This window comes from Bradyrhizobium sp. WSM4873 (assembly GCF_055811355.1).
This window is the reverse complement of sequence record NZ_JBVVPS010000030.1, coordinates 27,007-84,677: the sequence shown is the minus strand read 5'-3', so window position 1 is coordinate 84,677 and position 57,671 is coordinate 27,007. Positions and strand designations below refer to the sequence as shown.

At 58.6% G+C, this 57,671-nt stretch carries 46 protein-coding genes and 1 pseudogene; 24 read left to right on the top strand and 23 right to left on the bottom strand.

Going from position 1 to position 57,671, the window contains the following annotated elements:
• Positions 1-726: 726 nt before the first annotated feature.
• On the bottom strand, positions 727-1,191 hold the full coding sequence (locus AC0L21_RS30200; protein WP_473265299.1) for an FkbM family methyltransferase: 465 nt from the start codon (positions 1,189-1,191) through the stop codon (positions 727-729).
• A 660-nt stretch (positions 1,192-1,851) separates the two neighbouring features.
• Here AC0L21_RS30200 and AC0L21_RS30195 point away from each other — a divergent pair.
• Complete coding sequence (locus AC0L21_RS30195; RefSeq protein WP_473265280.1) at positions 1,852-2,103, top strand: hypothetical protein; 252 nt, start codon at positions 1,852-1,854, stop codon at positions 2,101-2,103.
• A gap of 136 nt (positions 2,104-2,239) precedes the next feature.
• Positions 2,240-2,521, top strand: a complete 282-nt coding sequence (locus AC0L21_RS30190) for a PilZ domain-containing protein (RefSeq protein ID WP_473265278.1) — start codon at positions 2,240-2,242, stop codon at positions 2,519-2,521.
• Here the strand turns inward: AC0L21_RS30190 and AC0L21_RS30185 are convergent.
• Positions 2,518-2,757 carry a hypothetical protein gene (locus tag AC0L21_RS30185; protein ID WP_473265277.1) on the bottom strand — a complete coding sequence of 80 codons (240 nt, stop codon included), beginning with the start codon at positions 2,755-2,757 and terminating at the stop codon, positions 2,518-2,520. The two genes, AC0L21_RS30190 and AC0L21_RS30185, sit on opposite strands and share 4 nt — an antisense overlap.
• A 145-nt stretch (positions 2,758-2,902) precedes the next feature.
• Here AC0L21_RS30185 and AC0L21_RS30180 point away from each other — a divergent pair, with 145 nt between their 5' ends.
• On the top strand, positions 2,903-3,133 hold the full coding sequence (locus tag AC0L21_RS30180; protein ID WP_473265276.1) for a PilZ domain-containing protein: 231 nt from the start codon (positions 2,903-2,905) through the stop codon (positions 3,131-3,133).
• A complete protein-coding gene (locus AC0L21_RS30175; RefSeq protein ID WP_473265301.1) occupies positions 3,096-3,284 on the top strand; it encodes a hypothetical protein in 189 nt (62 codons plus the stop codon). Before AC0L21_RS30180 ends, AC0L21_RS30175 begins: the two co-directional genes overlap by 38 nt.
• A gap of 260 nt (positions 3,285-3,544) precedes the next feature.
• Here the strand turns inward: AC0L21_RS30175 and AC0L21_RS30170 are convergent.
• Both AC0L21_RS30170 and AC0L21_RS30165 read right to left on the bottom strand, forming a co-directional pair.
• Positions 3,545-3,750: pseudogene (locus AC0L21_RS30170) on the bottom strand (cold-shock protein).
• Positions 3,751-4,572: 822 nt separating this feature from the next.
• A complete protein-coding gene (locus AC0L21_RS30165) occupies positions 4,573-4,911 on the bottom strand; it encodes a hypothetical protein (protein WP_473265275.1) in 339 nt (112 codons plus the stop codon).
• On the opposite strand from AC0L21_RS30165, the gene AC0L21_RS30160 reads away from it, so the two are divergent.
• Positions 4,874-5,485: a LabA-like NYN domain-containing protein gene (locus tag AC0L21_RS30160; RefSeq protein WP_473265296.1), complete on the top strand. Its 612-nt coding sequence runs from the start codon at positions 4,874-4,876 to the stop codon at positions 5,483-5,485. The two genes, AC0L21_RS30165 and AC0L21_RS30160, sit on opposite strands and share 38 nt — an antisense overlap.
• 276 nt (positions 5,486-5,761) lie before the next feature.
• Here AC0L21_RS30160 and AC0L21_RS30155 read toward each other — a convergent pair whose 3' ends face one another.
• The 7 genes from AC0L21_RS30155 to AC0L21_RS30125 all read right to left on the bottom strand — a co-directional run bounded on the left by AC0L21_RS30155 (position 5,762) and on the right by AC0L21_RS30125 (position 14,610).
• The gene (locus tag AC0L21_RS30155; protein WP_473265274.1) at positions 5,762-6,004 is read right to left on the bottom strand and encodes a PilZ domain-containing protein; all 243 of its coding nucleotides are present in this window, start codon (positions 6,002-6,004) and stop codon (positions 5,762-5,764) included.
• A gap of 831 nt (positions 6,005-6,835) precedes the next feature.
• The gene (locus AC0L21_RS30150; RefSeq protein WP_473265273.1) at positions 6,836-7,921 is read right to left on the bottom strand and encodes an IS5 family transposase; all 1,086 of its coding nucleotides are present in this window, start codon (positions 7,919-7,921) and stop codon (positions 6,836-6,838) included.
• A gap of 1,182 nt (positions 7,922-9,103) precedes the next feature.
• Positions 9,104-9,292, bottom strand: coding sequence for a hypothetical protein (locus AC0L21_RS30145; RefSeq protein ID WP_473265272.1), 189 nt, complete (start codon positions 9,290-9,292; stop codon positions 9,104-9,106).
• A gap of 42 nt (positions 9,293-9,334) precedes the next feature.
• A complete protein-coding gene (locus AC0L21_RS30140; protein ID WP_473265271.1) occupies positions 9,335-9,538 on the bottom strand; it encodes a hypothetical protein in 204 nt (67 codons plus the stop codon).
• 779 nt (positions 9,539-10,317) lie between these two features.
• Positions 10,318-10,554, bottom strand: coding sequence for a hypothetical protein (locus AC0L21_RS30135; RefSeq protein WP_473265270.1), 237 nt, complete (start codon positions 10,552-10,554; stop codon positions 10,318-10,320).
• Positions 10,555-12,544: 1,990 nt separating this feature from the next.
• Complete coding sequence (locus tag AC0L21_RS30130; RefSeq protein WP_473265268.1) at positions 12,545-12,676, bottom strand: hypothetical protein; 132 nt, start codon at positions 12,674-12,676, stop codon at positions 12,545-12,547.
• A 710-nt stretch (positions 12,677-13,386) separates the two neighbouring features.
• Positions 13,387-14,610 carry a hypothetical protein gene (locus AC0L21_RS30125; RefSeq protein WP_473265267.1) on the bottom strand — a complete coding sequence of 408 codons (1,224 nt, stop codon included), beginning with the start codon at positions 14,608-14,610 and terminating at the stop codon, positions 13,387-13,389.
• Positions 14,611-14,872: 262 nt separating this feature from the next.
• Between AC0L21_RS30125 and AC0L21_RS30120 the strand changes: the two genes are divergently transcribed.
• From AC0L21_RS30120 to AC0L21_RS30110, 3 genes are all read left to right on the top strand, one after another.
• A complete protein-coding gene (locus tag AC0L21_RS30120; protein ID WP_473265265.1) occupies positions 14,873-15,259 on the top strand; it encodes a hypothetical protein in 387 nt (128 codons plus the stop codon).
• A 480-nt stretch (positions 15,260-15,739) separates the two neighbouring features.
• Positions 15,740-16,294, top strand: coding sequence for a metallophosphoesterase (locus AC0L21_RS30115; protein WP_473265263.1), 555 nt, complete (start codon positions 15,740-15,742; stop codon positions 16,292-16,294).
• Positions 16,295-18,459: 2,165 nt separating this feature from the next.
• Positions 18,460-18,864 carry an H-NS histone family protein gene (locus AC0L21_RS30110; RefSeq protein WP_473265259.1) on the top strand — a complete coding sequence of 135 codons (405 nt, stop codon included), beginning with the start codon at positions 18,460-18,462 and terminating at the stop codon, positions 18,862-18,864.
• A 1,354-nt stretch (positions 18,865-20,218) separates the two neighbouring features.
• Here AC0L21_RS30110 and AC0L21_RS30105 read toward each other — a convergent pair.
• The gene (locus AC0L21_RS30105; RefSeq protein ID WP_473265258.1) at positions 20,219-20,485 is read right to left on the bottom strand and encodes a hypothetical protein; all 267 of its coding nucleotides are present in this window, start codon (positions 20,483-20,485) and stop codon (positions 20,219-20,221) included.
• A 1,599-nt stretch (positions 20,486-22,084) separates the two neighbouring features.
• Here AC0L21_RS30105 and AC0L21_RS30100 point away from each other — a divergent pair.
• Entirely contained in the window at positions 22,085-22,318 is a 234-nt protein-coding gene (locus tag AC0L21_RS30100) for a DUF6894 family protein (RefSeq protein ID WP_473265257.1), read from the top strand.
• Between the two features lie 695 nt (positions 22,319-23,013).
• Positions 23,014-23,331 (top strand): H-NS histone family protein, encoded by a 318-nt coding sequence (locus AC0L21_RS30095; RefSeq protein WP_473265255.1) that lies wholly within the window; start codon positions 23,014-23,016, stop codon positions 23,329-23,331.
• 335 nt (positions 23,332-23,666) lie between these two features.
• Here AC0L21_RS30095 and AC0L21_RS30090 read toward each other — a convergent pair whose 3' ends face one another.
• The gene (locus AC0L21_RS30090) at positions 23,667-23,990 is read right to left on the bottom strand and encodes a hypothetical protein (protein WP_473265252.1); all 324 of its coding nucleotides are present in this window, start codon (positions 23,988-23,990) and stop codon (positions 23,667-23,669) included.
• Positions 23,991-24,459: 469 nt separating this feature from the next.
• Between AC0L21_RS30090 and AC0L21_RS30085 the strand changes: the two genes are divergently transcribed.
• Positions 24,460-25,611 carry a hypothetical protein gene (locus AC0L21_RS30085; protein WP_473265251.1) on the top strand — a complete coding sequence of 384 codons (1,152 nt, stop codon included), beginning with the start codon at positions 24,460-24,462 and terminating at the stop codon, positions 25,609-25,611.
• Positions 25,612-25,695: 84 nt separating this feature from the next.
• Here the strand turns inward: AC0L21_RS30085 and AC0L21_RS30080 are convergent, their stop codons facing one another.
• Positions 25,696-26,421: a hypothetical protein gene (locus AC0L21_RS30080; protein WP_473265249.1), complete on the bottom strand. Its 726-nt coding sequence runs from the start codon at positions 26,419-26,421 to the stop codon at positions 25,696-25,698.
• A 197-nt stretch (positions 26,422-26,618) separates the two neighbouring features.
• Between AC0L21_RS30080 and AC0L21_RS30075 the strand changes: the two genes are divergently transcribed.
• A complete protein-coding gene (locus AC0L21_RS30075) occupies positions 26,619-27,728 on the top strand; it encodes a UDP-N-acetylglucosamine pyrophosphorylase (RefSeq protein ID WP_473265248.1) in 1,110 nt (369 codons plus the stop codon).
• Positions 27,729-27,785: 57 nt separating this feature from the next.
• Here the strand turns inward: AC0L21_RS30075 and AC0L21_RS30070 are convergent, their stop codons facing one another.
• From AC0L21_RS30070 to AC0L21_RS30060, 3 genes are read right to left on the bottom strand one after another with little or no spacing between them, the layout of a single operon-like run.
• The gene (locus AC0L21_RS30070) at positions 27,786-30,143 is read right to left on the bottom strand and encodes a glycosyltransferase family 2 protein (protein ID WP_473265247.1); all 2,358 of its coding nucleotides are present in this window, start codon (positions 30,141-30,143) and stop codon (positions 27,786-27,788) included.
• Complete coding sequence (locus AC0L21_RS30065; RefSeq protein WP_473265246.1) at positions 30,140-32,605, bottom strand: glycosyltransferase; 2,466 nt, start codon at positions 32,603-32,605, stop codon at positions 30,140-30,142. The genes AC0L21_RS30070 and AC0L21_RS30065 overlap by 4 nt, the downstream gene beginning before the upstream one ends.
• A 56-nt stretch (positions 32,606-32,661) precedes the next feature.
• On the bottom strand, positions 32,662-33,552 hold the full coding sequence (locus AC0L21_RS30060) for a hypothetical protein (RefSeq protein WP_473265245.1): 891 nt from the start codon (positions 33,550-33,552) through the stop codon (positions 32,662-32,664).
• Positions 33,553-33,745: 193 nt separating this feature from the next.
• On the opposite strand from AC0L21_RS30060, the gene AC0L21_RS30055 reads away from it, so the two are divergent.
• From AC0L21_RS30055 to AC0L21_RS30035, 5 genes are all read left to right on the top strand, one after another.
• The gene (locus AC0L21_RS30055) at positions 33,746-35,128 is read left to right on the top strand and encodes a glycosyltransferase (RefSeq protein WP_473265244.1); all 1,383 of its coding nucleotides are present in this window, start codon (positions 33,746-33,748) and stop codon (positions 35,126-35,128) included.
• A 1,225-nt stretch (positions 35,129-36,353) separates the two neighbouring features.
• Positions 36,354-37,424 carry a GDP-mannose 4,6-dehydratase gene (gene gmd / locus AC0L21_RS30050; protein ID WP_473265243.1) on the top strand — a complete coding sequence of 357 codons (1,071 nt, stop codon included), beginning with the start codon at positions 36,354-36,356 and terminating at the stop codon, positions 37,422-37,424.
• Positions 37,405-38,355: a GDP-L-fucose synthase family protein gene (locus tag AC0L21_RS30045; RefSeq protein ID WP_473265242.1), complete on the top strand. Its 951-nt coding sequence runs from the start codon at positions 37,405-37,407 to the stop codon at positions 38,353-38,355. Before gmd ends, AC0L21_RS30045 begins: the two co-directional genes overlap by 20 nt.
• Positions 38,356-38,705: 350 nt before the next feature.
• Positions 38,706-39,020 carry a hypothetical protein gene (locus AC0L21_RS30040; RefSeq protein WP_473265241.1) on the top strand — a complete coding sequence of 105 codons (315 nt, stop codon included), beginning with the start codon at positions 38,706-38,708 and terminating at the stop codon, positions 39,018-39,020.
• Between the two features lie 851 nt (positions 39,021-39,871).
• Positions 39,872-40,162, top strand: coding sequence for a hypothetical protein (locus AC0L21_RS30035; protein WP_473265240.1), 291 nt, complete (start codon positions 39,872-39,874; stop codon positions 40,160-40,162).
• Between the two features lie 39 nt (positions 40,163-40,201).
• Here the strand turns inward: AC0L21_RS30035 and AC0L21_RS30030 are convergent, their stop codons facing one another.
• The gene (locus AC0L21_RS30030; protein ID WP_473265239.1) at positions 40,202-40,939 is read right to left on the bottom strand and encodes a metallophosphoesterase family protein; all 738 of its coding nucleotides are present in this window, start codon (positions 40,937-40,939) and stop codon (positions 40,202-40,204) included.
• A 610-nt stretch (positions 40,940-41,549) separates the two neighbouring features.
• Between AC0L21_RS30030 and AC0L21_RS30025 the strand changes: the two genes are divergently transcribed.
• The gene (locus AC0L21_RS30025; RefSeq protein ID WP_473265238.1) at positions 41,550-42,980 is read left to right on the top strand and encodes an undecaprenyl-phosphate glucose phosphotransferase; all 1,431 of its coding nucleotides are present in this window, start codon (positions 41,550-41,552) and stop codon (positions 42,978-42,980) included.
• 38 nt (positions 42,981-43,018) lie between these two features.
• Here AC0L21_RS30025 and AC0L21_RS30020 read toward each other — a convergent pair whose 3' ends face one another.
• The 3 genes from AC0L21_RS30020 to AC0L21_RS30010 form a co-directional block, all read right to left on the bottom strand.
• On the bottom strand, positions 43,019-43,306 hold the full coding sequence (locus AC0L21_RS30020) for a hypothetical protein (protein WP_473265237.1): 288 nt from the start codon (positions 43,304-43,306) through the stop codon (positions 43,019-43,021).
• Positions 43,307-43,796: 490 nt separating this feature from the next.
• Positions 43,797-46,028 (bottom strand): Wzz/FepE/Etk N-terminal domain-containing protein, encoded by a 2,232-nt coding sequence (locus tag AC0L21_RS30015; protein WP_473265236.1) that lies wholly within the window; start codon positions 46,026-46,028, stop codon positions 43,797-43,799.
• Positions 46,029-46,060: 32 nt separating this feature from the next.
• Positions 46,061-46,555, bottom strand: a complete 495-nt coding sequence (locus AC0L21_RS30010) for a hypothetical protein (RefSeq protein WP_473265235.1) — start codon at positions 46,553-46,555, stop codon at positions 46,061-46,063.
• A 695-nt stretch (positions 46,556-47,250) separates the two neighbouring features.
• Here AC0L21_RS30010 and AC0L21_RS30005 point away from each other — a divergent pair.
• Genes AC0L21_RS30005 through AC0L21_RS29990 form a run of 4 tightly spaced genes read left to right on the top strand, consistent with a single transcriptional unit; the run spans position 47,251 to position 52,002 of the window.
• A complete protein-coding gene (locus AC0L21_RS30005; RefSeq protein ID WP_473265293.1) occupies positions 47,251-48,453 on the top strand; it encodes an acyltransferase family protein in 1,203 nt (400 codons plus the stop codon).
• Between the two features lie 7 nt (positions 48,454-48,460).
• On the top strand, positions 48,461-49,798 hold the full coding sequence (locus AC0L21_RS30000) for a hypothetical protein (protein WP_473265234.1): 1,338 nt from the start codon (positions 48,461-48,463) through the stop codon (positions 49,796-49,798).
• Between the two features lie 6 nt (positions 49,799-49,804).
• The gene (locus AC0L21_RS29995; protein ID WP_473265233.1) at positions 49,805-50,914 is read left to right on the top strand and encodes an acyltransferase family protein; all 1,110 of its coding nucleotides are present in this window, start codon (positions 49,805-49,807) and stop codon (positions 50,912-50,914) included.
• Complete coding sequence (locus tag AC0L21_RS29990) at positions 50,911-52,002, top strand: acyltransferase family protein (RefSeq protein ID WP_473265232.1); 1,092 nt, start codon at positions 50,911-50,913, stop codon at positions 52,000-52,002. Before AC0L21_RS29995 ends, AC0L21_RS29990 begins: the two co-directional genes overlap by 4 nt.
• A gap of 21 nt (positions 52,003-52,023) precedes the next feature.
• Here the strand turns inward: AC0L21_RS29990 and AC0L21_RS29985 are convergent, their stop codons facing one another.
• A complete protein-coding gene (locus AC0L21_RS29985) occupies positions 52,024-53,169 on the bottom strand; it encodes a glycosyltransferase family 4 protein (protein ID WP_473265231.1) in 1,146 nt (381 codons plus the stop codon).
• Positions 53,170-53,389: 220 nt separating this feature from the next.
• Between AC0L21_RS29985 and AC0L21_RS29980 the strand changes: the two genes are divergently transcribed.
• Both AC0L21_RS29980 and AC0L21_RS29975 read left to right on the top strand, forming a co-directional pair.
• The gene (locus AC0L21_RS29980; RefSeq protein WP_473265230.1) at positions 53,390-54,847 is read left to right on the top strand and encodes a lipopolysaccharide biosynthesis protein; all 1,458 of its coding nucleotides are present in this window, start codon (positions 53,390-53,392) and stop codon (positions 54,845-54,847) included.
• 19 nt (positions 54,848-54,866) lie between these two features.
• Positions 54,867-56,228 (top strand): polysaccharide pyruvyl transferase family protein, encoded by a 1,362-nt coding sequence (locus AC0L21_RS29975; RefSeq protein ID WP_473265229.1) that lies wholly within the window; start codon positions 54,867-54,869, stop codon positions 56,226-56,228.
• A gap of 25 nt (positions 56,229-56,253) precedes the next feature.
• On the opposite strand, the gene AC0L21_RS29970 is transcribed toward AC0L21_RS29975, so the two are convergent.
• Positions 56,254-57,378, bottom strand: a complete 1,125-nt coding sequence (locus AC0L21_RS29970) for an acyltransferase family protein (protein WP_473265228.1) — start codon at positions 57,376-57,378, stop codon at positions 56,254-56,256.
• Positions 57,379-57,671 lie beyond the last annotated feature (293 nt).

The following is a 57,671-nucleotide window of genomic DNA, read 5'->3' as shown; positions in this document are numbered from 1 at the left end:
GCGACCCGATCGTGTCGAGCTGAGGGAACTTGGCACGAGCTACGGATGCGCGGTTTCGCTTACGTCACTTGGTTCGTCTGGCCGTTTCATGCGGACGGTCATCCAAGCTGCGGTTACGGTGTTGGCGCGGATACAGCGGTTCATCTCCTTGAGTTCTTGCCGTGTGAAGTTCGGCGTCCTCTTTGAAAGTCGGCGCAACGTCGACCCGCTTGAGGGCCGCCTCTATCGCTTTCTGACGAAACACTTCGAGAAGTGTCCGGCGAAAGACGATAACGTTTTGGCTCCCGAGAGCTTGACTTCAAACGCGAGGAGCCGGTCGATGGGCGATTGGGGAGCTTCGTCTTGCTTGCCGCTTTCACTAGGTAAGAGTTGATGCGAAGTGCCTAAGGCCTCGAATTCGACGGGTACGGCGCGCATGAAGCTGACGGACACCGCGAACCGGACCGTTCATCGGGCCAAACCTCCGGTCTGAGTTGAGCGGCACGGCTGTTCCCGGACAAAAGCCAGATGGGCCTTGCTCCGCTTACGCGGGGATTTTTTGGGACGCCGGCCGCTCTCCGGCTGCTGGGGAGGTGCGGTCCGGTCGGCATTCGACGGACCCTTGCCTTAGCAAAAACGGGGTGATGCTGGCCTCGTCATCTGGGGGAAGGGCGTATCGACCTGCCGCGCCCAACAACGGCGATCATGAAGGTCGGCCAGCGCGGTGCTGAAGGAGCTTTATGTAGGTCAGTATCTCGCCAGCGATAAAAATCTCGAAAGCGTAGTCAGCCAGAGCTCTTTGAAACGTGAAGCTTGAGCCGGCGCCCGGCAGCAACCAGTCGTGGGTTCAATATGTACGACGAACACGTCTGCGAGCCATTCAGTGTTGTTCGAGAAAAGATCCTTTTCGAAGCCTTCGATATCTATCTTCGCTAAGAAAGGGACCCCGTTGGGGGCGTAATCAAAGGCATTTCGCATCGTCATGATAGGCAGGCCGCTCGATGAACGCTCTACGCGGGATGCCCAACCCTGTTCGCCTTCGAGGACGTGGACAAAACCAGGCTCGGCTCCGATTGCCGCTCGAACGGGAACGATTTTATCGGTTAGTTCTGCGTTCTTCGTCAGAATCCGGAAGTTCTCGGGGTCTGGCTCCGCAGCGACAACGATGCTGGCCGGAAATTGCTTCTTGAACCAGAGCGATGCTGCGCCAATTTCGCACCGGCGTCCACGACGACCGGAGTTCTGCCGGAGGCAATAATCTCTTCGTATCGACGGTTGACACGGTCCTAGACAATCGGGATCGAATGAGAGATGTCGTACTGATGAGAGCAGAAGACACCTCGGACGGTATCGATATCAGAGTCTCCAACTCTGACGTGAATCGCTTGACCAGAGACGTAAATTTTGGCCGTCTCTGCGCCGGTAAGCCGTGGGGCGTGGCGCATAAGGAAGCGCGGACCATACCGCACAAGGTCTTTGAGGTTGGCCCAGATACGATGGATAATGGACATCGGTATAGTCCGGGTCCGACAATGGGCTCTTAACGTATTATTTTTAAATATTTCCGACCGGCTATTCTTAGCGCCTCTGCCTTACAAGAGCCTTACTGCCGCACGCTCTCAGCTTAGTAACAGTTATACCTCCGGCAACCGGCCGACAATAAAATGTGCGGGCCGGCGAATGTAGGTTTCTGAATTAACCCGGGCCGCGGTTATCAAGCTTAATTTGCAGCTTTGGTTGCTACCGGCATTCAACGAGCTATGCTGGGTCGACCGTACACCTCCTTTGTCTCGTTCGTCCGAGCTTGCCAAGGGCCGGCTGCCACCGTCCGCTTCGGCCCCGTTGTTGCAAGATTATTGTTGAGTTTAACTTTTGAAGACGTCGCAAAACACCAGTGAGGTAACGCTCGATCTATTTGAGATGCGTCGCAGGCTCACGGAACTGCGTTCGCAACATTCCGAGAATCTCGTCGTCGTGTCGCTTCTCAATCGCATGCTTGTCAAAGTGGCCTTTCTTTCGGCGCCGAGAGATCAGGCGCATGAGCAGCAACTGCAGGCAGAATTTGCACATACCCTGCAACGAGCGGAATCCGTCATTTCGCGCGGTGCTTCTCCAAAGCGATAAAGCTAAAGGCTGAGCTGGTCGGGACGATGATCCGACTTTCTACGCCGACGGCCGAAAAGGCGTCTGAGCATTGTTGGTGGTCGCGAAGGCCGCAAGTATTCTCTGTAGTGGCGTGTTGGCGGTGGGAGGCGCTCGCTTGGTGGCGACCCTGCTCAATGTTGGAGGGCTGCAAGTGCTAGAGCGGCGAGCTCAAAACCGATACTGGATCAATCGGACGGCGATCGCCACGCTCGGCCCATTGGTGTTTTCAAAGCGTTGCCGCCTGCGCGATGCCTCGGCCGGAGGGTTTGGTCTCTGGCTCGATGGGGCCAAAGTCATTCCCTTCAAGTTTGACCTCGAAGTCGAGGGAAATCTTATTGCGGTTCGCTGCGACTTGGCCTGGCGTTACAACGACTTCGTCGGGCTCAAGGTTGTCTAGGACGTCGAGCTTGATTGGTCGAGCTCTTCAGCCTGCGAGATCGCATTTCGTTTGCGTCCGATCGGCGATCTCTTCGGCGTGGCGTTGGAAGATGATCGAGTTTGCAGGCGCTGATAAGACAGTCGACTGCCAGCCACTGGCTGATTGCGACGCACAACGACGTCGAATCCAGGATTGCCGACTATCTGGTGAATGAGGTCGGAGAGCTCCAGCGCTGATTTCAATTCCTTGGCCAATGCGCTCACCCTGGTGGGTGTGATCGGCTCGAGCCGATAGTACAGCAAGGTGAAGCACCTCTAAATACGCAGATGGAAACTGAGTGATTTCGATCACTGTCGCTCATCGGATCGGAAGCGGTGTCGATATCCGAACTGCGCTACATTGAAGATCGTCGCTATCGACGGCGCTTGGAGCCGCTCCTGCAAGATGACCGACATATCACAGGCGGGCGCTAAATTGCTTATTGAGACGTCGATAGACGGACCGGCTCTGAAGGAATGTTTCCTCGTACTCTCGACGAGGGGCGTTGCCTACCGTCGTTGCGAGTTGGCTTGGGTCAACGGCGAGCACATTGGTGTCCGCTTTCTTGGCACCGGTTCAAAGAAGAGGTGATCTGCAGAGCGATCGCCTGATCGGCTGGCTTGAACTGTGCCGTCGCAGTGCCACTTTCACCCAAGTCGGTATCAGCTTCCCGGCCCAGACGCTGATTTTGTCTAATGCCCATTTGCTCCTCGTCGCGCCGGATATCGCGGGACCGAATTGAGCTCGCGCGGGATACCAAGGCGATTCGAACCCCGCGCATGACGAAAGGTCAGCCGCGCCCAAGGCTAAGCCCCCGACTTTACCTTTTTGCTGAACTTGAATTAGCCGGGCTGCTGCGGGTCGAGCGCCAAGCAGTCGCTAAAAGACGCGCCGGGCGACGGGAAACGGCGTCAGCATCAGTTGGGTACTGAGGCCGGATCGCTGTGTCCCCGGAAGAAAAGCTGGACCCTGAGGCGGATCAAGCGATGCAATTTGCGGATCCTAGCCAATCCGGAGATTTTCGGCGGACATCTTGCCGGATCGACCAGCCTTCAGTTCGAGGTGACACGTGCGCCTTTGGCGAGGTTGGCATAGCCGACTTTTTCGACCGCGCTGATATGGACGAAAACGTCCTACCCACCTTCATCGGGCTGAATGAAGCCATAGCCTTTGGTCGTGTTGAACCACTTAACAACTCCTATTGCCAACGTAACGTCCTCCAAATGAAACGTCCTGATTTAGCTGAGGTTGGCCGGAGGTATCGAGAGGAAGGGCTCGCTGCTCGGCGGTCTGGCATCACTGCGCGCGGCTGGCTCGTCGGCGCGCCCGCTATCGTCTCAGGACATGGCGAAGCCGGCACAGTCGACAATGTGGAATTGGAGCGAGCAGGCCGCGTTCGCAGCGCGGACGTTTTGGTTACGTCGCGTGAGCCAAGGCGCGGCGTCAGCGCCGGCGAAAGAATCCGTCTGTCCTCGAAGGAAAAACGCCGCCCGCTTAAATGAAACGCGGGCGGCGGCTTTCCAGCCCCGGGATGGTGTGCAAAACCCCGGCTATCCTCACCCTGCCCAACACGTGCAAAGTATGTCTTGGACCAGAAAGATTGGGGCAAGAAAGATACAGCGTTTGCGGGCGTGCGAGGCCAGATGCCCGCCGCGGATCCAAGCCAGCCATGCTTACCTACGGCCTGGCTGTGCCCCCTTGATAGCTCGGCTTGATTAATGGCGGATCCATCGCTTGGCTCCCTTCTCGCTTTGCAGTCTGTGAGCAGCGACTATAATGCGCCCGCTCCATCCCTGTTGGGCCCGCCTGATTCCAAGTCTCGCGCAGTAAGCTGTAATCCTTTCAATTGGCCCGGTACGGCGTTGCTGTGCGATGAAACTCGCATCTGCGAGCGGGCGACCAAGTAATTGCCAAAGACGTCGTCCGAGTGCGATATGTCGAGATTAGCAGCAACTGGAACATGGCTCGCGCAGCGATATAGTACCCGGCAGCCCGACTGCTCGGTACCGGACATAACGGGTCGTGCTATCTCATCTGTTATCGCCCAGCACCGGCTGCGGCCAACTCTGATAATCGTGCTGTCGAATCAGACGAATGCTTTCGCGACCATTTGACGCGCCCAAAAACCAGAAAGACATACTGCGGCTAAGGTAATCGGTCGAGACAACTGGCGGACCGTCACTGAGCTCCAGTGCGTATTCATACCTGTAAGAAATCGTTTGAAGCCGTCTCCATATGGCGGTACCGCCGATGTTAGCTATGCCACGAAGCGGCTTAATACTGAGATGTGAAGTTACCAGCTCTTGCACTGTGCCGCGCGAAAGCAACTGAATTTCACCTTCTCCTACCAGCAAGATCGCGCTCTTCATCGATGGGGCCAATCTCTACTCGACGGCGAAAACTCTGGGCTTCGACATCGACTACAAGCGCCTGCTGAAGGAGTTTCAGAGCCGCGGGACGTTACTGCGGGCGTTCTACTACACCGCCATCATCGAGGACCAGGAATACTCCTCGATCCGCCCGCTAATCGTCTGGCTGGATTACAACGGCTACACCGGCGTCACCAAGGAATTCGTCGACGCCTCCGGCCGCCGCAAGGTCAAGGGCAACATGGACATCGAGCTCGCCGTGGACGCCATAGAGCTCGCCGAGCACGTCGACCAGATGGTGCTGTTCTCGGGTGACGGCGACTTCCGCTCCCTGGTCGAGGCCGTGCAGCGCCGCGGCGTGCACGTGACCGTCGGATCCTCGATCGCGAGCCAGCCGCCGATGATCGCTGACGAGCTGCGCCGTCAGGCCGACGTCTTCACCGATCTCGTCGAGTTGAAATCTAAGCTCGGCCGCGCCCCCTCCGAACGCCCGATCCCGCGTGACCGCGAGAAACGTAGTCATCTACCTAGGTTCTTGCAAGAATCGAAAGGGAGTGATCCTCAAAATGAGTGAGCCGATAGCACTAAGTCCCGGGCTAGAACTGCCGACCGGTCGATGCGCGCCTTGCGGAAATGACGAAGAAAGCAAGCTCCAATCTGCCCGCTATCCCTTGTGTGATGTGAACGATGAATTCGGAGCCTTTGAAGGTTTGCAGCGTGAAGCGCCCGGGCGATTAGCAACATGCGCTTGCGACGCTCCCGAATGCGGCGAGAACCCACATAGGCGGCACCATTTGGGAGAATGCTACAGCAAGGTGGGGAAGTCTCCGGCGAGGCGCCATTGCGGGGCTTAGTCCTGGAAAGAAACGCCGATACGGTTTCCCGACCGCCAGATCAACCTGCAATCTCGCAAGATGCGGTCCTTCTCGAGCATGAGCTTGAACCGGGATCTCAGGCAGGATGGGTCCGCCACGTCGATGGCCGCGCCGACTGCGGAGATGTTGACGACCAGGCAGCGGATGCTTGAGCCGTCGCTCGCGATGTAGGCGATTTCGTGGATTTCATCGCGTTGTGCTGCGCGGCGTTCGATCATGACAGGCTAGGCCGCGCTCATCCGCGGTGGCATGGCCATATGCTCCAGGGAAGGAACCATGGAGGGAGCCCCGTCGTCCATCTGCGAAAGATGAAGAAGGAGATCACGCAGCCTCGGAGGCAACTCGTTGCGGTCCGGGCGGAGTATGCAGCCAAGCCTCGTGCCGATCTCGTCGCAGATGGCGCGGGCATGAACTAATGTAAGGTCGAGTTGTTCAGCCATGCGGCGCCGCGCAAGAGAAAGGACAAAGGCTTCAATTGCAATATTTGCCGCGCCCAGGCCTGCAACCCCGGCAAGCCGTTGAAGGTTGCGGCACTCGCTTATTCTTCTCTTCGATAGCAGACTGAGGTTGCCGGGCGATTAGGAAAACTGGTTTCTGGAAGCTTTAGAGGATTGGTAAGCGATCGTCTAAGAGGGCATCGGGAGGATCAGGAAGCTTGCGAGGATGAGCGCATTTCGAGGCACCTTGGCAGCCGGTGACGGGGTGCGCGCCAACGCTGCGGCAGATTGTTGCGCGCCGAAAGGCGCGTTCGCAATTGTACATTGGTGGGCCTTTGGCTTCTGAAATGAAAAGGCCCCAGGTGTGGAGCCGGGGCCTCATTCCAGAAAGGCGTCCAGCGAGAAGGGGTACTTGCCGAACCAGGATTAAATACCGGCAGGCGTATTAAATTATCGTTGAGATAGCACCTGCAGTCCGGTGATAGATCTTGCAGTCTGCTGAAAAACTATGAAGTTGAGAGTTTTCTTGTCTTTGTTCGGTCGTTGTCGGGGGAGCGCTGGAGGTTGGATGTCGTGTTCGGCCCGGCGGCGGGTTACCCCGGCGCGGGGTGGCTATGTGGCAAGCAGTTTGGGAATGCGGATCAGGTTGTAGGCGATCAGATTGAGCAGGAAGTCGGCGGCGACCCGAGCGATACCACGATGTTTGGTTTTGCGCATGGTGCCGTGCTGCTTGCCCCAGCCGAAGATGCACTCGATCATGGCACGGCGTGATTGCGACATGCCATAACCTTGGTGCCGCGTGGTGCGTTCGTCGATGGCGCTGTTGCGGGTCTTGCCGGTTTTGGTGACGGCCTGGTTCTGTGTCACATGCGGCGTCACGCCGATGGCGCGAAGGTTGGCGACATGATCGGCGGTATCGTACGCCTTGTCCTCGCCGGCCGTGATGCGACGGCCCGCGGCTTTGCGTCTGGCCTTCAGCATGGTCTCCGAAGCCCGGCGTTCGGCGGTGCCATTGGCATGCGTGACCCGGCCGGCCACCGCCAGCCCATGCCGGTTCTCCATGGTGGCGTGGCCCATATAGCAAAGCTTGGCCTCCCGTCCGGCCGCCTTGCGATAAAGCCTGCTGTCCGGATCGCTGGTACTGGCATGAGTGTCGTTCTTGCGCTTCTGGCCGTGGAAGTTGGCGCCATCATCATCGTCGCCGCTGCCGTCCTTGGGGCGCAAGCTCTTCTGCGACGCCCAGGCTTCGATCAGCGTTCCATCCACCGAAAAATGCTCGTCCGACAATAGTGGTTTGACCTGCGAATGGTTCAGAAGCCTGGTCATGAACTTCGTGAACACATGGCCGTTCTGCAGCCGCTCCCGGTTCTTGGTAAAGGTGGTCGGGTCCCACACCGGATCGTCCGGCGACAGTCCCACGAACCAGCGATACAAAAGATTGTAATCCAGTTGCTCCATCAACTGGCGTTCCGACCGAATGCCGTAGAATACCTGCAGTAGCAAGGCGCTCAGCAATTGCTCCGGCGGGATCGAAGGACGTCCCTCGCTGGCGTAGAGCCTTCCAAGGCTGCGGTTCAAATCAGTCAAAACATCCCGGACAAGTTCCCGGACCTTCCGCAGCGGATGGTTCGCTGGCACACGCTTATCCGGCGCGATGTACGAAAACAGGCCGCCCTGATCCGTAAACCTGCCGCGCATAATCGTCTCCACCGATTCGAGATGATAAGTGAATCATCAAGCCCCCTCCGTGGCGAGGGGGTTATTCAGCAGACTGCTAGGCGGGAAAACTCCCTCGTCAAATTTATCGGTTGCGCTGCCTGCGTCGCCGCGCTCGATCCGGAGCGGCGAGTTCTACGCGTCGTTGGCAAGGTCGAGACGGATCATTCCGTATAAGTTATCTGCAGACAGCCGCGGAGGTCAAAGACCGGATCCAGCATCATGGGGGCAGCGATAGCCGTTCGATCACGGCCGTACTATATCACCGCTTGGCCTTGGATAGTTCGGCGGCGGTAGTGTGGCCGCGTCGCTACTCAGACGCACAATTGTCGTGAGCACCGCGGCGAGCAGGGTGATCCAGCAACAGGCAGCGAACACCATCAAAAGCGATTTTCTCATATCGATCCTCGCGAATGGACGAGCCCTCACCCCAAGTATCGCGGGGACTGCGCCGTAGGTGATCCAGACGAGGCAATGTCCGATGGGAGTAAAACTAGCTGGCGCGAATGAGGGCGCAACCGAAGCTCAGAATTAAGCTTGATCCAGCTTCCAGGAGTTTATTCGGGAACCCAAACGCGGAGGCATCTTTTGGCACTCAGAGCCGAAGTGAAGAGATCAGCCCCGGCACAAGGTGGCAACGATGCAAGAAGTGCTCTGTCTTACGCTCAGCAAAGAAGCTACAGCTCAATACAGGTGCCGCAGACCTTCGGCGCCGCTTAGTTCCTATGAACTCCGACGTTTTCGAGAGGAGGGCTAGGGCAGGCATGTTCGATGTAAAACAGCCAGCATATCCGCTTCTGGCGCTCAATCTCCGTGCGCGACGCGACAACCTCGTGCCGACAATCAGCACTCAAGAGTGCCCAAATTTGGGGAGGGCTATGTCATTGGTCGATGATTATTCTATGGTCGAGGGGGCCGATGTCGAATGTGCCAGGACTATAATCTCGAACCACCGGGTCTTCAGTTGCTAACGGCGTAACCAAAGTTAATGCTGCGTCCGGATATTGTCTCCATACCTCGATATCGTCCGAGTGACCGTCAGGTGCTACACTTGTATCGGCCGGGCTCGGTCGCTCTGATCCCAATTGGTTCTATTGACCCGCAAGCCTTGGATTCGGAGTTCGCAAGCTGCTTCCTAGAAAGCGAATAGAGCGTGCACAGCTATCAAGATAGTGGGTATCGAGCAGCGAGGCTGTTGAGCGACATCGCGCGCTCGACCGCTCGGATCTGGCGTTTGTTCACGACATGCTTCAATTGCCAATCGGCTCGATCAAATTGATCTCCGGCCCAAATCTGGGGGCAGGCATTGCCGCATTGGTCGAGCACCCAAACGAAGTAATAAGCATCCTCCATAGCTGACATCTTGAACTATGCTGGCCTGACTAGTTCATCGTCTCAAGGCAACCGTTCGCTCTGGCCAATCGCACGAAACTGTTTGAACCATTTTAGCGGCAGGCCAAGATCGTAGCCTCGTCGTCGCAGTTGTTGAGGAGTCCTCCTTAGCGCAAGTGCGATTTCATTTTCCGACGCACCATTCTCGACCATACGCCAGAATCGCGCATCGTCGGTCGGCGTCCAGCCCGCATAATGATTTTCCATTTAAATCGTACCTCAAAGCGCGTTGCGATGCCCAAATAAGTTTTCCCCCTGCCGGAAGGGAATTGGTAGCTCGCCGGCCAGCATCCACTGGCGTCCAATGGACCGGTCATGGAAATTGCGCCCCAAAATGTTGAGGCGACTGACGCCAACAATGATGGCGTCTCCACGTAAACCCGGCAATAGCGTTATGAAATTAAGGTGACGGCACACGGTTAAACTCAATACCATTTCTTTCGGGCGGGACGCTCGCTGGCAAGCTCTTGCACGACTCGCCAAGCTCGGCAGACAATTGGAACGACGGAAACGTCCGTCTGGTTAATATGACTTCTATTCAAAATGATCGTCGGATAAGCCTAGCAGCTTCGGATGTAGCTGAAAATAGATGCTCTGGTATGAACAGTGATCTCGCAGGCTTATCAAGGCGACGGGCCCATGCGGTTCTGGAACTTGTTAAGTCAGATGCAGCAGATGCGATGTCGGGGGCTTAATTCCGTGCTCGCGCTGGAAATGGCGTGGATATGCGAAGGGGGATGTGACCCGACCCGCATCGACTAGTGCCCGAGCCGTGTTGCGAACAACCTTGGCGGCTTTCTTCAGGGAGATCCGAGCACTCCCCAACGCCGCGGGCAATCTGTACGACCTTGTTTAGCGGGCGAAAGCCTCGCTCCACGCGCGTGTGCTGCTTCGGAGGATCGCAAGCGGGTGTAGGCAATGAAAACTCGCATGCCCCTCCGTTGATTTCGTAACCCCGGTCGGACAGAAGGGGGGTGGGCTACGCTTCAAAATCTGCTGTAAATCTTGCTGTCTATTCGCGAATTGATCTTGGAACTTGGACCCGCAACCCCGACAGGCGCCACAGGAGGTGCGGGACCCCCTTGGATTGGAAACGGTTGGCGAACGATGAAGACATGCTGTTTAACGACATTTGAGCGCTCTTGCTTAACTGCGCCAGCCGCCTGACTTTCACCGCCGGCAACCATGACAGCGCTACCGGCGAGGGTGGCGATCATCACCATGTACATTATCTTGCAGACGTGCATGTCAACACCCAGAATAGCGCTTGGTTATTAACCGACCCTGAAGGACATTGTTCCTCGCGTCATTCAGCATCTTGAGGAGTGGTTGTTTGGTGTGCCGCCCTTGAGTTCTTCGTCCGCATCCGGATTTCTTCCAGGCCGTGCAACCCCCACGTTTGTGGACCTCACGTGAGCCGGCAACGGTCGAGCATCGACCGGATGAGGTATCCTTTCGTCGACATCTCGTCTGCCCCCATTCCCCGTGTAATAAACATTGTCGTGTCCTCGAACTTACTGCGCAATAAGGCCCGTTGGCAGATCTCTTCGTGGAGCCATGAGCAGTATGCACTGACCGATCGTCTCGATGTTCTGCCCTCTCAAGCAGACCGTGTCGCGGCGTTAGGTCGTCCCGATGGTCTTCCCGAGGCAGCGGAGCGACCTTGCCCAGTATAGTGCATCTGCCATTCGCGGAGGTATGCTGCGCGGGTTCTCGTATGCAGTTTTCAACATGGAGCTATTCAATGAAGAAAGTTGTTGGCGCCGCAACCATCGCGTTCTTTGTGCTTCGTCGGTGATTGATTTTCAGGCCCAGGGCGGCCGTACGGGAGCAACTCAACAAAGGCGACGAGCACGTCTTAGGGGTTGGCGAAGAAGCCAACTGCAGCTCGGCGGCCGAGCACTGTTCTTCGCAGATGTGGATGCGGCGTTAACCTCCAGCGCTCTGGTTCGTATCGAAGAACGTTGCGGTGGTAGGTTGCAGTCAACACTGTTGGTGCCGTTTGTAGCCAAGTCGCATCGCCTCCGTGCTCTCATCACGACGGAACTATTCCGCATGCTTCGGGAAGCCATACGGAAACGGCCAAGCGGTAGAGCTTGGTGGCAATGTACTCTGCAGGGAGTATGGCGCCATGAGAACGATGTGCCCGGCGGTTGCAGTTTCGCAGATCTGGGTAAGTGCAACATCCGCTAAGGATGCAGATTGCCAGGTTGCCTGCGCTGCGACCGCTTTCAAGAACTAACGGCGAGCCGGGTGTTCGGGGACCGGCCTGACGTAAACGACCAGATTGCGCAGCCTCGTCTGCAAGAGCAGTAGTTCTGCTTACGCTTTGTTCAATGTGTCGTGCGGGATCAAGGACAAAGGGCCGGCCCCCCCCGGCGTCTAGCTTTGCTGACTGTCTCAAGGAGAAGCGATCGAGCTGTACAAGCTCTATAAGGACTAACGCGGACTCTGCAGCTCACTCAACGCCTCTCATGCAGAATGTTTTGACAAATTGGCGGCATTGTCCCCCCACTCGCACCGAGTCCAGGGTCTGGGCATTGATGTCACGCAACGCACGCAAGCGCATCGATTGTTGCATCATAAACCTCTCCACGTTAGCTTGGCGGATAATGCCGATGGCAAACGCGGGCTTTTACCTGATGGACGGGGAAGTTCGCGTCAACAGCGCCTGCAGATTTCCGTTGCCCGCTTGAGTTGACGATTTTCCTGATCCTGTTCGACGGACTCCTCGAAAGAATCAGGTCTCCGCGAACGATCGGGCGACGCTACGGAGGGCGGCTGTTCGCCGGTGGAATTGAGCGGACCTTTCGACTTTTGTGTCGCGGAGCGGCGTTCAGTCGTGAAGCGAGAGACCGACTGAGCGGCGTCTGGGTCGGGCCCCAGTCCACCCCATGCAGAATGCGGGCGCAACTGCAGACCGGTTTGCGCTTCCGCGGCTCCGGTCAAGCCGCCAACGAGCACCGACAACAGACACAGTCGCTTCAGTTCAATGGCGAAGTGTCGTCGCCACAGTCGCGGTAACTCGGCGATAATCGCAGCGTCAAACTCGGAAAGATGTATGCACATTTAAAAAGCCGGTTGGATGAAATCCGCTGATTGAACCGCAACAGCGACGGGAGTGCAAGCGCCCCCCAGGCACTGTTAGATCATGGATCCGGGCGTCGGCCTCGAACCGAGAACCGGAACGACCGCATCAAAGCCGTCCTTAGTTCAGCCGGCGCCTTGCTTTATGCTTTGCCGCTGCGTCTTGTACTTTCGCTCGAGTTCCTTCTCTATCAAGGCCCGTACAGCGCGCCGCAGGCGCAGCAGTTCGTCGAGCGGCAGCTTTTCAAACGTCTCCATGCTGCGGTTCTCTCCATTGCGCACGGAGCCAGCTACGGACGATCTCCCCGCCAGGTTTCAGCGGCCCGCTCAGGAGTGGGGCTTGAGCTCGAGGAAAGCTGCCGGCCCCCTGTTGAGGGGGCATGAATTGAGCCGTGCCGGCAACTTCTGCCAAGGGCACTTCCTTGGGGAAATCTAAAATCCCAGGTGAATCAACGCTGCCTTGATGCAAGGAGGACGAAGGATTCGATCGTTGGACCGCTGATCAAATGTCACGACATCCATTCCGATGCTGAAAGCTGGATGACTATTCTCGCACCGATCGTGAATATCGCCCTGGCGCTTCATTTGCATGGACAGCAAGGCGCCGCTCGTAGTGACGCGCCAGCTCAAGAAGCCGCTTCTTGAAGGGGGCCAACTTCTCAGCAGGGTCTCGTACGGTCCTGAGGCGTTCTCGGCAAAAGTCATCGTCCATAATCACCAGCCTAGCTAAACGCGCAAATGTAGATGCTCGTGGAAGAAGCCGCAGAGCACTGGAAGTCCGTGAGTTCCATGTGCATGGGCCTTGAAGCCTGCTTGGCGGTTGCTTCTGTCCTTTGACCTCGCCGTCAACCAGGATTTCGGCGTGCCAGCATAGAGGCCGTCGCCGTTGAGTTTGGCAATTTTCGCGAGTTCTCGGCTCTCGTCTTTCAGGCGATGACCGCATTTCTCGAACGCGAGACAGCTGCACGTTACCGCGATGATGACGTGAGAGAGATCCAATTCGGCATCAATTCCCGACCATAAATTTCCATTGTGATGGCTCTCGCCGCACTTATCAATTTCGTGGCCCCTGGAGCGGACAGCAGGATGGTCGGCTTGATCTGCACTGGCTCGTCGTCACGCAGATCCTGTGTTAGCAGGCCGATCTCGTGGAATGCATGAGGAAATTCCTCGCATAGCTGCTCGCGCACTCTAGCGGCGTCGCGGCAAACCACGGGCGGCAGCGCCCGGTCCCGGAGATCGCGCCAGGCCTGTGACAGACCCTTCTCTTCCGAGTGATCTTTCCGCATCACCACGACCGTGGGAGCCGACGGACGCGGTCGATCAGGCGCAATCTTAGGCGAGCAGAAATCCCGGTCGTCATCGTGCCCGATGCCGGATGTCTCGCGCTGGGCGATGCGGAAGATCGAGGCCGGCCTGATGCTGCCGCTCCACTCCCCGCGCGCAGCCCGCCACCACACCTTGAGACGATCGTGCAGCCTCCGCTTCCGGTCAGGATCGGCATTTGCCGAATTTTCATCGAGGAGGCACGTCAACTGGGGTAGCACGACGGTGAAGCTCTCGGGCCTCTCCGGATCGCATGTCATCATCTGCCAGGCGAGAGCCAACTCGCCGCAGTCCTCGCCGGCTTGCTCGAGCAGGACCTGGACCTGCGTCTCGATCAGAATTTGCTTGTCCTTTCGATCGCCATTCACTGGCGGCACACCAACGCTGAGCTTTCCGGACCGGAGTTCGGTCTGCTCAGAGAGCGCCGTGAAGGCATCGCGCCAGCGGTTTACCTCGAGCAGAGCTACGCAGGCCGGCAGATCGCTGCGGCCGCGGTCGGTCGTGCTCGTCAGCTGCACGGGACACGCTTGCTCTGCGGCCCGGAAAAAGTCGGTGACGCTACCTCCTTCCTGAAATGTTACCGTCCTCCATGCGCGGAGCCGCGCGAGCGCTTTCGTTGCGTTGGCGTCAGTCCGCATCCTCAAGAATGTTTCAGCCATGCCGACCGTCGAGTTGAGCGAGTCCGGCGAGTCTTTCGGCGTCAGCGCCAGCAGGCGCCAGCAGACCGCGAGCTCGGGGCGCTCCTTGAGCGTTTCGGCGACCCGCGGCAGGTACGCGGAGCTGCAATCTCGCAGCGAGCCATCCTTCACGAGGTTAAGCTCGAGGTCGCGGCATTCTGTGCGCGTCCGCGCGACCACGTAGCGCATAGCCGCCGGCCATGTCGGCATGCGCACCGTCTGGTAAGCCAGCGCAAGCGCATTTCCTTGTCTGTCATTTGCGTCTCCTGTCCTGGTAATCGGGTTGGGACACTCTCTGCGCGATCTTCCTCGGCCAGACGCAACAGTTCGTCGGACGATGGCAGTCTGGACGAATCTTTAAGACGGGTGTATGTCATATCGTGTCATAATACGTCCGATGAGCATCGAATGTCCGACGTTTTGCGCCATAATACAAGGATCGGAGAGAGCGATGGTTAAGGTTTCAAAAACGACAAGTGGGAAGTCGGCCGGTGAAGGTGGCGACGTTCGGTCGGAGCGCCTTACAATGCGGGTGCATCCCGACTTGATGCACATCCTCGACATGCGTGCCAAAGAGCGAAACTTGAGCCGTTCGGCCTACATCGAGTCCATCCTGATTGGATGGTGCCGGGCCGATCCGCGCAATCCGAAGATGGATCCCGGTGGAAAGCTTGTGGAGGGAGCCCCATCGCCACTTGAGCAGATGAACAGCAACTCGTTCGCCTGGGGCCAGAGATTCATGCGCTTTTCCCAAGCCTACCACATTCTCATGGGCACCGAGGCGCCTCAGGCGTGGCAGACCGAGCCTCACGATTACTGGATGGGCGAAGACGAATAGCGTTTCGATCCGAATGCGTCAGAACGAAGCTGGTCAGCGCCGATCGTTGAACTCTGTTGAGACCACCAGGCTACGCAGTTCGCCGAAAGCTCAAGACCATTTCCGCGGTCATGCAGTACGTGGCAGGCCCGGGCTCGAGAATACGGGCAGCCGTTCCCCCGCTGGTTCGCGTCCTTTAGGTTTAAAATGTCAAGGCGTCAAATGTCAGACATTAGTTGACAAAGAAAAAATGTGCCGCTGCCAACGATCGTTGGCGCGCACACCGGCTGGCTGAAATGCTGGTTTCGAATTCCGAGGCGTCGAGACCCGCCCGAGCAGAAGGGATCCGGACCGCCCAGCATGGTTCGATCGAAAGCGGTACGTTCAGCACAAGGTTGATGACATTCCCTGGCCGGGCGAGCTCGATGGCTACGGACCGAACGTGTGCACGTGAACTGCAGGGGCAAGGCCGAAGACCGCTAGGTGCAAGGAGCGACCCGCATGAAAACGTTCTTCACTGCTGACCAGCACTTCGGCCACGAGTCAATCATCGGGCTCTCGTTGCGTCCATTTTCGAGCGCAAGCGAGATGGATGCCTACATGATCGACGCCCACAACTCAGTCGTCGATCGCCGCGATCGCGTAATCCACGTCGGCGATTTCTCGCACCGTTGCGAGCCGCCGCGGCTGCACGCGATCTTTAACAAGTTGAACGGCGCGCATTTCCTCGTCCCGGGAAATCACGACGATACCCGCACGCTCTCGCTGGGTTGGGCGGGAGTTCAGCCGCACGTCTGGAACATAAAGGTCGATGGTGTCCACATCTGTTGCTGTCATTACGGCCTTCGCGTCTGGCCTGGCCAACGCCGCGGCGCGCTTCACCTTTACGGCCACTCACACGGAAAGCTGCCTGGCAACGCGCAGAGTTGCGATGTCGGTGTCGACGCGTGGGACTTTCGACCGGTCAGCCTCCAGGAAATTCGCGCGCGCCTCGACACATTGCCGCCCATGGTAAATCCTGAAAGTTGCGACGGTCGCGGACCAGCTACGCCCTGATAGGCGCATTCACCAAGGATCCGCTCTGCGACGTTAAGGGCGTGCTCGCAACGGAGCGCGATTTGGCACGACGGTTGGTACGGGATAACGAAGTCTTCGCGATGGACTGGTTTGCCATGCTGTTTGCCGGAGCCCGCCGAACCGGGCGATGCGCCGATTGGCTAATTCACCGAGATTTAAAATTGGTGCCATTTAAATCGGACCAGTTTTCCAGATCCCGCCGAGAATGCTCAGCATCAGCTGGTCGCGATTGATCGCGCCCAACAACGCTTGAAAGCAAAGACATCCTTATACGGCCATATGAAAGTGTTTGGTGATCTATATCACAGACGGTTGTGATGAATATTGGCATCCTCCGCCGCACTCTCTTGGGGGGTGGGGATGAAGAGGCCGTCTCAGATCTTGTGTAAGAGCAAGCTTTTGTCGATAGCAGAGGTCGAGCAGAGGCTCGCGATGCTCGCGGAGTTGGAGCAACTTCTGAAGCGGAGGTCGGAAGCTGTCCTGCGCTCGAGTTCGTTTTTGTCGGACGAGACGATTGCGGGCCGCAACACGCAAAGGTCCACCAGCAGTTTCTCGTGACGACAAACCATTGACCCGCTCGTCAACCTCCTCAGCAACGTTATCAGTTCCCCACGCTCAAATTGCTGCTCGTGGTTTGATAGCCCATGCTCGGAGGCATCCGGCGGCTCGCGTATGGCCAAGCTGGTCTATCGGATCAAGCTGCCTTATCTCTCGTAACCAAGGCAGCGGTTACTAAGCGATTGCGCAAGCTTCGCTCCAGCTATACGTTGGCTGACGCACTGACGACGAGCTTGCAGAGATGGCCCGCTGCCCTAATCAGCTACGAAGAACAGGCCAGTCTAGGCGTCCGGGTCAAAGTCATCGCGTAACCCGACGAGGAACTTGATCAGGTCGCAAAATATTGGAGAAGGCGTCGATTTACTGGTTGGCAACGACAGTCTGGTGAGCGGGTCTGCAGCGAGGCACAATCACTTCTGGAATGCGCAATAGCGCCGCGGTCTTCAGAAGGCCGATTGCGGTCAGCTGACGCACTTCTCAAGCGCAAACAGGAGCGCCTCAATCATGTTCCGCGCCTTCATTGTAATCTTCGCGCTTCTTCATCCACCTGTCTGCGCTCAAACGACCCAACCCATCGGTCGTTCGGGACGGCCTGTTCCAACGCAGCCAAATCCAACGTTCTCGAATCCACTTGGGCACGTCGCGCCGATGGCGACGCCCAACGTCTACTATTCAAGAGACCGCAGCGGCCGGGCGACGGTCATTCGACCGAACGGTAGCGCGTCGGGCGGAACCCAGCAGCGACGCTAGTACGGTGCGAGCGGCAGCCGGAACGGTGATCGAGAATGGTCTGATTGGGCGCATCTGTTGCTACGAATCCCCAACGGGCATTGAAATGACGATTCTCCAAGCTTGGTTTTTGACTGTGCATAAAGACGCGCGTTCAGTTCAAACGTCGTGGGAGACGGACGCGGTCGTGACCTGGCTATTTATCTTTGTCGTCGCCATAAGTGCTGCGGTTTTGATCGCGCATTTTGTCGAAGCTATGCGTTCTTAAACTTGGCAGGAAGCTCTCAGGCGGCCTCTTCGGTTTCCTTCTGGTGCAACGCCGATGAGTTGGTGACATCCACGCACCCAATTTTGTTCGGCCTTTGAAAGACGAGGTCGTGAGCAATAATTTGCTCGGATGCGAATCAAACCTTCCCTCGATATTGAGGAGCAGCCTCGCACGACCGGTCGAGTAATTGCTTGGCTTTTGCCTAGAATTCGACTGCTGATCGCAGGGACCATGTCGATCGGTTGGGCTCCTCGACCGCGAGCCGCGCTCCGCAGGCCGGCATCTGGTCATCCTTCGTTCTGCGGTACGGACCTTAGGCGCGGCAAGGAACAGGGGAGGATGGTCTGATGGTTTCCAAATGGCAGGGATGGTGATCGAGGAGATCAATCGAGGACTGACCTCCGTTAGACGTGATCGCTAAATCCGGGCTGTGTGGGCACGTCGGGGTCCGCAGGTCGCATCCTGCCAGAGACGGTCCGGCGAAGACGGGCTGAATCGGTCTACAGACGAACCATGCGGAATCATTTCCGCGTTTTAGCCTGAGCGCTCGCCCCATGCGGGCAAAAATGGGCTGCAAATCAGCATACAAGTGCCAAACCAGGAATTAAATGTCGCCATAATCCTGCGTTTAAAAGGATTGGCGCGAAAAAGCTGGGGTGATCCGATGAAATTTGTGGCCGAAATGGAGCGCCTTGATCTGGACGATCTATGGGCTCTGTATGCGGAGATGACAGAGGTTCTGGAACGCAGGGTCCGCGAAGAAAAGCTGCGTCTTGAGGAGCGTCTCAGAAAGCTCGGAGTTTCGGGACCCGCGCGCCGGGCCTACCCGCCGGTGCTCCCGAAATATCGCAATCCTGAATTTCCCTCCGAGACCTGGGCGGGGCGCGGAAGGCAGCCGCGCTGGCTGGTCGCGCAACTTCAAGCCGGCCGCCGCTTGGACGATTTCAAAATCAAATCGCGAGACAGTCTGCGCGCACAAGTGAGAACGGGGTAAGGACCGACCGGTCCAAGCCTGGCTTTCACGCGTCTAAGTATGAAGACGTACGAACTTGCGCCATCTAGGCGGTCGTCGTGACGAAGCAGCGCCATGTTTGGCGCGGCTCCTTGCTTCTGCGTCGTCGACCCGCTTCTGGAGTTCGTTTAACTCCCGCAATTGCCTGGCAATGATCTCTATTCGCTGATCGAGCTTGATCGCCATAATTTCACTGATACTGCGCACTGATCCCACCTAAATCCAAACAAGAAAAAAGGTTAGCCAAAAACGCAGCGATACTAGGTGGGACATTGCGGGCTTTCAATTGGCCTTCGCGTGACATCAACAACTCGCGTTGCCTAGACTAAGCACTTCACGACGACGCCCTCCGCGGTCCAACTGGACTGCTGCGCCACGAAAGTGGCTTGTGCGGCCATACCTGACGGGAGAGGGGCATCGTCGGCATATACTTCCACGCCGCTTGGCGCTTTCGTGTAAACCTGCGATTTCAACCTAGGCTGATCGTGTCCCCTAGCGTGGTGTAGCTGGCACCGGGTCACCACGTTCGCCGGCAAGGCCGGGCCCGGTCAGCTGGCGATAGCCGCGATGCTGACGGTTGGATCATCGCTTCAATGGCGCGATGAACGTGTGGGCCTGAACCGACCGGCGACGCGTCCCTAAAAATGTTTGCAACGTTGCGGCTGCCAAGGTCACGAAGTGCGCCGTGACCTCCGGCGATCCATCAACACACCTTATCAAGCTGTCTTATACTCCGCGAGAGCGGGCGATTTGAATTTTCAGGACACAGTCATTGCAGTGACCTGACCCGCCGGAAAGTCGACCGGATGGGGCGCGCTTCGATGGTGGGGGGAGGCGAGCCTGGGAACCCAGAGAGCCGGCTAACGCAGACTGCTCCGTTGTACACGAGAGCGACGGGTCGACGCTGATACATACCGAACCCGGCTTCTCACTTCAGCCTCGTCCACCCGCTTCTGGAGTTCGTTCAGTTCCCTAATCTGCCGGACGATGTTTCGAATTCTAAGGTCTAAGGCACTAACAGAAATCTGGCTACCATTACTCATACCAGCCCTCAATGAATAATCATGCGTCAATTAAGTAGTTGATTTTTAGTTCAAAAGCCGCGGCATTTCAAATGATAAGTGCTGCGGCCTCGGGAAAAGAGCGTGACCTTGGTAACCGTAGGGTCCCGCCGCACCCATTCGACGTCAAGATCGCGGCCGCCGTGCGATCGAACTTAACGAATGTTTGTTTGAAGCGCTGGAAGACGACCTGGAACAGGCTCTCGATCGTCCGTTCCAATCAATGAGCCTTGGGCGAGGCATTGCTTCCCGCCGCTCTGAGCAAATTGACTAGACTAGGCGGGTGAGTGAACGAGCCCTCGTCGTCCGATCGCAGGAAAGGGATGTCCAGATCGCTCGGGCGCCTCCCAGCCCATTTCAGCCTCATAGTCGAGATCGGCAATGACGTCCTCGAAGGCACAAATGGTCTGCTGGATTGCGGCGATCTGATTCAGCTCCTCATCCAGAATCGGGCCAACCCGATTTTGAAGGGCGACGACCATTTCCCGCCGTCGTTCTTTCAACTGTACCAACGGCAAACCGTGATCGGACGGATAGTGCATTTCAGTCCTCTCCATTTGGAACTACATGAGTCTTTATCCAAATTTTGATGATATGCGGTTGCAAGATGAGTTCGAATTTCAGCGTGCAGCGACGTTCCGGCAAACGATTGTGAACTAATGCGCCGTTCCGGTTTTGCGCGACTGCGCAGACGACAGGCCCGTGTCGCGGTTACGATTATCAGTGCCATGGCTCGAGGTGACTGGCTCTCCCGTCGGACTCGGCAGCGCGTAAGAGAAGCGTTGGTCGGCGGATCTGCTCGCGTGTTGCTCCATGACAATCGGAACGGGGTAGTCTTCCCAGGCGACACGGGTGCGGAGCGCGCTATCTCTTCGCCGCTACGGGAGCGAGAGTTGCGATAGCGCGACATGATGACTGCATTCGACCGTCAGCTTTGAATGGTCGTAGGAGCTCGTCCATACGTCTATTGTGACCGCTACGTGAGCGTGGCTATGGACCGCGTTGAGGGCTCGGGATTCATTGTTGGGTGGTCAACGCGGTTGCGGATTGGGGCCTACTCGCCCGAAGCCGAAGCTGCATCACCGCTCGTGCATTGTTGAATGCTGCAAGATCAACCCGGAGCGCGCTCTTGCCCAGACGGCGCGATGCATCGTGGTAAGGCTAACGAGCGGTTTGAGTTGCGAACGCAATTGTCTGGACCGATGTTTGCCGGAGTCGTGGGATTGCCCGGAGGTAAGGCAACCGCGCGGCAAGGGGCGCCGTCTCACGTGGCGGCGTCCCGCCCGATAGCGGTCAGACACCCGCGATAGACACAGTCGCTGGGGAAAGGTCATCCTCCTGCACCGTCATGCAATCCCGGCCTTCTTGTCCCGCGGCCCTCGGCGTTAACCGGCTGCGGGAGCTGGGCACCCGTTTGTTTCCGCGAACCACATCGAGGTTCCGACGCATCAAGGTCCGCCGCGTCCCCCGCGTACTGATCAGCGGTGGCTGGCGAAGCGCGCGCGTCGCTTGCTCAATCGGACTGGCAAGGGTTTCGCTAAAGCCGAGCAGGAGATTGGACCGTGAGACCCAGGCCAATTCGAGCGCTGGGTTTTTGCGGGAGGTATTGCGCTTCCGTCGGATCAGATGGGCAGGCTTCTAGCGGATGGCCAAACGATGCGTTGGCTCATCCGATCATCGGGTATACTTAGGACGGAGCGATCCCACGTGATCAGTGTAGTCTTGAAAGGTGGAAAGGATCAGCGAGTACCACGTTCGCTGGGACTGCCGATGGGAGCTTGAGGCCGCTTTGTGAGGCGGCGATCACCCACATTAACTGGCCCGAGCCAGTAACGCCGAGATTGGGCCGGTTTCGCTGTTTTGAAAATCAGTGCGTTGCAAATGTTTTTAAATGCCACCAAGGTTCCTGGATCGATCGGAAAAATACTGTGACTCGTGCGTTCGGCGTTCATGGCGGCGATGCTGATGCGTTACGATCAAATATCGATTTTTTTTAAATTGTTGATTTAATTTGTTTAATCGTGAATGTGCATACGAAAGTCGCGGACTTTTGGGGTGGCTTTCATCGTTTTGCCGCTTTGGCTTGCATTGCTTTGTGCAGAGCCCTTGAGCTCGATTCATTTCCGTTCGGGCATATTGGAATGACCCGCTATTTTTTCGACATTCGGGACGGATGTGATCTCTATCCTGACGACATGGGGCAGGACTTGGCTGACGAAAAGGCAGCCGAAATCGAAGCCACACAATCGCTCGCCGGCATGATTAAAGATGATCTCGCCGAAGATCGGCGTGACATGGCTATCGAGGTTCGCACTGAAGAAGGGCCCGTCTTCCAAGCTGCTTTCATATTCGGCAACGGACGCATGAAGCACTAGCTGTGCTTCTGCATTGGAATGTTCTAATCACTTTTCAGCGGGCTCATGCCTCGTCAATCCGAGTTGTCGACGGTCTGAAGGCGAAGGCCAAATCGATCGCTCCGTGCGGCTCCCCAAAGTCATTGCCTGGCTCGACGTGGCAGGTCGCTTTTGCTCCGGCGGCGCCACGCCGGGCCCTTGTTTGGCTGAATGACGGTCAATATGTCCGTGCCGCCAGAGACGTCGCGTGCTCTGGATCGTCGTAGATGGCGATCTTTGGTCGCGAGACATCGCAGGGTAAACCTGTTCAGTGAGGCTCTCCAACAACTGCCCGCGGCGCGCCTCCATCCACCAGAAAATATGTCCGATTGCGCCGATTGTCTGACGTAAGCGGCGATTGCGGTCAGCGGCGCGGCCAATGCAAACACATTTAATTGCCCGAACTCCGTTGCGCACGCTGTTGTGATCTGCGCAGGTGAGTGCCGCGGCGACTCAATTTGAATCCGTTGGCGCCCCAATCCGAAAGTCCGGTTGGCTTCCAAAAATGAGTCAAAATGACTCAAGAAATCCCCGGAACCATCGGCGGCCTGGACCGTTATTTTTAGTTGTGGTCTGCGTCTCAGAACGTGTATTTCTAGAGATTTCAATCTTGCTAAATTAAATCGTTGGGCGCATTGATGTGCGTTACGAAGCGGCTTGGATTCGCGTGAGGGATTATGGATTACGGCCAGTTGAAAGTGTTGTCGGTGGATGAGCTCTGGCTTCTGCACGAGGAGGTCACCTCCGAATTAAGCAGAAAGATCGAGGCAGAAAAGGCCAAACTCGAAGAGCGACTTCAGAAGATAAAAATGGCAACTACTGGGAGGGGCGGGAGGGAAGGTCACCGTCGCCCATATCCGAAAGTGCTGCCTAAATATAGAAATCCCAAAAATCCCAAGGAGACCTGGTCTGGCCGCGGGAAACAGCCGCGCTGGCTGACGGCCCAGCTTGGGGCAGGCAAGAAGCTGAACCAGTTTTTGATCTCGCGGTCGTAATCCATTCGGCTAGAAGCTTGCCGAAGTTGCGAAGCCCATGTGACTCGCGGCGGGGAGCATCGAACGGTCAGGCGGAAACAAGCATCCGACCGTTGAGTGTTCAATGCATCCCGATCCGGCAGACCGGAGTTGGTCGCGTGGTAAGGTTTTGTCGGGCGGTCGCACAGTCGAGCCACAGACATTTGCACGGAGACGCATGCAACAGGTCTGCCGCCAGTCGTCGCCGAACAGCTCGCAACTGCCAGTAAAAACGGAAATGTCTGAACGTACAGTGCAGATCCGCGTGCAGTTGTCCATGACGTGACTTCCGTTCAGAGAATGCCGGGTCCGTTTCCTTAATTTGACTTCGTCAGCACATCTCGCCAGGTTTCGATCGCGGCGATAGATTTGGTCCACAAAGGAGCGCTATCCGTCCCGGTCGACCGGAGCGATTGAACAAGTTCGTCTATCGCGGCCCAAGCCGCAAGATAGGCATCGACTCCGCCGGGTACGACAGCGCTCTCCTTGTAATCCGAAGCGTCAGCCAGCAGCTGCTCGACCATTTTGATGGCGGCGCGTCGGTCGGACAGTTTGGCGTGACGGACCACGAGCAAGGCGTGCTTGGCGCTCACGAGCGCCTTTTCGACCAGAAGCTTGTCTGCTGCAATTTTTTTGGCCATCAATCAGGCCCGGCGATAATGTGATGAATAGAGCAAGAAGGGAGCAATTCTGTAATTGTAGCGAGCGCATGCTCGATGGGCAACCAATGAGAGAGGTCGCTTCGACGCCCGGATCGTCGTGGGTCCAGGCTCGGTTTGATCAGAATTCGGGAACGCTTTCTGGACTGCATCCGCACGACGGTGACCGGGAGGCCTGACAATTCATCGGTCCGAAGTGTTCGCCGGGATCCGCGCGGTCACCGGCAAACAGGGCTTCCCGGCTACACGAGCTAACATGGCGTCCGTGGCGGCCGGGTTACTATATGCTCGAGCGCCCTGGTCTGGCTGGCGCAGCGGTCAGACGTCTTGCGTTTGACCCCCCAAAAACGCCTAAACTCCTGGTCGTGCAGCGCAGTGCCCCGGCTGGCTTTGCATCTGTGCCTTCGCCGCACTAGGTTGACCAGATCTCAGCTGGATAGAAGCCCATTTAATGACGTCGGAGCCAACTAGAACTGCGGCAGGCATCGCGAATACCGCACATCCAGAAGTGGAGTTTGCACTCGTTCTGGCTCGCACAATTGACGCCGTGCAGCGAGATCCAGAGCAACTGCGCCAGGTGATCTATGAGTTGGCGCGGCAGAAGTTTGAGCAATTGCAAGCCGGCGATCCGGCTGAGCAGCAACGACTGGCGCTGGCGCTAGAAGTCGCGATTGCAGGCGTTGAAGCGAATGCGAAGGGCGGTCCGATCGTTCACGACAAGATCCGTTCTGCTGCGATACCTGAACGCTCCTCCCGCATAGCCGCGACCGTCGCTGATAAGACGAGCATCTTGGCAGCCGACAACGAATATGAATTTGGCGGATCATCACCCGTCGAGAACGTGCGAGGCTCTCGACGCATGTTGATGGGGCAATCGCAACTTTTGCCGGCCCTCTCTTTACGCCACTTGGCAATGTTCTGCTTAGTCGCCGGTGTTGTTGTTTGGGCGATCACTTTCGCAGGACGGACGTCATTGCCGACGCCTCAAAGGCCAGAGCCGATCCAGCCCAAGGCTGAACTCTCGGTCCACAACAAGAGCTCTCAAGTTCCAACGGTCGAAAAGGCAATCCACGAGAGCAGGCCGCTCCCAGCGGCATACGGGGTATATGCGGAGCAGGGCGGCAAACTCATTGCGCTCCAGATGTTGCCCGGGCATGCCCCGGATCCACGCGTTGCCATTTCGGCTGCGATTACCAAGCCCAGCGAAACGACGCTTCCAGATGGCAACGCACATTTCATAGTATTCGACAAGGACGGGCAGGGCGCGCACGAATCGGTTGAGGTGCGCGTGATTGCGCAGGTGAGGCAGGCAACGAATTTTGACTCGTCGGGCAAGCCGGTCGTCGCGCAGAAAGGCGGCACGTGGGTCATCCGCAACATCTCTGTTCCTTATCAGACGATTCCTTTGCGAGGGAATCCGCAGATGTACGAGATTCGATCTCGGGAGCCAGGAAAATCACTTCCTGCTGGTCGCTACGCGCTCATTGTGCAGGGCAAGTCCTTTGAATTTTCAGTTGCAGGCCCGATCACGGACAAGCGCCAATGCTTGGAAGGTATTTCTGCGACCAATGGCGTTTTCTATACCGAGTGTCCTGACACCTAGATGTGATCGTCCGTTGCTACGCCTAATTTTCGCGCTCCAACTTCGTTGCGACCGCGCGGATCTGGCTGCTGGCACGGACGATCGCTATTTTTGCGCGGCAGGTCGATCGAGCCATTCGAGGAGTTGCCGGAGGTTTTCCGTGGTATCGTTTTCGGCCGGCGAAGCTGCCTCCGGCTCGTCAGCATCGTGGTTAATCCGTGCAGCGACAGGCGCTCCGTCTTGCTCGCGTGTTGTAAGCATCACGGAGGCGTTCGTCGGTTTCTCCTCGATCGCTGGTTCCGCACGATCTGGTCGCGGCGCTGGTGTCAGGCCTGCTGGCGAACGATCGAAAATAGCAGCGGAATCCTGCATGCTGAGGGAAAAATTGGCGATCGTCTTAGCTCCAACATCGCCATCAAGCCCGGAATCGAGCCTGTAAGACGCAACTATCGTGCTCAGTATGCTCGATAGCAGTGCCCTGTTTTCGAAGATCAGGTAGGTTCTGGCGAACTGCTCTGCGTACTTTGCGCCGCATCTTGCTAGAATTGCCTCGGCTTGCGCGATATCGCGATCGCCTTCAGCCAAGTGTCGCCAGCGTTCCCAATCGAAGCTCGTTGACTGCTTGCGGTCGGAGATCCGGCCAATAGGTCGCACAATCGGTGCGATCGGCGATCGAACGTCCTGCAGTTTTATTGCCGCTTGCTTGCTTTCAGCAGCTTGAAAGACAAGCAGGCCGACTCCCATCGTCACGAACCCGACCGCGGCCCAATCGATGGAAGCACAAAGAATTAACCCAATGAGCAGAAGTACAGAGCCAGCAATACGCATCATAAACCAAAGAAAATGCTAAATCAGCGTAATCCTAATGTGTTGTCGTTTCTTTGACAATATAATTGGCAAGTGGCGAATATTGCCGTTGTCGTTCCAGCGATGCTTGCCAGCCCCTGCGGGTCTGCGTGCCCCTCAGAAGAGCCTCACATTGCCATCGCTTCCCGCCGATTAACCTTTTACAGGCCTAGGAAGAGCACATGACGCCTTCGTTGCAAGATACCCGTCTCCGGCAGCTCAGCGATAAGGGAGTTAACATTGTTGATCCGCGCCAGACTTTTGTAGACGACGATGTCGACCTCGACCGCGTGTTTCCCGAAGCCATACTGTTTCCTGGCACTCGTCTGGCGGGGCGCAAAACGCTTGTTGCGCCGCGCGCGAAAATCGGGAGCGAAGGGCCGGCGACGGTGATCGAATCGGTGATTGGTGAGAGTGCTGAGATCGCAAGTGGTTATGTAACCGGCTCGGTCTTGCTCACCAAAGCGCGAATTGGTGCAAACGGCCACGTGCGCGAGGGGACGCTGCTCGAGGAGGAGGCCTCCACGGCCCACGCGGTTGGCCTGAAGCAGACTGTGCTGATGAGCTTCGTCACCCTTGGATCGCTTATCAATTGCTGCGACTGTCTGGTTTCAGGTGGACGGTCCCGCTCAAATCACACCGAAGTTGGAAGCGGCTTTATTCATTTCAATTTCACGCCCTGGGGCGAGAATGGCGACAAAGCGACCGCATCACTGTTTGGCGGAGTTCCCGACGGTGTTTTCCTCCGGGAAGAACGGATCTTCATCGGGGGCAGCAGCGGAATGGTGGGACCCACTCGGGTAGGCTTTGGATCTTTCACTGCGGCTGGGCAGGTTATTCGCTCGGACGTTGCGGCCAAACGTATTCGTTCCGAAGCGCAGCGTGAGGTGGACGCGCCTTGGGGATTCGAGGCGCCCAGAAAAGCCGCCGATCGCGTTGAAAGAAACCTCGAATATATCGGTCACCTGGTCGCGCTGCAGGCATGGTATCGACGAATTCGCAAGGCGCGTGTGCCCGACGATGATGTTTCGCTACCCCAGCGTCTGACGCTCGATGCCGCGATCGTGTTGCTGGACGGCAGCATTGCTGAGCGATGGGTGCGACTTGGTCAGTTTCTCGGCCAACCGCTTCCACCGATCAAACTTCCAGCAATTGATTGTCCTCTTCAATTGAACAGCGACCCCGGCCCGCATATTAGCTGGGTCAAAAATCTGTCGCCTGAAGAGATTGCGTCCGGGCGCCGCTGGCTACAGGACATGGTTGACGCGGTCGTGATTGCCAACAGGATTTGAGGATCAAACGTTAGTTTCGAAGACGCTTCCCTTCAGTTGGTCAATCGCCATGCTGCCTCAAAAGCCTGACGGGATCGCCCGGGCGCTCGGCGGCTCGTTCGTTCTCGCACTGCAATCTGCCGGCGGCCACGCTAATGCGCCGTAAGGCACCCCATCACGCGACAATTGCGGGTTATAGGTCGGATCATCCAAAAGTGCCTTTCCCCATCGCGCACGTAGCTGATTAAGCTCGCGATCGAACCTGTCCCGTCGGTCGGGGCGGTCGTCCTTGCCTCGACTTGCAGATTCAAGGTGAATGAGCCGTGCGTGCGGCGTCAGTACGATGCGTTTGCCAATCTCACGCAATCGAAGACAATAGTCCACGTCATTGAATGCAACGGCAAAATTTAACTCATCCAACCCGCCAAGCCGCAGATAGTCTGCGCGGCGCGTCACCAGACATGCTGCGGTCACGGCGCTGCACTCGTGGGCTATGCGCAGAAGATCGAGATACCCCGGATCGTTGCCGAGCCTGTCTGTAAAGGCGTGGGTGGCCGCGAAGTTCATCCCGAGAACCACGCCCCCATGCTGAACGACGCCGCCTGGCCAGGTCAAGAGCGCGCCTGCCGCCCCCACATCCGGCTCTGCAAGGCGAGACAACAGTTCGTCGAGCCAGTCGTCTGACGTCGCCTCAATATCGTTGTTGAGAAGGCACAGTACATCGCTGTCAACCGCAGCCGCCGCGCGATTGTTGAGCTTGGCGAAATTGAAGACGCCTTCGACACGAATAAGTCCGATTCCCCGACCCGGCAGATCGGCCAGATAGTTCAACGAATCCGGATCAGTGCTGTGATTGTCGATCACGAGAATATCTGCCCCGCTGCGCGCGACAGCAGGCGCAATGCTTTCGAGACATGTGCGTAGCATGGCGGCTCGATCACGAGTCGGTATCAGTATCGTTGTCTTCTGGCGTTGCCTCACACGTCTCACTTGCACCGCGGGAAACAAGCTTCCCTCGGATGGAATGACTTCCGATTTGATCGCGCGCGCGATGAGGTGCTGTTGCGTGGCGGATTGCAGGTAAGGTGTGCAGTGAAGCCGGTCCAGCTTCGGCAAGGTCCCCGCCGAGCCTGACAAATGCAGGATGGCCCGTTGCGGCCCCGTCCGGTCGAGCATCGAGTTGAAGAGCCGATAAAGATTGTCAGGCTTCGAACGCAGCAGTTTAAAAGCGGCGTCGCGCCGAACGGCGAAAAGGTATGAGCAATAGCCCTGTTCGAGCATTCGTTCATAGTCAAATGCTGGCAAGGCGATTGGCCACAATCGACCATCGTCGGCGAGAACGTCGAGGTCGCAATAGACTGCCGACGCATCGGGGTGGTCATCGAATGCTGCCGAAATCCGTGCCAGAGCATTGGGCGCCAATTGAATGCCGGCCATGACAAACACCAGGATGTCCGCTGGGTTCGTATCGGTTAGGAATTCAGAAACGAGGGCAGGATCTATCGCGGGGGGCGTTCCCTCGATTACGGCTGCAGTCCACGCCTCGTGACTCTGGCTTTGCAATGTCGCGAGTGTTTGTTCTGAATCTCTTTCACCGGCAACGACAACGGCAAGTTCGAGCTGGCTAGGGCTCGGATCAGGCAATGGGAAACGCTCAAGCCAGGCTCCATAGTCCGCAAAGGGAAGCGAGGAAGGAATGAGCTGGTCGTAGAGTGTGCCGCGAAGACGCTCTGCGCCGTTATCTCCAAGGGAAGATAAGATTGCGGAAAGTCCGTCAGGGAAGGCGACGAACGTTGCATAAGGCATCAATTCGCCATCACCTTGACGTAGGCTTACCCGGTGGACGCAGCCATCTGCAAATCGCTGTGGCAAGTTGAAGTCGAACGCGCGAACATTGCGGCCCGAGTGGGAGGAGCCATTCTCGTCGATACGCGTCCACTGAGTGGCGCGCAATTGCGAAACCGTCTCGCCATCCACAACGGCATCCAGGACAGTCTCGAGACTCGAGTCAACCCATCCATGGAAACGAAGGCCGCCTAGCCAGCGCAGGAAGCTTTTGGTGCGCGTATCATCGAACGTACCCTTGCGCGTCGAATTCAAGTCAATCGGAAGGCCAACTCCTGTTCCTAAATTTGCGATCCGCGCTTCGACGGTAAGCGCCGTTGATAGATGATCGGGATCGAGCAACAGCTCAAATCCGTAGCGCGCATTCTTCATGCCCCGGTTTGCGAGCTCGGGAACGAAGCTCGTTGCATGACAGGTTTTAATCACCAGGCCATCCAGCAGAACGTCAACGGTAAAGTTGCGCCCGAGGTCTTCTGGATCGAATACGAAGCCCGTGAGCGTCCCGTCAGCGGCCAGAGCAAGCCGGCTGACTTGGGTTCCAGCCACGGATTTCGGGGTTGATCCTGGTTGGCGGCGGGAAGCTCGGATCATGTTTGGGGCGCTCCTATCCAGCTTGCGAGAGCGTCGGCGAGCGCCGCGTCATCGATGTCTGGCGAGATCGGAAAATCACCGGGTCTAGGAGCGACCAGGCGATTTGACCAATCGCAATAGGCAACCTTCCTGTTGGCTTGCCGGATGGCTTCGATGGTCGGATGGCCGAACAGAGGATTGCCAAAGTCAGTAAAGAGCCAGCTCGGAGCGTGCGGCAGCAGGACATCGGCGAGCTCTGCAAGGTGCGTATTTCCCGTGACAAACAGATTAGGGAATGACATGAGCTCGAGGTCGTTCAAGGTTGCTCCGGCCACAACAATGGATACTGCCTCATGCTGCAATCGCGCGGCGATCGCGCGGATGATGCGAAAGATGACGGGCGATGATGATACGGGAACGATGGCCAGAGTTCTGCCAAGAGGCTGGCCGCTCGGAAGAACCAGCGGCTCGACCTTCCAGGACCGGGTGTTGATCGTGCGTCGCGGCATGCGCGAGCGTGCAAATGCTTCGGCCACTGGCGTGGGGGCAAGGAGCGGCGCCTTTGTACTCAGTTGAGACGAAATGCCCTCCATATCTGCTGTGATCCAGGCGTCAATCCGGATGGCTTGGCTATGAGCAAGTCTGGTGAGTTCCGCGTCTACGGCCGGGTCGAGGACTTCGAGCCGCGTCGGCCGCAGATCGGCAATGATTTTGGCAGCACGATCTTTCGCCGCGTCGGAGGAGAGGTCGATAAAAATCGACTGTGGGGCACTTTCATCGTAAGCGGAAAGGCGCAGTCCAGCTAGGTCTCGAATGATGAGGATAGTGTGCTCGCCAGCATTTGCAATTTCGGCGGCGCGCGCCCGTGCAATATCGAGGCTCGATCCCATGGCGGTAGCGATGAGAACGGAATCACGATCGAGTCGGCCTAAGCCGCGCTCGATCGTGGCGCGTGCGAAGCGCAAGGGGTCAACGGCTTCAAATGCCAGGCATTCTCTTCGATAGCCGGGAAAGCGCTGGTCAAGGATGTCGAGATTGCGCCGGACCAGCTTGCGCTTTTCCTCGCGAAACGACCGTGATCCGTGATGACCAACGAAGACCGAAGCCGAGCATACGCTCCGAAAACCGCTCGCACGGGCGCGTAGGCAGAAGTCGACGTCTTCGAGATAACCCCTTTCATAGCTTTCAGAAAGTCCAATCACTGCGTCCAGGCAGGCTCTGGTGACGTAGAGGCAAAAGCCGATCCCGCTCGGTACATCGACGACTATGCTCTTGTTGGTTGCCGCGGCTATCCGATCTAAAGCTATGATTTCGTCATAGCCTGGCATCGGATTTTCCTGGTTCGGCATAGGAAAAGAGAAGATGTCACCGTTATTCGAAAAGGGAGTGGCAGTTCCGATGTCCGGTGCTGAGTGTGCGGCGGCAGCCAAACGTTCGACGAACCCCGGGGGGACGACAGTATCTGCGTTGAGGAGGACGACGTCGCCATTTTTCACTTCGGATAGCGCACGGTTAATCGCGCCGACGAAGCCAAGATTAATCGGATTGATCAGCAGGTCGATATCGTTCGTGGCCGCAAGCTCGAGCAGGTGATCGCGAAGCTCTGGATCCGGGGTCGCGTCGTTTACAACCAGGATCTGATAGGCACGGTCGCGCGATTTTGTCTTCCTGCCGGGGCTGGCTGTCCGCGCTTGAATGAGACTTTGTAGGCAGCTCTTGGTTGCCTGGAGATCGCCATACACCGGCACGATGATCGTGGGCGGAGCGTCGGATACGGCAACCGACCTGCTTGTCTCGCCCCGCGAGAGCCGTTGTGTGCAGCCGAGATTCGGCGGAAGCCGCTGAATCTTGAACGCCTCTCCCTCGGAGGTCATGATCAGCTGCTGAGGTCGCTCTGAAGGCGGCCGACGGAGCCGGAAGCCGGTTGCCTTTATCTGACGGCTGGCCAGTGGATGAAACGGGTCTGCGACCAAAACGCTGGTGAGGGTGCCGTCTTCGAAGGATATCGTTGCCTCGATTTCGGCTTCGCCGCTCCAGGCAACCCAGCCGGCCACGTGACTATCAAAGACAGAAACGGCAGCCCATCGACGTTGGCCGGAAGCTTGAAGTACCGCAATGGCGCTTCGGACCGTGTTGGGCGCTTCGTCATGAGCGATCAGGTTGGACGCTGCGGCCCGGCGGCGCTCATCTTCGCTCCAAAGCAGCATCCGGCGATTTGCGTTGATATCTGTCGGGGCAATGCTGAGAGCTTGCGCGAGATCGCTGAGGGCGGCCTTTTGCCGGCCAAGATGCCAGTTCGCCTCGGCCCGCAGCACAAAACAATGCGCTGCCGGAGGAGGATCTATCCGGCACCGCCGGTCCGCATAAGCCAGCGCGAGGTTGAAGTCTTGAGCCGAAAGGGCACGAGCAGCCCGCCGCTCGAGCAAAAAGTGATGCTGCAGACCTAAATATGCGGTCGCGCCATCATCTTGCTCCGACGCCATTCCAGCCGTCCTGCCCTCGCAATGGCGACTATCGGTAGCCACTGTTGCCGGTTATCTTAGTCGACCGACGTGGTCTGACGGGGCCTACTGCGAAACACCCGGACTCGACCAGAACCAGATGGTTTTGAGTTACTCTTTGCGGGAGTGGTGGCCTTGTTGGAAGCTGCGAGCGCCCTGTCCGCTCTCTCGATGGCGATCCGCAGGCCGACCAAGGGCTCACGGCCGGTCGGACCCGATAGCACCACGCGTTGGCCGATCGCCCGAAGGGTTGGCGCGTTCAGGAACAGAGCCTCGGCAACAAACTCGAATTCGTTGTTTCCTGCCATTTCGAGAACGATGCCGGTAAGCGGCATGGCGCGACCGCGCGTCCCTGCGAACGCACCAAGAGAGACCATCTTTCCGCTGCCCGATTGTCCCTTCAAAAACTGAACCGCGTAGCGGATCTCGACGCCGTCGGGCCGGTCGGCCCAGTCCAACGCAATGCCTTCGATCCGCGATGGGGAGGCTGGACCTGCGATCCAGGTGTTCGGACCCGCCGTCGTATCGCCAATACCTGCGACATGAGCGAACACCTTCAGTCCGTTCCCCTTCTCGGCAGAGCCGGTCCTGCCACTTTCGACCCGGCCGTGTGAAACGGCCGGTATGCGGCCGGGTTGGATCGGCTCGATGCGCACGACTGCCGCGCGGGAACCGCCTGGCCGCATCGGCAGCACCTCGATCTGAAGGCGGCCGGGAGATCGAGCCCTGATGACGAAGCCCGAATTTGGCTCCCACAACGTCGGTTCCGAGGCGTCGGGATGTAGGATGAACTCGAATTGAGTTTCATCGCCTCGCGCGGGCGCAACGATCACCTTGGGCGGAGCAGCAGGGTCCTCGGCGCTCCGGTAATTAACAAAAAACAGCCCTCGGTCGAGATCAACCGTCTTTCGCTGATCAGCTTCGCTCATAAACCGCCCCTCTTGGGCCATTGCACTCGGCAACGTCCGAACTCTTTACTGTATTCAACTTATCACAGGCCTCAGAGCTCGCGGCCGGAAATCTTTGTTATAGTGAAAGTGACGAGGTTCGAACCGACGGTCGCCTGGAGATTTTGTTAGGCAATGGCACTGCCAGTGCGCTTCCCAATTGGACAGAAAGTCAATGAAAATATTGTTTGTCCACAATAACTTTCCTGCCCAGTTTCGGAATATCGCAGTCGCCCTTTCGCGCGAGCCCGGTCACCAGTTGTTGGCAATTGGAGCGTCGACTTCTCGCGCGATACCGTCGGTTAAGCTTATCAAATACGCGCTTGCCGATGCAGACGTTTCGATGACGCACCCATTCGCGAGGCGCTTCGATCTCGAGTGCCGACGGGCGGAACAAGTGCTTTATAGCTTGTCCAGCGTCGCGGCTTCGGGGTTTTCTCCAGATGTCATTCTTGCGCACCCTGGTTGGGGCGAAACGTTGCCGCTGCGAACCGTGTTTCCGCGCTCCAAATTGGCAGTTTATTGCGAGTTCTACTATGGCGCCAAGGATCGCGACCTCGGGTTTGATTCGGAATTTCCTGAGCCGGGTCTGGACGGCTATGTCGGGCTGCACCTGAAGAATGCCGCGACCCTCTTGGCTTTATCCGAAGCCGATCTCGGTATCTCACCAACCTCATGGCAGCATTCGACGTTTCCCGAGCACTATCAAAGCATGATCGACATCGCTCATGAGGGGGTCGACACCGACGTTATACAGCCCAATCCCGCGGCGCGCCTTACGCTGCCCGGCGGGCGCGAGCTTACTCGCCGGGACGAAGTCATTACATTCGTGGCGCGGAACCTCGAACCGCTCCGTGGCTATCACGTGTTCATGCGGGCGCTTCCGGAAATCCTGGCGCGGCGACCAAATGCGCAAGTACTGATCGTGGGAAGTGACGGGCTGTCATATGGGCAGTCGCCGCCTGCAGGCACGACCTGGAAATCGATCTTCCTGAACGAAGTCAAAGATCAAATCGATGCTAATCGCGTCCACTTCCTTGGTCGGGTCTCGTATCGTGTCTTTCTGAGCGCTCTGCAGGTCTCATCCGCTCACGTCTATCTAACCTACCCATTTGTGTTGTCTTGGTCGGTGCTTGAGGCGATGAGCAGCGGCTGTGTCGTGATTGGGTCCGACACCGCGCCCGTGCGAGAGGTTATCCGCCCGGGGGAGACCGGCATTCTGGTGCCGTTCTTCGCGGTTGGCGAATTGGTGGCAAAGACGGTTGAGGTGCTGGCGAGCCCATCGAAATTTACTGCTATGCGCGAGGCGGCCCGTCGATACGTCGTCGATCATTTCGATGCGAACCGGATCTGCATTCCGCGCGTTCGGCAACTGCTCAGTGAAAATGCGGCCCCGACCGCGGCAGCCCGAAGCGTCTGGCCGGGCAAGGAAGTGCCAACCGAAAAGAGAAGGCGCCAGAACGAGGCTGTCAACCATTCGACGAAGGCAGATGTCGCCGACAGGACCAATCACGTCTCAAAGTCAAGCCGGACAGTCCAGCGGCGCAAATCTCTTTGATCGCTTGACGGTCCAGCGCCAGCGCTGGATCGCATCACCCCCAAACCACCGCGTGACGTGTTGTCTTGTTGGTGGTCACTTGATTGCGCTGAAGCATTCGGCTCGAACTCGACGGGATCGAAGAGGTCGATGGTCGCGAATCTGTAGGGCGAGCGTAAAGGCTTCGATGTCGCGCACATGCCTGGAGCCTCATCCCTCTGCCTGCGACAAAGCGCCCCGCTTGCCGGCCCGTCCGCCAGAAGCCATCCGCGCCGCTTTGACCGCGAGCCCGCCGTCTCCTGCATTGATCGAGCGGCTCGCGCCGCGCCCCCCCGGCCTTGCGGAGAACGCTCAGGTTGGCAATCGGCGTCTGGTTCGGCGCTCGAGAAGGGCTTGCTCAGCGGCTGTGCGGGTGGCCATCTTGATCTGTTGATCGCCTTTAGCAGGCACGGTGTCGCGGCCTGGTCGGCGATCTTTTCAAGGCCATCGCGCGCACGATCTTGCATAGTCCGCCTCGCCGGCGCCCCTGACCCTGTTGCCATGGGTAAGGCTTGTTCGGTAAGCTCCAAAGAGGTCCCGCTTGGTTCGGACAACTGACCGGGGGCGTCCGGCGAGCGCGAGCAGTGCGCCAAGGTGGACAACTTCCGCTACCTGGGTGCCACGGCATGTTGAGAGGGATGAATAATGTCGAGTTGGGTCCAGTTGCTGACACGCCTTGTCTTGGCCGCGGCCTGCCTATCCAGTTTGTCTATGTCAGCGGAGGCCGCCAAAGGCTATCGCCACTGGGACGCTCCAAGTGGTTTTGTTGCTGGTGTAAGGGGCGGAAACCCGCTGTCGGTTCCTTTTTTTGGGCGCGGCTGGTATCCCGGGACAGTTCATTATTACGGCCCCCCCGACGGCTGGTGCTGCCGCGCCGCGGCGATTTCCGTCAAATACTAACGTACGCGCTACCCACCGATTGGCGTGCGTGGTCGCGCGCCGGAGTGTCCTTGTTTGATTTGCGCAGTCCTGGAGCGAGTTGACGCTCCCAGGGCGCGTTAACTGTGAGACGCAAAAACAAGGGATAGGCTCGACGAAGAGCCTTCCTTTTGACCTGATGGAGACCGAGCCGCTGGCTCGCACCGGGGGTTGACCCAGAAGGCCTTTATGTCCAAGAAGGGCTCAACGTTGCGCGGCATTATCGACCTCGGAGCCTAGCGCTTGCTCGCTCATGACCCTCCGTTCTTTGGAGAGCAGTCTCTCGGAAATGGCCAAACCTGTTGCTCTAATTACCGGCGTCACCGGTCAGGATGGCGCTTATCTCGCCGAGCATCTGTTGTCGCTCGGCTATATTGTACATGGCATCAAACGGCGGGCGTCGTCCTTCAACACCGCGCGCGTTGATCATCTCTATCAGGATCCGCATGTCGACGACGTGCCGTTTGTGATGCACTACGGCGATATGACTGACTCGACCAACCTGATCCGGCTGGTGCAACAGATCAGGCCGGCCGAAATTTATAATCTTGCCGCACAGAGCCATGTTGGCGTTTCCTTCGAAAGCCCCGAGTACACGGCGAATGCCGACGGCGTGGGCGTATTGCGGCTCCTGGAAGCGATCCGCATTCTTGGTATGGAGAAGGAGACCCGATTCTACCAGGCGTCGACATCTGAGCTGTATGGTCTCGTTCAGGAGATTCCGCAGAAGGAGACGACCCCATTCTATCCGCGCTCGCCCTATGGCGTTGCCAAGCTCTACGGCTACTGGATCACGGTCAACTACCGCGAGGCCTATGGCATGTTTGCGAGCAATGGGATCCTGTTCAATCACGAGAGTCCACTGCGTGGTGAGACGTTCGTTACTCGAAAGATTACCCGAGGTGTGGCGCGTATCGAAGTGGGAATCGAGGACGTCCTGTATCTTGGCAATCTCGAGGCAAGGCGCGACTGGGGCCATGCCAAGGATTACGTTGAGGGCATGCATCTGATTCTCCAGGCGGACAAGCCCGACGACTTCGTCCTTGCCACCGGCGAGATGCATTCGGTCCGGGACATGGTCGAGCTCGCTTTTTCAGAAGTCGGCCTAAATATCGAATGGCGCGGCAAGGGGATTGAGGAGGTTGGCGTCGAAACCAAGAGCGGCAAGACTGTCGTCCGCATCGACCCGACCTATTTTCGGCCCACCGAAGTCGATTTGCTCGTCGGCGATGCCAGCAAGGCGCGCGAGCGGCTCGGCTGGAAGCCGAAATATACGTTTCCGCAACTCGTGCAGGAGATGATGGCGAGCGACATCAAAGAGGCGAGGCGGGAGGCCTCAGGTGGTAAAGCCAGCGTTTGAGCTGAGAGGCAAAAGCGTTTACGTTGCCGGCCATCGCGGTATGGTTGGTAGCGCGCTCGTGCGCCGGCTTGCGTGGGAGGACGTCAGGCTCGTCACGGTGGATCGAAGCGTAGTCGACCTGCGCAACCAGGCTGCGGTGTTCGAGTGGTTCGCTGTAAACCGGCCTCAGGTCGTGTTCTTGGCTGCGGCCAAGGTAGGCGGCATTGTCGCCAACAATACCCTGCGCGCCGAGTTCATCTACGACAATATCGCGATTGCCGCCAACGTGATTCAGGCAGCGCACCTGAACGACGCCGAGAAGCTTATGTTCCTCGGCTCCTCCTGCATCTATCCGAGACTTGCGGCTCAGCCCTTGCGCGAGGACGCGATTCTGACCGGGACGCTCGAACAGACCAACGAGCCTTATGCCATCGCCAAGATCGCCGGCATTAAGATGGCGGAAGCCTATCGCAGCCAGTATGGTCGCGACTTCATCAGCGTCATGCCGACCAATCTGTATGGCCCCGGCGACAACTACGACCCGGAATACAGTCATGTCGTTGCGGCGCTGATCCGCCGGTTTCACGAAGCCAAGACGTCAGGCGCGGCAACCGTCGCGGTTTGGGGGACCGGTACTCCACGGCGCGAGTTCCTCTTCGTCGACGATATGGCAGACGCCTGCGTGCATCTTGTGAAAACCTATTCGTCCGGCGAGCTTATCAATGTTGGCAGCGGAGAGGACATTACTATTGCCGAGTTTGCCCGTACTGTCGCGGCGATAGTCGGCTATCGAGGCGAGATCACGTTCGATCCGAGCCGGCCGGACGGCACGCCTCGCAAGCTGCTGGATGTCAGCCGCCTTGTCGCGCTCGGTTGGTGCGCCCAGACCTCACTCGAGGACGGTATTCGGCTGGCTTATCTGGCTTATCTGGCGACTACCGCTCCGTCGTAGCCATTGGGCACTAGCTCAGGGTGCAGGACTCCCAGACGTTCACCTACGATCGGCTGGCGGCTCTACGCGTCCATTCTCGCACGGCAGCTTTATCACCGTGGCAATCCGCCCGAGTTAGCTGCAGACCGTCCAGTTCGTTCGGCAGGCGAAGCCGATGGTGCAGACCCCCGATCCGGCGCTGACGATCGGCGACCGGTGCTGCCATTCGTCGGCTTCGTGAGTACGAACAGTAGGTCTTCGGCGCGATCTCCATCTCCATCAACTCGGAGCAAAATCTAAGAAAAATTCGATGCCCAATTTAAGCCATTATTAGAATATCGCCGCTAGAAAAGATGTGATTTGGCGGAGCAATGAACGTGACGACCCTTTATCTGAGCGCGATGCTTGTCGGAATGGTTCTTGGAATCCGTTTCCGGTTCGTTGTGTTATTTCCAGCCATTGCCGCTGGGTGCGTCATCGTAGCTCTGATCGCGATGGGCGCTGGTGAAAGTGTGTCAGATGCGGCACTCTCGATGATCGCGACTGCCTGTCTGCTCCAGCTTGGCTATGTCTGTACGTCTCTCGTTGCGGCGCCATTTTTCAGGGGCGAGGAGCGTGAAACCAAGCCTTCCCAATTTAATGGAAGCGCCGATCCGCTTCGCTCGACGTCTAGGTCCGCGGGCTGATACGCCAGTCCAGAAGGACGCGGCGGGCAACGGGTCCAGTTCCGCCCTGAGCCCCAAGCGGGTGGGCGACACAATGAAGTCGCCGCTGCCGAGCGTTGTCGCCGCGACGTTCTTAAGTAGGATCGCATCGAGCGAAATTCAGAGGATTCGATGCCGCCGAAACACGCCATCGATTGATCAATTGCATCGCCTGCCTGCTCAAGCCCGCTTTCCGCGCCATGTTCGGCTAAGGTCGGAGAGCGGTCGAACGCGGGTGGCGTGCCGCGCGGATCTGAACTTTCGCTGGGTGACCAGTCTTGCGGAATGCCGACAAAGATAACTGAAGATCAGAGCTTTCTGCTTTTGCTCCCAATTGGATCGCGCCCGACAGCGAATGGAGGGACCGGCGACTGTCGTGATCGCGATGCTCGGTAGAAATAGCTTTGTAAGAAGCCGCGCGTCGCTTCTTGGGGGATGGCACTCCGGATTGAATCGAAATCCAGAGCACAACGCCATGCGTCTCGGCTCAGGTGCGAACAATCTTTCAGCACTGGTCAAGATCGAGAACCATGATGTCGACACACTGGTTGCTCTTCATGGGCGTCGCACTCTCCAGGGAGGGTCTCATGGTTTCTGCAATGGCGTCTGCCCCAATCTCCGTGTCGATTTTCTGCGCCGGCGTCTTTGTAGGCTATGCTCTTCGCGCCTGGCGAAACCGGCGGGAGATCGAGATTTTATCCGCTCGCTCTTCGCATCGGTCGGTTCGCTCGCCACGGATCTCGACCTTCGGACATGCCCGACGAGCGTTCTAGCCTCTTTCGTTTGCGCGAAACCTTCGCAGGACTGAGCATTCGAGAAGGGGGCACAAAGGCATGACCGAGGCGAGGAAGGACGCTCCGCGGCGATACATCGTCAACGGAGCTGGGCAGCGCGTGCTCGTGGGCCTCACGACCTCGGAAACCATCGAATTCGAGCGGTTGGACAACCCGCAAGTCGAATTCGAGGCCGGTGCCGTGCCTGACCAGGGGCGGTTGGAGGAGCATTGCCCCGGCCGCAACGCGAGCGCGCAGCGCTGGCTGGAGCTTTACGGCAAACATGAGCGCGCCTGGAGCGTTTGGATGGCTGAGAGCCGGGCGCGCTTGCATCCACACCTGCTCAATTAGCTGGCAAAGGCCGGATCAGCAAGGCTCCCGTCCGATCGTTTATACCGCGAGCATGCTGCTTCCCTGAATGCTCATCAAGGTGAGATTGCCAGTTGCATAGGCTCCCGTATCTATATTGACGCGATTAGCGAGGAACTCGGCGCTGCGGACCGGCGTATGACCGTGTACAATATATTTGTCGAACTGCTCGTCGCTTCGCAGGAATTCTTCACGAATCCAGAGTAGGTCACGCTCGGTTTGCTCGGCCAACGGTACCCCTGGTCGAACTCCGGCATGAACGAAGAAGAAGTCTCCACAACTGAAGCTCAGCCGCAGATTGTCGAGGAATTCCAGATGCTCAGGCGGCATTGCGCGAATCAGGTCTCGCAGGATCGAGGCCGGCTCGTCGCGGGTCAGGTCCGGCGGCGCGAGCCCGTAGGACACCAATGTCTGGGTGCCGCCGACGGCGATCCAATCCTCGAACAATGAAGGGTCATCGAACACCCTCACCAGAAATGCCTCGTGATTCCCTTTGAGGAAAACCGCGTTGCCCCGGCGGCTTCGTTCGATCAGGACGTCGAGGGTGGAGCGCGTATCCGGGCCGCGATCGATGTAATCGCCCATGAAGACCTCGATCGCGTAGCGCGGCCGGCTGCAAGCAACGTCGGCGTCGATCACGCGCAACATGGGCTGGAGCAGATGCGCGCATCCGTGAATGTCCGAGATCGCGTAGATGCGGACTCCCTCCGGCAATTGCGGTTTGGGAACAGGCGGGCGTGGTCGGGCGAGAGATATCATGGCGCTCAATCGATCGGGTGGTCGAAAAATTTCCCCAAGTCGCGGGCACCGGAGAGCTCCCATCTAACACAAACAACGTGAAGTCGGTGGAGAGCGTCCTTGTTGTCCGGCTCGATCACGCCAAAAGAAGGGCGGCAGCTTTTGCCCACCTTGTCATACGATCGCGGTGCGAACGGTCGGCCCGTAAGAATTGCATCGCTGAAGGCGAGAGCGGGGCAAAGACGCATGCCGGAACGCAATCTCCATCGCACGCTCAGATAGAAAATCATAGAAATTCTCGCAAGTGACTCATCGTAGTCCGTCGAAGGATTGCATCGCCTGAAAAGATGAGCGAGGAAGTGCTCTCGCGGCAGCAAAGCATCGCAACGGACGAGGAACTTGATTCAAAATAGGGCAGTGCGTTCGCTCATATGTCGGCGCTGTGACGACATTTTCAGCGCGTCGAATTTGGCTTCGCATTTCAAACAGAAACATCATTCGTGCGCCGCAAAAATTTTGCGTGCAGCGCCACAATGTCGCTGCGATCACGCAACACTTTCCGTGCGGGGAAGTGACGAGTCTTCAGCATCACGATTAGCGTCAGACACTCTCTCGATAGGCAGAGGTTCGAATGGCTGTTGCAACTTATGGTTCTGAAAACGCTCACGCGCTGTCGTCGACGCGAGGTGGCGCTCTACAGAGGCCATTTCAGATCGTCGTCATGGCTGCTGACTTTCTGCTGATCTTGTTGAGCTATGCCGCCGGCGCTTCGCTGTACGGCGCAGCCGTTGCTTCGCCCACCGACGGTGCTCCGGTGGGAGCGGGATTATTCGTCGGCGTGGTGTTCGTCGCGGTCGCCTATTTCCGGGACGTCTATGCCACGCACCGGCTGCTCAACATCGTCTGGCAGCTTCGAAAGGCGGTGTTTATCTGGCTGACGTCACTGACGATCCTTGCCGTTGCGGCCTTCCTGCTGAAATCAACCGACAATCTGTCCCGCGGCACCGTCATCGTGTTCGCCGTGATCGGCGGACTTGGCTTGGTCAGCCTTCGCTTCGTCTGGCAGGCGGTGTTCGCTACAACCTTTGCGAGAAGCCGGCTGGTCGATCGCAAGGTCATCCTGCTCAGCCTCAAGCCGCTCGACTTCACCTCCAGCCGCTTCAAGGACCTGCGGAGAAACGGCTTCGACGTGATGCGCCATTTCGTGCTTGGCGACGAGCTGGATGACGGCCATTGGGAGCGGCAGATTCGCGACGTGATCCGTCAGTCGCGCTCGGCCGATGTCGATGAATACCTGCTTGCGATCGACTGGAACGAATTGCCGATGCTCCGCAAGCTCGGGCCCTATCTGCGCGCGGTCCCGCAGCCGATACGCCTGCTGCCGGACGATCCGATCGCCGATCTGGTGGCTCGCCCCTTCCTGCCGGTGAGTGGAACTGTAGCGGTCGAAATCCAGCGGCCGCCGCTCACCATTCTCGAGCGGTTGCAGAAGCGCTGTCTCGATGTCGGCGTGGCTCTGTTCGCGCTCGTGATCCTGACGCCGCTTTTGCTCACTGTTGCCATGCTGATCAAGCTTGATTCCCCGGGGGCGGTCATATTTCGCCAGTCGCGCCGCGGCTTCAATGGCAGGCCGTTCGAGATCTGGAAGTTCCGCAGCATGACCGTTTGCGAGAACGGCGAGGCGATTGCTCAGGCGACCAAGCAGGATGCCCGCGTCACCAAGATCGGGCGCTTCCTCCGTATGACGAGCATCGACGAATTGCCGCAGCTCTGGAACGTGCTGCGCGGGGACATGTCGCTGGTCGGGCCGCGTCCGCACGCACTTGCTCATGACAATTACTACGACGAGCTCATCAGCAAGTACGTTTACCGCCACCACATGAAGCCGGGTCTGACGGGCTGGGCCCAGGTGAACGGCTTCAGGGGGGAAACGCCGACGATCGATCTGATGGAGAAGCGGGTCGAGTATGATGTCTGGTACGTCAGCAACTGGAGCATCTGGCTCGACCTGAAGATCATGGTCCGGACAGCGTCCGCCGTGATGTTCCAGGAAGCCTACTAGTCGCTCAGCACTTCACTGCCCGGAACCGGATCGAAGAATCAGGTTCCGTCTCTCGACGACCTGCTGAAGAGCCGCATGATCGCATCGCGCAAGGCGAGCAACGGCGGCACCAGCACGAAGAAAGCCCCCATCGCAACGGAAACGATGACATGGCGGGCCGAGAAGGGTTCGTCCTGCTCGATTTCCCGCTGGCTCCGGTCGATGGGCTCGGGCGAGAGCGTCGTCGCCATCGCCTGCGGGCGCGGTTTGCGCGGGGGAACAACGATCAACACAAACAGGATGTTGAGCATAACCCAAATCATCAGAATTGTCAGGACAATCAGCATCCGAGCCCACCGGCAAAGAACTAAAAATATAGGATAAGACTAGCCTCACGGAACCCAGAAAGAAAGATGCTAAAAGTTTCGGCAGTTTGACGCATCGAGGACCCGGATTGCCTCGTCTTGCCGATGAAGGGTTGCCAATTGGCGCATTGTCCTAACCATCGTTGTCTTCGTCAATCCTTGCTTTTGGCTATGCCAACAACCGTAGTTTGTGGATTCCGGACGACTACGGGGGCCTCCGCTCTCGCGGCAGGCTCGGCGCCATCTTCGGCCTCGTACGCGTAGGCGCCATCGATCGCCTTCAGACAACAGTTCCGCGAAACGCAAAAAGGCCCGCTGCCAAATGGCCGCGGGCCCGAGGGTGTTCCAGTTCGGCGCGACGTCGCCTCGTCTAAAGGGCGATGCGAACAGGATCAATCGTCATCGCGCTTTTGGGTCGTCGTCTGAGCATGATCGTCTCGGAAAACCGCTGCGGACATTTCCGGGTCATGCTTCAGGCATGCTCGACGTAGTAACTGTTGTGGTGCTTGCCCTTATACGCCTCGATGCGCTTGAGCATCTTCGGGTTGGCGCGGTTGAGCACGGCGCCGAGCAGTTTCTTCTGCAGAACTTCCGATCCCGAAATCGATTCCTGAAGAGCGCTTCGTGTCGTCTGCCCCCATTCGATCACGTAGACCATGGCGTCGATCAGGAAGCTGACGGCCTTTGCATCCGCCACCGGCATCACCGGCGCAAGGTCGATCACGATGTACTCATAGTGCTCTTTCAGCACCTTGAGCAACTCGGCCATCGCCTTCGATCCAATGACGTCGGCCGAATTGACCATGCGGGAGGCCACGACGGACGGCAGGAAATCAAGCCCTGTCTCCTTGCTTCGTTGCACGCGGTAGCCCAGGCTGGCCGGATCGTTGAGCGCCTCGACCAGTCCGGTCGTGGCGTTCGGCGCGAGCTCGCGCGTGAGCGAGCGCGTGTGCAGGTCGCCGTCGATCAGGATCGTGCGATGTCCGGTGAGGGCGACCAACTGTGCGAAATTGGCCGCCACCGTCGTTTTTCCCTCCTTGGGGAGGGACGATACGATGCCGATCACCTTGATCTCGCGGGTCAGGCGCGCAACGTCGATCGACACCTTGATGTTGCGCAACGTCTCGGCAAACCGCGAGAACGGATGATCGACGACGTAGCGGGACAGGTTGGGTGAACCGGTCTTCGCGGACGTCGACAACAACCCGCCTGTCTTGGTTGGTGGACGAATGTCGGGCAGGACGCCGAGGCACTTGACGCCGAGCTCATCCTCGACCTCTCCGGGCGTCCGCAGAACATCGCTTAGCATTTCACGACCAAACGCGACGCCGAAGCCGAGGCAGAGGCCGCCCACTAGACCACCGACCAGCGCCAGGACCGTACGCGGCGAGCTCTTGCGATCCGGCTTGTTGGCGGTGCTGATGAGGCGCGACTCGCTCAGCGGAAAGCTCTGATTTTGCGTCGCGCTTTGCAGCTTCTCGAGGAAATTGTTGTAGAGATTGCGATAGGTGTCGGCCGCACTTTCGAGGTCGCGCAACTGGACTTCGGCCTGGCCGGTGTGGCCGGCCTGGGCGACGAGATCCTTCACGCTATTGTCGAGAGAAGCCTCCCGGCTCTTGGCGATCTCGTAGTCGCTGCGATAAGCGTCTCCGATCCGATGCAGTTCGTCCGCCATGTTCTTGCGGATTTCCTCCATCTTATTGGCCACATTGACGGCGGCAAGATGGGTCTTGCCATACCGCTTGGACCAATCGGCATACTGAGCTGCGAGATCGAGGTATTGCGCGCGCAGGCGGGTGATGACCGAATTGTTGAGGGCATCGGTCACGGTGGATTGTGCGACATCCTGGTCCGAAATCGTGTTGATCCGGTCGAGTTTGGCCTTGGCTTCGGCGCTCGTCGAGCGCGCCTGAACCAGCTGGGTATTGAGGTCGGACAATTGCTGTTCGGACATCAGGCCGCGGCTGGTTCCGACGATGTTGTGCTCGGCCTTGAAGGTCTGCACGGCACGGTCGCTGGCGGTTGCCTGCTCACTCAGCTCGATGCTGCGCTGCTGAAGCCATTCGGTTGCCCGCTTGGTGGACTGATATTTGGCTTCCAGCGCGCCGACCAGATAGGCATTGGCAATGGCGTTGACGATCTTGGCGGCCTTGTCGGGGCTCCGGGAGCGATAGTTCAGCGACAAGACATAGGTCGTCAGGACGCGCTCGGTTCTCAGGTTCTTCTGGACCGCTTCGACCACGGCATGTTCGAGCTGCTCCTGCGACCCCGGTTCGCCGGAACTGAACAGCGACATGACCTTGCCAAGGACAATGGACAGAAGGCTTGGTTTGGAGCCGTTGAACTCCGGATCCTCAGTCAGCTTCAGGCGACGGACAACCGAAAGGATCAGGTCGTCCGAATTGATCACCTCCACCTGGCTGTCGACATAGCCTGTGTCGATCAGGGCGCTGTTGGCGTTGCTGTCCTTGTCCAGCACCTGGGCCTGGCGCGTATCCATCATGATGCGGGCATTCGCCGTGTACATGGGTTGCGCCGTGACCAGATAGACGATCACCAGGGCCAGCGAGGCACCAGTACAGGCTGCGATGATCGGCCATTGCCGGCGCAGGACGTCGGTCACGCGCTCGAAGCTGAGGACGGCCCCGCCGAATTCGATGCCGAATCGGTGTCCCGACTGGAAATGTTCTCTAGGCTGATACATTTGTTAATTCGCTGCCTTTTGACGATCGCTGATCAATTCGGAAGGGGAACGGGCTTGAACGGGTTGGCCAGCTTGGTCTTCCACTCGCCTTCGAGCAGCGCTCCGCCTCGAGGCGGTTGCACAGGGCCCTTGTCTTGCGATTGAGCCTGGGCGCCGGAGGCGTCATCTCCAGCGGCGGCGTAGCCTGCCTGCACGCTGAGATCGCCGATCCGCTGCACGAAATCCCTGATCTTGCGTGCGGCGTCCGGCTTCTTCGACGTGCATCGCCCTTCGGCAATCCTCAGCGCGGCGCCGATGGACGAGCGATCGGTAGAAGCCGAAGTGGAGATGAGCGCCTGTACGGATGGCAACACCGACGGGTTCGTGGCGATATAGTTGGATAGCCGATATCTCAGCTTCTCCTTGTCATTACGCAGCCGCTCCAGGAGCGAGAAGGGCGATTTTACGAATGTGTCGAGTTCGAGCTGTGAGGCACGATCGGAAAGTTCGACGCACTGGGCGCGGCAAGCATCGATACTCCCGACCATCAAGGCTGAACCTGCCAAGATGATTGGTAGCCATCGCAATCTCGCAAGACGACGTGTCAGTCCGCAACCCATCCGTGTCCCTTCCTCCCTGGCGCAATAAGGAGAACGCACGAGATCTGGCAGGTAACTGTGTCAATTTTTGTGCGACGCAAAAGCTGCATGCATATGCTCTACGACAACGCGTAATGCCGTTTCCTGCTCGGTTGCAAAAGGAAGATATGCAATGCCTGCGAGATCGGCATTCCGCTGCTTAGGAATGTTGCAAACTGAAAACATTTGAGGCGTTGCACGTCGAAGTGCTGCGAGCCTGCGTCGCAAAACCGACACAAGTCGTCACGCGAGTCATTGTTCCCGTCTGCGAAAGATTATCAGCGCGATATGCGCAGCAACGTGCATGCGAAAAGCTCAAATGTCTTCGTGGCCGGGTTGATCGCAACAGCGCCGAATTTCGCGCACACTTTGCGCGCAAATACTCGCAATCATCTCGCTCGAATTGATTTGCGCGCGACGCACGTCGATCTCAGGGTGAAAGTGGCGTGAACTTGGCGCTCGCATGTCCGAATGACCTGCGAGCGTTGAAATTATCGTCGCCCCTCATGCGTCGAATGTGAGTCCGCGATCGCGGAGATTGAACACGCGCAAGACCTGATACACACTGCTGCGGTGCAATGGCTGGGAATGTAGATGTGACGGAGATGGTTCATCGTGAGAAGGCGCATGTCCTGCCGCTCGACAGCATTCGGGGGATCGCCGCGACGTCGGTGGTGATTCACCATTTGCTGCTGATGCCGACCTTCCTCGCGGCGTTCCCGCACAATGCGTGGATCAACTGCTCGTTCTTCAGAAGCTCCTGGCTACTGGTCGATCTGTTCTTCGTTCTCAGCGGGATCGTCATGTCGCTCAGCTACGTCGAGAGCGACTTTGGACGCTTCTCACTGCGCGAGTTCATGGTACGGCGACTGGCGCGGGTCTATCCGCTGCACATCGTCATGCTGATCGCAAATCTTCTGTTTCGACTCCTGCGGATCGGTTTGGTCATGGCCGGCGTCGTGGTGGCCGCGCCGGCGGCGTTCGAGGTGAACAATGCCTATTCCTTCGGTCTCAACGTCCTGCTGCTGCATTCGATGGGGTTCATCGACTATCTCAGCTGGAACGCGCCGAGCTGGAGTATCAGCGTCGAATTCTATACATATCTGGTGTTTGGCCTGATCGTGCTGCTCGCCCAGCGCATGCGGTCCCTGCTCTGGTTCTACGTTTTCTGCGGGGCGCTTGCGATCGGAAGCCTGGTCGTCATCATCTTCGTACTGGACAAGAGGAGCCTCGGGCTTCAGACCGATTTCGGCATCCTGCGCTGCTTCGTGAGCTTCTTCCTGGGCGTGCTGACGGTGAGAATCGTCGATCGCCTGCCGGCCAAGCCGGGTCGTCCCGTGCAGGGCGCGCTGCAATTTGTCGCCATGATCGCGAGCATCGTGCTGGTGTCCCTGGCGGAGACCAATCCCGCGGCAACGTTCCTTGCGCCGGTGACGTTCGCGATCTTCCTCGGTAGCTTGCTGGCCTTTCCTGACGCGCTGCTGGTGCCGCGGATCCTGGTGGTCAAGCCTCTGGTCTGGCTCGGCAAACGGTCCTACTCGATCTACATGGTGCATGCGCTCGTGGTGCTGCTCGCCGAATATTTCGTGCGGGCCGTCGGGGCAGGGCGGATCGCTGCGCTGGATACGGTCTGGGCGGGCCTGCCGGCGACCTTGAACCTCGTGGTCTCGCTGGCCGCCGTGCTGGCGGTCTCGCACTTCACTTATCTTTACGTCGAAATCCCCGGCGGCAAGTTCATGCGAAATGCGCTTGGAAGCCGTCGGGATTTCGCGCGATCTCCCGCGCAATCGGCGCGGCTGACGAACTGAACCTGATATGACGATCCTCGCGCTGCATCGGCCGAAAATCACCTTGATCAGCCTCAACATCGAGGCAATCGCGCTCGGAGCCTATCTGGTCCGCGACGCCTTTGGCGGCGTGATCCGCTATTACACCAGCATCTATCACATGAACGCGCTCTGGTACGTACCCGACGCCATTGCGCTTCTTTGCCTCATCCAGTTCTTCGTCCATTGCATCTTGCGCAATCGTAGTACCCTGGCCTTTCTGGTCTTGGTGCAGATCATGCTGTCGCTCGTGCTCGGCTATTTCATGCTGGGTACGGTCAACGCAGCGGTCTCATCGTTCAAGATGATGCTGCCGGTGTTCGTCGGATTCTGCTTTTGCGATTCGAGTCTCGGCTCATACAAGAAGCTTCTGTCGGTCATCGCGGTTACCTTCTACCTGTCGGTGATCGGTGTTTTCCTGACGAAATTCTACCTGATGCCCTGGGTGGGCTACAAATACGAGTCCTTCGGCGCGGTGCGCGAGGCCGGCAGGTTGTGGTGGGCCTATGGTGGCGACGACCAGCGCCTGATGGGCTTTGCTGCCGACAACACCATGGCTGCCTTCTTCATCCTGGTGTCGTTCGCGATCACGTCTATTCGCATGAGAACGTCTTGGTGCTTGCTGCTCGGTTCCATCGCGATCTATGCCATCAAGCTGACCACGAGCAAGACGACCATGATCGTCCTCGTGCTCTACTTGATTCTGCTGGTGTTGGTGCGGATGCTGCCTGAGAGGTCGCGCTTTCCCGCGATCCGGACCATCGCGCTGTGGTCGTATGCGTCGATCTTCGTGCCGTTCTTCATGATCGTGGTCGCTTCCGGGACCGCCGCGGTGTCGCATTCGACCCTCTTCAGCATCCTCGATCGCATCAACAACAGCTGGCAAAAGCCGTTTATCTACCTCACTCAGCTCATGCCCATCGGCCTCGTGACCGGCTGTGGTGCAGGTTGCTTCAACTATCCGCAGCAGCTGTTCTCGCCGCTCGCGCCATTTTGGGTGCCCGTCGACAATTTCTACATCGGGACCTATCTGATGTTCGGGCTCCCCTTTGTCGCATTCATGGTAATGGTGTTCCGATCGACGTTTGGAGCAACCGACGTGTACAAGTTGACGCTGATCTTCGTCGTCAACATGTTTACGATCACGGTGTTGAACTACGGCCCGGCATCCGGCCTCCTGATCATCGCATTGAGCTTCAGCGAAGTGTTCTCGCGCCGCGCGACCTTCGGGTGGGCGGGCGACGCCGTGCCGATTGTCGTGCGGCCGCCGATGCCGTCATTGGAAGGCTTCCGTCCGGATATGCCGGCGGCGAGCGGAAGCAGGTGAGAACGAATGATGCATAGACGGCTCGCATTCATCGACACGCTGCGCGGCATTGCCGTGTTGTCAGTCCTGGTCCAGCATGTGTTCGAGGTGATCGTCGAGAAGCACCCGACGGGTGCCTATTACTGGCCCATCCACGATGTGTTCGGCTACTACATGAACTTTGGCCGGTTCGGCGTGGTGTTGTTCTTCTTCGTCAGCGGCTTCGTCATTCCGTTCAGCTTCCCGGACAGCGCCACGCCCGTGCGGGACTTCGCGATCAGCCGCTTCTTCCGGCTCTACCCGGCTTACTGGACCTCGCTCATAGTCGGGCTCGTGACGATGCAGCTGCTGGATTCGAAGATCTATCCGCTCGGGCAGGTCGCCGCGAACGTGACGATGTTGCAGACCTTCGTGAACGTCCCGAACCTCTGGGTCTTCTATTGGACGCTGGCGATCGAGCTGCTGTTCTATGTCGGATGCACCATTCTGTTTGCGATGGGGCTGCTGAACCGGCGCTTCACGGCGGTGACGATCGTCGTTGCGGCCGCGCTGGTCGGAACCATCGCTGCGCTCCTGGTTGAGAATAGGGCCGTTTCCTCGGTGATGGAGGTCGGGCTGAACCTGTCGGCGATGCTCCTGGGCAAGATCATCCGCGACACCGTCATCGGCGGAAAGCTGCGATGGTCCCACGTGGCGGTCTGCACGGCCCTGTATGCGATCTTCGCCATCGCCCTCGCCGACCGGCGGTTCGGAGGCGTGTACCACGAGAACTTCTTCTACAGCTATTCGATCGCAGCGGCCTATGTCTGCGCGGCGCTCGTCTTCATCGGCTTTGCCGTGTTCGGCGAGCGAATGGCATGGCGCCCGATGGCATTCGTCGGCGTGATCAGCTATTCGGTCTACCTGATGTCGCCGTTCGCGATCGTCTTCATCCATCGCCTCGGATGGTTTGGCGACGGGCCGCTCGGATGGGCAATCTTCTTGACCCTGATCCTTGCGTTGTCGATCCTGGTCAGCTGGATGACGTTTACATACGTCGAGAAGCCCAGCATTGCCTTCGGACAGAGGTTTCGTTCGGCACGGAGAACGAAGGTCGTTCTCGAGCCTGCCCTCAGTGCTCAGGGTGCTGCAGAATGAGTCACGCGCCGCACCAGCCGGGCGCCGCCTACGACGGATCGTTCGTTCCGTCGGTCCAGGGGCTGCGCGGCGTTGCGGCGCTGAGCGTACTGATGGATCATTTCTACGATATGCCGAAGGGAGGCATGTACGACATCCCGGATCCCGGCTTCCTGCCGCCGCTCTGGCTCTGGCTACAATCGGTCATCAATGTCGGGGGGCATGGCGTGGAGCTGTTCTTCATGATCAGCGGCTTCCTGATCCCGGCCAGCCTGGTGCGGCATGGCTCGCTGTCGCGATTTTTCTTCGATCGCGTCCTGCGCATCATGCCGGTGTTCGTCGTCCTGCATCTTGCGCTGTTCGCGATAGGTCCGATCGTCGGCTACAAGTTCTTCCGTGGAATCGACCTGACGAGCTATCTCGGTATTTTCGCGGCCAATCTGTTTTTCGTCCAGGACGCGCTTGGCCTGCCCATTGCCCAGCAGAATGCCTGGACACTGACCTATGAGTGGGCATTCTATATCTGGTTTGCAGTGACGTTCTCGATGCTGCGCGTCGGAGGCAAGATGCTGGCAGCCCCCCTGATCCTGCTGGGCATCGCTTGCCTGCTGCATTGGCCGATCACAGCGTTCTTCTGCGTCGGTATGCTCTTCAGCGCCACCGGCTTTCGCATTCGCATGCCGGGACGTCTTGGCTTGGCCGTGGGCCTGGCTTGCGGAGTGGCCATGTATGCAAGCCTGGCGCTGTTTCACCCGTTCGTGGGGCTGCTTCCCGGATTCTTGCTGTTCGGCATGGTGCTTGCCCCGGGGTCGGGCCTCGGCAGGGCTCTGAGCGCGCCAGCCCTGCAATATGTCGGTCAGATCAGCTACAGCCTCTATCTCGTGCATCCGTTCGTGCTCTTCCCGTTGCAGGTGATCGGCCTGAAGCTGGTCGCAGCCGGCGTCGATCGCTGGTTGCTGTGGGCCGCCTTCATCGTGCTCGGGCTGGTGATGTCGTTGGTCGCAAGCGCGATCAGTTATGAGCTCATCGAGGTCAGGCTGAGGCGACTGCTGGACGGCGCGAGCCGTGGCATGTTCTTTCGACCGCTGAAGGTCGGGCAATCGGTTTGAGCGACCGCGTGCCTGTCGCGGTCAGCTCACGGTACGGCCGGCGAGCTTGTGATAGGACCCCAGCAGCTGTTCGGCGATGCGGTCCCAGTTCAGGAGGCCGGCCGCGGTTTGCCGTGCGCCGTCGGTCAATGTCGCGACAAGCGGCTTCGAGGTCAGCACGCGTTCGAGTGCATCGGCCAATGCAGTGGCGTCACCCGGAGGAACCAGCAGCCCGTTGACTCCGTCGGTGACGACGTCGGGAATGCCGCCGGTGGCGCTGGCAACGACGGGACGCGCGTTGCCGTAAGCGGAGGCAAGCACGCCGCTCTGCGTTGCATCCTTGTAGGGCAGGGCGACCACGGTGGCGGATTGAAACAGCTGTCCGGTGTCGGCGGGCGAAATGTAGGCGTTGATGGTCTTGACCGTCGGCATCGCTTCCATCCGCGCCCCGAGCCGTGTCATTTCCGGGCCGCGGCCGGCGACGATCGCCTCATGCGGCACGCCGCGCTTGGCCAACATGTCGATCGCGTCGATGAAGACGTCGAGGCCCTTATAGGCCCACATCCGTCCAAAAAACAGGATGCGCGCGGCTTCGGGCGCCGCGACCGTACCTCTGGCCGGTGGAACCATGAGCACGCCGTGCATGCTGGAGACTGTTGCGCCGTTGAAGTCGGGCGAGGCGCGACGAAAATCGGCAATGCAACTCTCGCCATGAGTCGTGACGATCGAGGCGGCGGCGCGCATGCGTCCGCGCCAGCCGTCCTCGCGTGGCGAGGTGCCGGAGCCGCCTTCCGAATGCGGGATAGCATCGTGAACCGTAAGCACCAGGGGAATGCCGAGTGGGCGAAGGAACTGGATCAGCTTGGACGTGTAGATCTCCGGAACTTCATGACAATGAACGACGTCCGGACGAAACGAAATTATGTCGAAGAAAGAGGCCGGGATGCCGAGCACGCCGCCGCGGCGCAGGCTCAAATCGCGAACCCGGGTTTCGAAGGGAGCCGCAACCGCGATATCGGCCAGTTCCCATTGCTGGTTGGCATCCTTGCGGTTGAGCACGAGCCTGACGTCGCAATGGTGAGCCAATCCTGCAGCGAGCCGGTAGGAATATTCTGCAAAATGCGGTGCATAGATCGCCACACGCAGGCGCCTGGAATTGGGGATAGAAAGCGGGGCGGACGAATTCATCAAGGCATCCATTTTGCATCACATCGCAGAGAGCGATCGGAGTGTAGTCCACGATTTGAACTCACTTCCACTCTAAATCGGAATCAAGATGGCGCTCATCTGATTGTCATCACTCCGTCGTAATGTCGCGAGCAATCAGTCGCCGTTGTGAGCGGCGACAAGCGGTGGCGCGTCATAATCACAGTCGCGTCGTCTGGATCGAAATTGGGTCGAATTGTTGATGAACGTCACTCGAGGCAGGCAACATCAGGTCGTGGTGGCGCTGTTTTGGTCGCTCGCGCAGAATTGGGGCGGCCGCGCATTGTCGTTCGTGCTGTTCCTGGTGTTGGCTCGGCTGCTCGATCCCGCGGATTTCGGTCTTGCGGCGCTGGTCGCCTTCGTCCTGCTGCTTTTGAGCTCCATCGCCGAATTCGGCTTCGGTGATGCGTTGATCCAGCGGCGGACGCTCGAGCCTGCCGATGTGACGCTGCCGTTCTTCTGCTCGTTTGCAGCCTCGGTGCTGCTGGCCGTTCTGATTGCACTCCTCGCGACACATATCGAGCGTTGGTTCGACGTGAAGGGGCTCGCGCCGCTGCTGACGGCTGCCAGTCTCTCGCTTCCGATCGGTACCGCGACCCTGTTCCAGGAGGCGCTCTACAAGCGCCAGATGGACTTTCGCGTGCTCGCGGTCAGGACCATGGTGGCGACAGCCGTCTCCGGCGTCGTGGGGATCGCCTGTGCCTATGCCGGGTTTGGCGCCCTCAGCCTCGTGATCCAGGTGGTCGTTCAGAGCGCGATCAGCGGCTTGTGGCTCTGGAGCCAGCCGCGATGGTTGCCGATGCGCGGCTACGATCTGAAGAGCTTCCGCAAGCTCTCCGGCTACAGCATCCACGTCATGCTGAACCGGCTGCTGGACTTCGCCATCGTGCGCACCATCGACATGATCATCCTGTCGCTCTATGGCGTCGCGGCGCTCGGCATCTACACGGTTGGGGCGAGGGTCTACCTGATCCTGATGCAACTGCTCACCCAGGCGGTCATGGACGTCGCGCTGAGCGCCTTGTCCAAGATCGCGCACGAGCGGGATCGCATCGCAGGCGCTTATCTGCGCAGCGTCAGTCTCGGCGCGCTGATCGGATCTCCGGTCTTCGTGCTGCTCGCGGCGATCGCGCCGGAGTTCTCTTTGCTGCTGTTTGGCGCAAAATGGGGCGGCAGCGAAGCCGTGATGCAGCCGCTGATGCTGATCGGCGCGGTCCAGACGGTGCAGTTCGTCAACAGCGCCTATTTCGGCGCGCTGGGCAAGCCGAACTATGTCTTTGGGCTCAACATCCTGAAATTCTGTACGGTCGTGCCGGCCATGTTCCTGCTTCCGTCGCGCGACATTGGGCAACTGGCAACGATCTTCGCGTTCTCGCAGCTGGTGGTGACCCCCGTCACGTTTGCGCTGGCGCTTCGGCTGCTTGGCTTGAGCTGGAGCCAGTTTCTGCGTCCCATCGCGGGCTGCCTTTGCGCCATCGTTCTGGCCTACGGCGCGGTCGTGCTGTGCCGGGAGGCGACGCCGGGCATGAACCCCTATTTGCGGATCGGGCTGCTGTCGTCCTGTTTTGGCGCGACCTATCTGACGGGCCTTCTGCTGTTCTGGCGGAAGCAGCTCCTCTCCCTGATTGATTTCGTCGTGAAGCGCGGTGCGACCGCTTGATGAAGACGAGGAGACTATCGTGAAGCAATTGATCCCGGTGCCCGTACGCAGGCAGCTCAGAGGCTGGCTCAACAGCGCCAAGAATACGCCGCTGGCGCTCGATTTGCTCGAGCTGCGCAGATGGCAGAACGCCCGGAGTGACGTCGGCGTCAACGCCGCGCCGCGCAACGATCCGCGCCGGCTCGTCGTGCTTCCTTCCGATCCCTGGAGCGTTCGTCAATCGCGAGGCGATGAGGCCATGATCGAGGCGGCCACCGGGGAGGTGAGGCGGACCTATCCGAACCTCGAGGTCTACATCGTCACCGCGACCGCAGCGGCCAGCGCGGACGTGCGCGCGATGGGCTTCAAGCCGCTCGAACTCTGGCGGCAGCCGTTTTCGTACGAGACAGTCGCTCAGGAGCTGTCGCTCACCAGGCCGGATTTCGGGCTGGTTCTCGGCGCCGACGTCCTCGACGGCTACTATTCGCCGGTGGATGCCGCGCGCATGCTGCTCGTCGCGGACCTGATGGCGGCATTCGGCGCCAAGGTCAGCGTGCTCGGATTCAGTTTCAATTCCCGCCCGGCAAAAGCGCTGCGCGAGGTTTTCCGGCTGCTGGATCCGGGCGTGGTCCTGAACCTGCGCGATGCGATATCTCTTCAGCGTTTCGACGATTTCGCCCGGAAACGCGCCCACCTGGTCGCCGACGCGGCGTTCATGCTGACGTCGCGGGCGGAGACGGCCGCAGTGAAGCAGATCGCGGCGACGATCGCGCGACAACGCGAGCAAGGTCGCAAGGTCTTCGTCTTCAACATCCATCCGATGTTGTTCAGGAAGCCGGAGCCGGCCAAGCTGCGGCACATGATAGAGCTCGCGGCGGTCGCCATGGAGCGGCTTGCCCGGGAGCACAACGCAAGCTGGTTGTTGCTCGCACATGATTACCGCCCCGAGATCGCCGACGACAATTGCCTGCGGCCGCTGGCCGACCGCCTCAAGCCCACGCTCGGCGATCACGTGCACCATGTCGATCAGGCGCTATCGGCGGGCGAGATCAAGGCCGTCGTCGGTCTGGTCGACGGCGTGATCACCGGGCGCATGCATCTGGCGATTGCGGCGCTGGGGCAGGGCACGCCCGTCGCAGCGATCACCTATCAGGACAAGTTCCAGGGCCTGTTCGCGCACTTTGGCGTCAGCGAATCGCTGCTGCTGTCGCCGGCCCAGTTCCTGGTCGACGACAGCTTTGAGAAGTTCGTGCTGCACTTCCTGGGCACACACGAAGCCGTCGGCGGGAAGGTGCGTCAGATGCTGCCTGACGTCATGGAGCTGTCCCGCGCCAACATCGCACCGCTGCTGGGCGAGAGCGCGATGCGGGCTGTGCCGGAGGCCGACGGCAAGGTCGCCTGAACGCCCTCATGTCATCGGCAGGCGGTCAGTTGACCGCCCGTTCGGTGGTGTTGTCAAAGCGGACGGAGGTGTCGGTTGCGGCCGCCTTGCGCGAGGATGCGGCACCGATGTCGGCCCAGCGGTTGATGAAGCGCCGCGCCGGATTTTCGAAATAAGCGTAGGTGCGGTCCGAGATCACGGTCAGGACCACACAGCACGCCAGGGTGAACAGGCCGAACTGATCAGGCCGCAGTCCGAGCCAGGTCCACAACGGCTTGAACACGGCAATGAGAACCGCATCATGCAGCATGTAGATCGCATAAGAGGTGTTGCCGAGCCGTCCGAGCAGGCGGGCACCCGGAAACTGCCTGAAGGCGCTTTCGCCGACCGCAGTGAGCAGGATCGCGCAGGAGAACAGGACGATGGCCAGATCCGGCTTGGCGAAGACGTTGAGGACGAGCACGGAGAGGCCGAACGTGCCGATGCCGGCGAAGATCATCCGCTTGTGCCGATAGGGATGCGACATCCGAAATAGAATGGCGAGCAGGATGCCATTCAGGAAGCTCGGCAGCGCGCGGAGCATCCCGTAGTCGAAATTGGCGCCATACATCTGCGACCGTTCCTGCCAGATCGGCAGATGGCCGTGGGCAAGGACCAGATAGAGCGCTGCGACGATCGCGCCAAGCACGACCGGTTGGACCTTGCGCGCAAGCAGCATCAGCAGCGGAAACACCAGATAGCAGAAGAATTCGGCGCTGATCGACCAGGACGGCGAGTTGAAGCTGAGATGGTCGGTGACGCCCCAGGCCTGGAGCAGCAGAAGGTTGTACAGGAAGTCCAGCGGGGTCGAGCGGACCGTGCGCTCCAGGCCGACGCCGATGAGCACCACGAAGATGAGCAAGCTCAGCAGGTGCAGCGGATAGATCCGCGCGATGCGACGGATCATGAACCGGGAGTAGGCCGCCACGCCACGCGCGTCGGACGGGTAGGAATAGGAGATCACGAAGCCGGACAGGATGAAGAACATATCCACGAACAGGCCGTAGGACCCGCTCCAGGCCGGCGAAATGCCCGTGTCGATCAGCTTCAGGTGGAAGATGAAGACCCCGAGCGCGGCGACGAAGCGGTAGAAGTCGAGAACGACAAAACGTCTTGCTTCACTGGCTTCCATCGGGCCTCGGAGTCCTTGCGCGGTTCATCTCTCTTCTAGAGTCGAATTGTGACGCAAGTTCGCTGGATGCAGCGGCGGAGGCAGCGTGATCGCGGATCGGTCAGCTCCGAGTTCCTCAAGACCGTCTTGTCGGGGAAGCGAACATCTTCATCGTCCCAACACTGCCTCTTGATAAGGCAGACGCCAAGTGAGCGGGGGGGGGGGGCGGGGGGGGGGGGGCCCCCCCCCCCGGGGGGGGGGGAAAAAAAAAACCCCCCGGGCCCGCAAAAAAAAAAGGGGGGGGGGGGGGGGGG

Bases quoted from the DNA above. Each gene is read 5' to 3' on its own strand.
- AC0L21_RS30165 (WP_473265275.1), bottom strand. From the start codon at position 4,911: ATGAAGAGCGCGATCTTGCTGGTAGGAGAAGGTGAAATTCAGTTGCTT.
- AC0L21_RS30155 (WP_473265274.1), bottom strand. From the start codon at position 6,004: ATGATCGAACGCCGCGCAGCACAACGCGATGAAATCCACGAAATCGCC.
- AC0L21_RS30150 (WP_473265273.1), bottom strand. From the start codon at position 7,921: ATGCGCGGCAGGTTTACGGATCAGGGCGGCCTGTTTTCGTACATCGCG.
- AC0L21_RS30145 (WP_473265272.1), bottom strand. From the start codon at position 9,292: ATGGAGGATGCTTATTACTTCGTTTGGGTGCTCGACCAATGCGGCAAT.
- AC0L21_RS30140 (WP_473265271.1), bottom strand. From the start codon at position 9,538: ATGGAAAATCATTATGCGGGCTGGACGCCGACCGACGATGCGCGATTC.
- AC0L21_RS30135 (WP_473265270.1), bottom strand. From the start codon at position 10,554: ATGGTGATGATCGCCACCCTCGCCGGTAGCGCTGTCATGGTTGCCGGC.
- AC0L21_RS30130 (WP_473265268.1), bottom strand. From the start codon at position 12,676: ATGGAGACGTTTGAAAAGCTGCCGCTCGACGAACTGCTGCGCCTGCGG.
- AC0L21_RS30125 (WP_473265267.1), bottom strand. From the start codon at position 14,610: ATGCGCTACGTGGTCGCGCGGACGCGCACAGAATGCCGCGACCTCGAG.
- AC0L21_RS30120 (WP_473265265.1), top strand. From the start codon at position 14,873: ATGGTTAAGGTTTCAAAAACGACAAGTGGGAAGTCGGCCGGTGAAGGT.
- AC0L21_RS30115 (WP_473265263.1), top strand. From the start codon at position 15,740: ATGAAAACGTTCTTCACTGCTGACCAGCACTTCGGCCACGAGTCAATC.
- AC0L21_RS30105 (WP_473265258.1), bottom strand. From the start codon at position 20,485: ATGCACTATCCGTCCGATCACGGTTTGCCGTTGGTACAGTTGAAAGAA.
- AC0L21_RS30100 (WP_473265257.1), top strand. From the start codon at position 22,085: ATGACCCGCTATTTTTTCGACATTCGGGACGGATGTGATCTCTATCCT.
- AC0L21_RS30095 (WP_473265255.1), top strand. From the start codon at position 23,014: ATGGATTACGGCCAGTTGAAAGTGTTGTCGGTGGATGAGCTCTGGCTT.
- AC0L21_RS30090 (WP_473265252.1), bottom strand. From the start codon at position 23,990: ATGGCCAAAAAAATTGCAGCAGACAAGCTTCTGGTCGAAAAGGCGCTC.
- AC0L21_RS30085 (WP_473265251.1), top strand. From the start codon at position 24,460: ATGACGTCGGAGCCAACTAGAACTGCGGCAGGCATCGCGAATACCGCA.
- AC0L21_RS30080 (WP_473265249.1), bottom strand. From the start codon at position 26,421: ATGATGCGTATTGCTGGCTCTGTACTTCTGCTCATTGGGTTAATTCTT.
- AC0L21_RS30075 (WP_473265248.1), top strand. From the start codon at position 26,619: ATGACGCCTTCGTTGCAAGATACCCGTCTCCGGCAGCTCAGCGATAAG.
- AC0L21_RS30070 (WP_473265247.1), bottom strand. From the start codon at position 30,143: ATGATCCGAGCTTCCCGCCGCCAACCAGGATCAACCCCGAAATCCGTG.
- AC0L21_RS30065 (WP_473265246.1), bottom strand. From the start codon at position 32,605: ATGGCGTCGGAGCAAGATGATGGCGCGACCGCATATTTAGGTCTGCAG.
- AC0L21_RS30060 (WP_473265245.1), bottom strand. From the start codon at position 33,552: ATGAGCGAAGCTGATCAGCGAAAGACGGTTGATCTCGACCGAGGGCTG.
- AC0L21_RS30055 (WP_473265244.1), top strand. From the start codon at position 33,746: ATGAAAATATTGTTTGTCCACAATAACTTTCCTGCCCAGTTTCGGAAT.
- gmd (WP_473265243.1), top strand. From the start codon at position 36,354: ATGGCCAAACCTGTTGCTCTAATTACCGGCGTCACCGGTCAGGATGGC.
- AC0L21_RS30040 (WP_473265241.1), top strand. From the start codon at position 38,706: ATGAACGTGACGACCCTTTATCTGAGCGCGATGCTTGTCGGAATGGTT.
- AC0L21_RS30035 (WP_473265240.1), top strand. From the start codon at position 39,872: ATGACCGAGGCGAGGAAGGACGCTCCGCGGCGATACATCGTCAACGGA.
- AC0L21_RS30030 (WP_473265239.1), bottom strand. From the start codon at position 40,939: ATGATATCTCTCGCCCGACCACGCCCGCCTGTTCCCAAACCGCAATTG.
- AC0L21_RS30025 (WP_473265238.1), top strand. From the start codon at position 41,550: ATGGCTGTTGCAACTTATGGTTCTGAAAACGCTCACGCGCTGTCGTCG.
- AC0L21_RS30020 (WP_473265237.1), bottom strand. From the start codon at position 43,306: ATGCTGATTGTCCTGACAATTCTGATGATTTGGGTTATGCTCAACATC.
- AC0L21_RS30015 (WP_473265236.1), bottom strand. From the start codon at position 46,028: ATGTATCAGCCTAGAGAACATTTCCAGTCGGGACACCGATTCGGCATC.
- AC0L21_RS30010 (WP_473265235.1), bottom strand. From the start codon at position 46,555: ATGGTCGGGAGTATCGATGCTTGCCGCGCCCAGTGCGTCGAACTTTCC.
- AC0L21_RS30005 (WP_473265293.1), top strand. From the start codon at position 47,251: ATGGTTCATCGTGAGAAGGCGCATGTCCTGCCGCTCGACAGCATTCGG.
- AC0L21_RS30000 (WP_473265234.1), top strand. From the start codon at position 48,461: ATGACGATCCTCGCGCTGCATCGGCCGAAAATCACCTTGATCAGCCTC.
- AC0L21_RS29995 (WP_473265233.1), top strand. From the start codon at position 49,805: ATGATGCATAGACGGCTCGCATTCATCGACACGCTGCGCGGCATTGCC.
- AC0L21_RS29990 (WP_473265232.1), top strand. From the start codon at position 50,911: ATGAGTCACGCGCCGCACCAGCCGGGCGCCGCCTACGACGGATCGTTC.
- AC0L21_RS29985 (WP_473265231.1), bottom strand. From the start codon at position 53,169: ATGAATTCGTCCGCCCCGCTTTCTATCCCCAATTCCAGGCGCCTGCGT.
- AC0L21_RS29980 (WP_473265230.1), top strand. From the start codon at position 53,390: ATGAACGTCACTCGAGGCAGGCAACATCAGGTCGTGGTGGCGCTGTTT.
- AC0L21_RS29970 (WP_473265228.1), bottom strand. From the start codon at position 57,378: ATGGAAGCCAGTGAAGCAAGACGTTTTGTCGTTCTCGACTTCTACCGC.